Origin of the sequence: Blastococcus sp. URHD0036, assembly GCF_000701365.1 — a bacterium.
GTDB lineage: Bacteria > Actinomycetota > Actinomycetes > Mycobacteriales > Geodermatophilaceae > Trujillonella.
Map to the genome: position 1 here is coordinate 1 of NZ_JNIK01000007.1, position 56720 is coordinate 56720.

At 69.6% G+C, this 56720-nt stretch carries 52 protein-coding genes, 4 pseudogenes and 1 other annotated feature; of the genes and pseudogenes, 35 read left to right on the forward strand and 21 right to left on the reverse strand.

Features of this window, described 5'->3' with window-relative positions:
* The 4 genes and pseudogenes from N555_RS0106630 to N555_RS27815 form a co-directional block, all read left to right on the forward strand.
* Positions 1-1409, forward strand: a 1409-nt coding sequence (locus tag N555_RS0106630; protein WP_029430711.1) for an FAD-binding protein, incomplete at its 5' end; no start/stop codon positions are given.
* Positions 1410-1464: 55 nt separating this feature from the next.
* Entirely contained in the window at positions 1465-2406 is a 942-nt protein-coding gene (locus N555_RS0106635) for an alcohol dehydrogenase catalytic domain-containing protein (RefSeq protein WP_029430712.1), read from the forward strand.
* Positions 2407-2623: 217 nt separating this feature from the next.
* Entirely contained in the window at positions 2624-3871 is a 1248-nt protein-coding gene (locus tag N555_RS0106640) for a cytochrome P450 (protein ID WP_029430713.1), read from the forward strand.
* 21 nt (positions 3872-3892) lie between these two features.
* Positions 3893-4078: pseudogene (locus tag N555_RS27815) on the forward strand (acyl-CoA dehydrogenase family protein); the annotation flags it as partial.
* 122 nt (positions 4079-4200) lie between these two features.
* On the opposite strand, the gene N555_RS0106650 reads toward N555_RS27815, so the two are convergent.
* Both N555_RS0106650 and N555_RS0106655 read right to left on the reverse strand, forming a co-directional pair.
* Positions 4201-4962, reverse strand: a complete 762-nt coding sequence (locus N555_RS0106650) for an SDR family NAD(P)-dependent oxidoreductase (RefSeq protein WP_029430715.1) — start codon at positions 4960-4962, stop codon at positions 4201-4203.
* Positions 4963-5070: 108 nt separating this feature from the next.
* Positions 5071-5922 carry a 3-hydroxybutyryl-CoA dehydrogenase gene (locus tag N555_RS0106655; RefSeq protein ID WP_304412907.1) on the reverse strand — a complete coding sequence of 284 codons (852 nt, stop codon included), beginning with the start codon at positions 5920-5922 and terminating at the stop codon, positions 5071-5073.
* An 84-nt stretch (positions 5923-6006) separates the two neighbouring features.
* Here N555_RS0106655 and N555_RS0106660 point away from each other — a divergent pair, with 84 nt between their 5' ends.
* Positions 6007-6795 carry an SDR family oxidoreductase gene (locus N555_RS0106660; RefSeq protein ID WP_197028919.1) on the forward strand — a complete coding sequence of 263 codons (789 nt, stop codon included), beginning with the start codon at positions 6007-6009 and terminating at the stop codon, positions 6793-6795.
* A 25-nt stretch (positions 6796-6820) separates the two neighbouring features.
* Positions 6821-7972 carry a thiolase family protein gene (locus N555_RS0106665; protein ID WP_029430718.1) on the forward strand — a complete coding sequence of 384 codons (1152 nt, stop codon included), beginning with the start codon at positions 6821-6823 and terminating at the stop codon, positions 7970-7972.
* A 289-nt stretch (positions 7973-8261) separates the two neighbouring features.
* Here N555_RS0106665 and N555_RS26660 read toward each other — a convergent pair whose 3' ends face one another.
* Entirely contained in the window at positions 8262-9689 is a 1428-nt protein-coding gene (locus tag N555_RS26660; RefSeq protein ID WP_197028920.1) for an FAD-dependent oxidoreductase, read from the reverse strand.
* 186 nt (positions 9690-9875) lie between these two features.
* Between N555_RS26660 and N555_RS0106675 the strand changes: the two genes are divergently transcribed.
* Both N555_RS0106675 and N555_RS26665 read left to right on the forward strand, forming a co-directional pair.
* Complete coding sequence (locus N555_RS0106675; RefSeq protein WP_029430720.1) at positions 9876-11381, forward strand: aldehyde dehydrogenase family protein; 1506 nt, start codon at positions 9876-9878, stop codon at positions 11379-11381.
* 118 nt (positions 11382-11499) lie between these two features.
* Complete coding sequence (locus N555_RS26665; protein ID WP_029430721.1) at positions 11500-12297, forward strand: SDR family NAD(P)-dependent oxidoreductase; 798 nt, start codon at positions 11500-11502, stop codon at positions 12295-12297.
* 206 nt (positions 12298-12503) lie between these two features.
* Here the strand turns inward: N555_RS26665 and N555_RS0106685 are convergent, their stop codons facing one another.
* Complete coding sequence (locus tag N555_RS0106685; protein ID WP_029430722.1) at positions 12504-13700, reverse strand: cytochrome P450; 1197 nt, start codon at positions 13698-13700, stop codon at positions 12504-12506.
* Positions 13701-14013: 313 nt separating this feature from the next.
* On the opposite strand from N555_RS0106685, the gene N555_RS0106690 reads away from it, so the two are divergent.
* From N555_RS0106690 to N555_RS0106735, 10 genes are all read left to right on the forward strand, one after another.
* Entirely contained in the window at positions 14014-15057 is a 1044-nt protein-coding gene (locus N555_RS0106690; protein WP_051683809.1) for a TauD/TfdA family dioxygenase, read from the forward strand.
* A gap of 12 nt (positions 15058-15069) precedes the next feature.
* Positions 15070-15834, forward strand: a complete 765-nt coding sequence (locus N555_RS0106695; RefSeq protein ID WP_029430724.1) for a class II aldolase/adducin family protein — start codon at positions 15070-15072, stop codon at positions 15832-15834.
* A gap of 180 nt (positions 15835-16014) precedes the next feature.
* A complete protein-coding gene (locus N555_RS0106700; protein ID WP_029430725.1) occupies positions 16015-16401 on the forward strand; it encodes a hypothetical protein in 387 nt (128 codons plus the stop codon).
* 558 nt (positions 16402-16959) lie between these two features.
* A complete protein-coding gene (locus tag N555_RS0106705) occupies positions 16960-17652 on the forward strand; it encodes a dienelactone hydrolase family protein (protein WP_029430726.1) in 693 nt (230 codons plus the stop codon).
* Positions 17645-18202: an FAS1-like dehydratase domain-containing protein gene (locus N555_RS26670; RefSeq protein WP_029430727.1), complete on the forward strand. Its 558-nt coding sequence runs from the start codon at positions 17645-17647 to the stop codon at positions 18200-18202. The genes N555_RS0106705 and N555_RS26670 overlap by 8 nt, the downstream gene beginning before the upstream one ends.
* 11 nt (positions 18203-18213) lie before the next feature.
* Positions 18214-18705 (forward strand): MaoC family dehydratase, encoded by a 492-nt coding sequence (locus N555_RS0106715; RefSeq protein ID WP_029430728.1) that lies wholly within the window; start codon positions 18214-18216, stop codon positions 18703-18705.
* On the forward strand, positions 18702-19856 hold the full coding sequence (locus tag N555_RS26675; RefSeq protein ID WP_081866037.1) for a CaiB/BaiF CoA transferase family protein: 1155 nt from the start codon (positions 18702-18704) through the stop codon (positions 19854-19856). The genes N555_RS0106715 and N555_RS26675 overlap by 4 nt, the downstream gene beginning before the upstream one ends.
* A complete protein-coding gene (locus N555_RS0106725; protein WP_029430730.1) occupies positions 19853-21235 on the forward strand; it encodes a CaiB/BaiF CoA transferase family protein in 1383 nt (460 codons plus the stop codon). Before N555_RS26675 ends, N555_RS0106725 begins: the two co-directional genes overlap by 4 nt.
* Positions 21232-22323 (forward strand): beta/alpha barrel domain-containing protein, encoded by a 1092-nt coding sequence (locus N555_RS0106730; protein WP_081866038.1) that lies wholly within the window; start codon positions 21232-21234, stop codon positions 22321-22323. Before N555_RS0106725 ends, N555_RS0106730 begins: the two co-directional genes overlap by 4 nt.
* Positions 22324-22626: 303 nt before the next feature.
* Positions 22627-23241 (forward strand): GntR family transcriptional regulator, encoded by a 615-nt coding sequence (locus N555_RS0106735; RefSeq protein ID WP_029430732.1) that lies wholly within the window; start codon positions 22627-22629, stop codon positions 23239-23241.
* A 519-nt stretch (positions 23242-23760) separates the two neighbouring features.
* Here N555_RS0106735 and N555_RS0106740 read toward each other — a convergent pair.
* The 3 genes and pseudogenes from N555_RS0106740 to N555_RS29230 form a co-directional block, all read right to left on the reverse strand.
* Positions 23761-25338: an ABC transporter substrate-binding protein gene (locus tag N555_RS0106740; protein ID WP_081866039.1), complete on the reverse strand. Its 1578-nt coding sequence runs from the start codon at positions 25336-25338 to the stop codon at positions 23761-23763.
* A gap of 851 nt (positions 25339-26189) precedes the next feature.
* Positions 26190-26714 carry an ABC transporter substrate-binding protein gene (locus N555_RS29225; protein WP_369794010.1) on the reverse strand — a complete coding sequence of 175 codons (525 nt, stop codon included), beginning with the start codon at positions 26712-26714 and terminating at the stop codon, positions 26190-26192.
* Positions 26635-27135, reverse strand: a pseudogene (locus N555_RS29230) (ABC transporter substrate-binding protein); the annotation flags it as partial. The gene N555_RS29225 and the pseudogene N555_RS29230, both read right to left, overlap by 80 nt.
* 182 nt (positions 27136-27317) lie before the next feature.
* Here N555_RS29230 and N555_RS26680 point away from each other — a divergent pair.
* From N555_RS26680 to N555_RS0106790, 7 genes are all read left to right on the forward strand, one after another.
* On the forward strand, positions 27318-28004 hold the full coding sequence (locus tag N555_RS26680) for a TetR/AcrR family transcriptional regulator (protein ID WP_051683812.1): 687 nt from the start codon (positions 27318-27320) through the stop codon (positions 28002-28004).
* Positions 28001-28795 carry an enoyl-CoA hydratase/isomerase family protein gene (locus N555_RS0106765; RefSeq protein ID WP_029430737.1) on the forward strand — a complete coding sequence of 265 codons (795 nt, stop codon included), beginning with the start codon at positions 28001-28003 and terminating at the stop codon, positions 28793-28795. The genes N555_RS26680 and N555_RS0106765 overlap by 4 nt, the downstream gene beginning before the upstream one ends.
* Complete coding sequence (locus N555_RS0106770; RefSeq protein WP_029430738.1) at positions 28792-30864, forward strand: acetate--CoA ligase family protein; 2073 nt, start codon at positions 28792-28794, stop codon at positions 30862-30864. The genes N555_RS0106765 and N555_RS0106770 overlap by 4 nt, the downstream gene beginning before the upstream one ends.
* Positions 30865-31317: 453 nt before the next feature.
* On the forward strand, positions 31318-33399 hold the full coding sequence (locus tag N555_RS0106775; RefSeq protein WP_197028921.1) for an acetate--CoA ligase family protein: 2082 nt from the start codon (positions 31318-31320) through the stop codon (positions 33397-33399).
* A complete protein-coding gene (locus tag N555_RS0106780; RefSeq protein ID WP_029430740.1) occupies positions 33396-34163 on the forward strand; it encodes an aldolase/citrate lyase family protein in 768 nt (255 codons plus the stop codon). Before N555_RS0106775 ends, N555_RS0106780 begins: the two co-directional genes overlap by 4 nt.
* Positions 34160-35095 (forward strand): HpcH/HpaI aldolase/citrate lyase family protein, encoded by a 936-nt coding sequence (locus N555_RS26685; RefSeq protein WP_051683813.1) that lies wholly within the window; start codon positions 34160-34162, stop codon positions 35093-35095. Before N555_RS0106780 ends, N555_RS26685 begins: the two co-directional genes overlap by 4 nt.
* 38 nt (positions 35096-35133) lie before the next feature.
* On the forward strand, positions 35134-35895 hold the full coding sequence (locus N555_RS0106790) for a hypothetical protein (protein WP_156036226.1): 762 nt from the start codon (positions 35134-35136) through the stop codon (positions 35893-35895).
* A 130-nt stretch (positions 35896-36025) separates the two neighbouring features.
* Here the strand turns inward: N555_RS0106790 and N555_RS25685 are convergent.
* Positions 36026-37320 (reverse strand): annotated as a pseudogene (locus tag N555_RS25685) (ISL3 family transposase).
* Between the two features lie 456 nt (positions 37321-37776).
* Here N555_RS25685 and N555_RS0106800 point away from each other — a divergent pair.
* The 4 genes from N555_RS0106800 to N555_RS29235 are packed head-to-tail and all read left to right on the forward strand — an operon-like array spanning position 37777 to position 41177.
* Positions 37777-38835 carry an isocitrate/isopropylmalate family dehydrogenase gene (locus N555_RS0106800; protein ID WP_029430743.1) on the forward strand — a complete coding sequence of 353 codons (1059 nt, stop codon included), beginning with the start codon at positions 37777-37779 and terminating at the stop codon, positions 38833-38835.
* Between the two features lie 14 nt (positions 38836-38849).
* The gene (locus N555_RS0106805) at positions 38850-39689 is read left to right on the forward strand and encodes an isocitrate lyase/PEP mutase family protein (RefSeq protein ID WP_051683815.1); all 840 of its coding nucleotides are present in this window, start codon (positions 38850-38852) and stop codon (positions 39687-39689) included.
* Positions 39682-40782 carry an alpha-hydroxy acid oxidase gene (locus tag N555_RS0106810; protein ID WP_029430745.1) on the forward strand — a complete coding sequence of 367 codons (1101 nt, stop codon included), beginning with the start codon at positions 39682-39684 and terminating at the stop codon, positions 40780-40782. Before N555_RS0106805 ends, N555_RS0106810 begins: the two co-directional genes overlap by 8 nt.
* Before the next feature lie 14 nt (positions 40783-40796).
* The gene (locus N555_RS29235) at positions 40797-41177 is read left to right on the forward strand and encodes a DNA-3-methyladenine glycosylase I (RefSeq protein WP_369794011.1); all 381 of its coding nucleotides are present in this window, start codon (positions 40797-40799) and stop codon (positions 41175-41177) included.
* Positions 41178-41211: 34 nt separating this feature from the next.
* Here the strand turns inward: N555_RS29235 and N555_RS26690 are convergent, their stop codons facing one another.
* On the reverse strand, positions 41212-41919 hold the full coding sequence (locus tag N555_RS26690; RefSeq protein ID WP_051683816.1) for an amphi-Trp domain-containing protein: 708 nt from the start codon (positions 41917-41919) through the stop codon (positions 41212-41214).
* A gap of 572 nt (positions 41920-42491) precedes the next feature.
* Positions 42492-43763, reverse strand: a complete 1272-nt coding sequence (locus tag N555_RS0106820; RefSeq protein ID WP_029430747.1) for a hypothetical protein — start codon at positions 43761-43763, stop codon at positions 42492-42494.
* 776 nt (positions 43764-44539) lie between these two features.
* Between N555_RS0106820 and N555_RS0106825 the strand changes: the two genes are divergently transcribed.
* Together N555_RS0106825 and N555_RS0106830 are read left to right on the forward strand one after the other, a co-directional pair.
* Positions 44540-44962: an enoyl-CoA hydratase/isomerase family protein gene (locus N555_RS0106825; protein ID WP_051683817.1), complete on the forward strand. Its 423-nt coding sequence runs from the start codon at positions 44540-44542 to the stop codon at positions 44960-44962.
* Between the two features lie 330 nt (positions 44963-45292).
* On the forward strand, positions 45293-46024 hold the full coding sequence (locus tag N555_RS0106830) for a GntR family transcriptional regulator (RefSeq protein ID WP_029430749.1): 732 nt from the start codon (positions 45293-45295) through the stop codon (positions 46022-46024).
* A gap of 183 nt (positions 46025-46207) precedes the next feature.
* On the opposite strand, the pseudogene N555_RS29240 reads toward N555_RS0106830, so the two are convergent.
* From N555_RS29240 to N555_RS0106865, 9 genes and pseudogenes are all read right to left on the reverse strand, one after another.
* Positions 46208-46324 (reverse strand): annotated as a pseudogene (locus N555_RS29240) (IS3 family transposase); the annotation flags it as partial.
* A gap of 45 nt (positions 46325-46369) precedes the next feature.
* Positions 46370-46498, reverse strand: a sequence feature (AL1L pseudoknot).
* Positions 46456-46791 carry a transposase gene (locus tag N555_RS0106835; RefSeq protein WP_197028923.1) on the reverse strand — a complete coding sequence of 112 codons (336 nt, stop codon included), beginning with the start codon at positions 46789-46791 and terminating at the stop codon, positions 46456-46458. Its footprint overlaps the feature before it by 43 nt.
* Positions 46745-47038: a leucine zipper domain-containing protein gene (locus N555_RS29245; protein ID WP_369794009.1), complete on the reverse strand. Its 294-nt coding sequence runs from the start codon at positions 47036-47038 to the stop codon at positions 46745-46747. The genes N555_RS0106835 and N555_RS29245 overlap by 47 nt, the downstream gene beginning before the upstream one ends.
* Positions 47039-47153: 115 nt before the next feature.
* On the reverse strand, positions 47154-47888 hold the full coding sequence (locus N555_RS0106840; RefSeq protein ID WP_029430751.1) for a nitroreductase family protein: 735 nt from the start codon (positions 47886-47888) through the stop codon (positions 47154-47156).
* On the reverse strand, positions 47885-48946 hold the full coding sequence (locus N555_RS0106845; RefSeq protein ID WP_029430752.1) for a phosphotransferase family protein: 1062 nt from the start codon (positions 48944-48946) through the stop codon (positions 47885-47887). Before N555_RS0106845 ends, N555_RS0106840 begins: the two co-directional genes overlap by 4 nt.
* The gene (locus tag N555_RS0106850; RefSeq protein ID WP_029430753.1) at positions 48943-49728 is read right to left on the reverse strand and encodes an SDR family NAD(P)-dependent oxidoreductase; all 786 of its coding nucleotides are present in this window, start codon (positions 49726-49728) and stop codon (positions 48943-48945) included. Before N555_RS0106850 ends, N555_RS0106845 begins: the two co-directional genes overlap by 4 nt.
* Complete coding sequence (locus N555_RS0106855; protein ID WP_029430754.1) at positions 49725-51002, reverse strand: acyl-CoA dehydrogenase family protein; 1278 nt, start codon at positions 51000-51002, stop codon at positions 49725-49727. The genes N555_RS0106850 and N555_RS0106855 overlap by 4 nt, the downstream gene beginning before the upstream one ends.
* A 6-nt stretch (positions 51003-51008) precedes the next feature.
* Positions 51009-51674, reverse strand: a complete 666-nt coding sequence (locus N555_RS0106860; RefSeq protein WP_029430755.1) for a TetR/AcrR family transcriptional regulator — start codon at positions 51672-51674, stop codon at positions 51009-51011.
* Complete coding sequence (locus tag N555_RS0106865) at positions 51671-52456, reverse strand: SDR family oxidoreductase (protein ID WP_051683818.1); 786 nt, start codon at positions 52454-52456, stop codon at positions 51671-51673. Before N555_RS0106865 ends, N555_RS0106860 begins: the two co-directional genes overlap by 4 nt.
* A gap of 419 nt (positions 52457-52875) precedes the next feature.
* On the opposite strand from N555_RS0106865, the gene N555_RS0106870 reads away from it, so the two are divergent.
* Genes N555_RS0106870 through N555_RS29255 form a run of 3 tightly spaced genes read left to right on the forward strand, consistent with a single transcriptional unit; the run spans position 52876 to position 54133 of the window.
* Positions 52876-53607: a GntR family transcriptional regulator gene (locus tag N555_RS0106870; RefSeq protein WP_029430757.1), complete on the forward strand. Its 732-nt coding sequence runs from the start codon at positions 52876-52878 to the stop codon at positions 53605-53607.
* 9 nt (positions 53608-53616) lie between these two features.
* Positions 53617-53841 (forward strand): hypothetical protein, encoded by a 225-nt coding sequence (locus N555_RS29250; protein WP_369794012.1) that lies wholly within the window; start codon positions 53617-53619, stop codon positions 53839-53841.
* 10 nt (positions 53842-53851) lie between these two features.
* On the forward strand, positions 53852-54133 hold the full coding sequence (locus N555_RS29255; RefSeq protein ID WP_051683819.1) for an enoyl-CoA hydratase-related protein: 282 nt from the start codon (positions 53852-53854) through the stop codon (positions 54131-54133).
* A 254-nt stretch (positions 54134-54387) separates the two neighbouring features.
* Here the strand turns inward: N555_RS29255 and N555_RS28935 are convergent, their stop codons facing one another.
* Positions 54388-55026, reverse strand: a complete 639-nt coding sequence (locus N555_RS28935; RefSeq protein WP_051683820.1) for a TetR/AcrR family transcriptional regulator — start codon at positions 55024-55026, stop codon at positions 54388-54390.
* 149 nt (positions 55027-55175) lie between these two features.
* Positions 55176-55961, reverse strand: a complete 786-nt coding sequence (locus tag N555_RS0106885) for an enoyl-CoA hydratase/isomerase family protein (protein ID WP_029430759.1) — start codon at positions 55959-55961, stop codon at positions 55176-55178.
* A gap of 192 nt (positions 55962-56153) precedes the next feature.
* On the opposite strand from N555_RS0106885, the gene N555_RS0106890 reads away from it, so the two are divergent.
* Positions 56154-56720, forward strand: a 567-nt coding sequence (locus N555_RS0106890) for an acyl-CoA dehydrogenase family protein (RefSeq protein ID WP_034509200.1), incomplete at its 3' end; no start/stop codon positions are given.

Here is a 56720-nt window from a genome sequence, read left to right on the forward strand (position 1 = left end):
ACCGCTACGACCGGGACGCGCCGACGCACGGCGTGCCGACGGCCGAGTTGGCGCTCCTCGAGACCTTTTACGACCGCGGCGCCGAGGCCGTGCAGGTCTTGGTGGATGCCGGAGGGCTGTACCTGAACAGGGAGCGCGGCCACATCTTTCCCGACTACCACGCGGATCTGCCGCAGAACGCTGCACCGATCGGACGTTCCTTCGGCCCGGCCATGCCACCGGAGCAGGAGCTTGCCGCCGGCCAGGCGGTCAACGCGAACCTGCCCGGGGGCACCATCCTCATTGAGGTGCTGCGCCAGGCGGCCAAAGCGCGCGGGGTGAAGCTGCTGTTGGGACACCGCGTAGTCCACGTGCACCAGGACGACGACGGCGCGGTGGTGGGCGTTGAGGTCCATGCCGGTCGTGGCCGAGGAACGGTCCTCGTGGGAGCCCGCCGCGGCGTCGTCTTCGCCTCTGGCGGCTTCCTCCACGACGAGCAGCTCGCCCGCGACTTCCTTCGCGGCCCACTGCTGGGCGGGTGCGCTTCCTCCGGGAGCACCGGAGACTTCATCCGGATCGGTATCGAGGCGGGGGCGCAGCTCGGGAACATGCAGCAGGCCTGGTGGACGCAGACCGTCCTCGACGTGGTCCTGCGCGCGCGAGAGACCGCCGAGGACATCTGGTTCCCCTTCGGCGACAGCATGATCCAGGTCGACAAGTACGGCCGCCGGGTCATGGACGAGAAGCAGACCTACAACGACCGGGGTCCCGTCCACTTCGCCTGGGACGCGGGACGCCGCGAGTACCCCAACCTCGTGCTCTTCCAGATATACGACGACGCTGTCGCCCAGAAGGAGTCGCCCGAGGGGTTCCGCGGCTACATCCCATTCCCGGGACAGCCGGCCCCCTACGTGATCAGCGGCACGACATTCGCCGAGCTGGCCGCCAACATCGACTCCCGCCTGGTCGAGCTGCAGGCGGAGACCGGAGGCGTGAGACTGGCCGCCGACTTCACGGAGACCCTCACCCGCTCGGTCGAACGGTTCTCGGAGTTCGCCCGTCAGGGGGTGGACCGGGACTTCGGCCGCGGCGACAAGCCCATCCAGCAATCGTGGCAGCTCTGGCAGGGAACGCCACGCGGTGGCGTACCCAACCCGTGCCTCGCCCCGTTCGCCGATCACGGCCCCTATCACTGCATCCTGCTCGTCGCGGCCGCCCTGGACACGAAGGGTGGTCCGCGGATCGACCCGTCCAGCCGCGTGCTGGGGACCGATGGCCAACCGATCGCGGGTCTGTACGGCGCCGGTAACTGCATCGCCTCGCCAGCTGGGGCGGGCTACTGGGGCGCTGGCGGGACGATCGGGCCTGCCGTCGTCTTCGGTGTCATCGCCGGCCAGCACGCGGCTCGGCAGCAGGACCGGATCCAGTGAACAACCCCGGGGGCCAGCTCGGGCGCCGTCCCTCCCGACCGCGAGGAGCCACTCGATGAAGGCCTGGCGGATTACCTGCTACGGGCATCCGCTCGACCTCCGCGACGTCCCTCGCCCCTCCCCCGGGCAGGGGCAGGTGCTCGTCGACGTCCGCGCCGCCGGCCTGTGCCACACCGACATCTCGGAGATCGCCGGCCGCCTCACCGTGCTCAACCCCCCGCTCCCGTTCACGCCAGGACACGAGATCGCCGGCGTGGTCGCCGAACTCGGGCCCGGCGCCACCCGACTCCACCTGGGGCAGCGAGTTGCGCTGCCCGCGTCCGGTTCCAGCCCGGGTATCGCCAGTGACGGCGGCTTCGCCGAGTTCGTCGTGGCCACAGAGTCCGACCTGATCTCGATTCCGGAGTCCGTCGACTTCTCCGACGCAGCGCCCGCCACCGACGCCGGCATGACCTCGATGCACGCGCTCCGGGTCGGTGGTGTCGGCAAGGGCACCCGCGTGGGCGTCATAGGCCTCGGCGGGCTCGGGTCGATGGGCAGCCAGATCGCCGTCGCACTGGGCGCCGAGGTCTACGCCGCCGAGCTGAACGAGGACGTGTGGGAACGGGCCGCCGGGTGGGGCGTCCGCCGCTGCGCACGCGACATCACGGAGTTCGCGGCTGAGGAGCTCGAGGTGATCGTCGATTTCGCGGGAGCGGGCACCACAACCTCCGCGGCGATCGAGGCCCTGGGCCACGGCGGCCGAGTGGTCCAGGTCGGCAGCACGAGGCACGAGGCGCTCATCAGCACGCGCACCATGCTCTTCAAGGAGCTCTCCCTCCACGGCTCGCAGGGTGGCTCGCGTCAGGACGCCCTCGACGTCATCGACCTCATCGCGCGGGGCGCGGTCATACCGTTCGTGACCCCGATCCTCTTCGACGAGATCGGCGACGGCATCGACCGGCTGGAGGGCGGTGACGTCCGCGGTCGCCTGGTCGCGCTGCGGTCGCCGTCCTGACGATTCGGTCCCACCACCAGCGCGGCTGCCAGCTCAGAAGTGGCCTGAGGAGGCCGGCGCTGCGGCGTGGCGACGGCCAGAGCAGGCGCCCGCACTAGGGGAAACCCACGAGTGGATCCAGGACACGGCGGCGTGTAGCCTGGCACATAGAGGGTCGAACAGCCACAACTGTCGCGCACCGCACCTCTCGACAGCAGCCCTTGAGACCGGAGTGCCGATGTCAGCGCCCGCCCAGCAGATGCCGGAATTCGACCACTACTCGGACCATTACACGCAGAACACCGAGCAGGTGCTCGCCGACCTGCGCCGCAACAGCCCGGTTGCCTACTCCGGGGCGTACGAAGGCGGGTTCTTCATCGTCAGTCGGTACCAGCAGGTACGTGACCTCCTGGCCGACCACGAGGGCTTCAGCTCCGCCAAGTGGGTGGACGATGACGGCACCCGGAAGGGCGGCGACAGCATCCCGTCCAGCGGTCAGCCGCCGCTGCTGCCGATGGAGCTGGACCCTCCCCAGGCCACGGACTATCGCCGGCTGCTGTCCCCCTGGTTCAGCGTCAAGCGCGCAGAGCAACTGCGCCCGCGCATCACGGAGTTGACGAGCGCGCTGATCGACGAGCACATCGAGCAGGGTCGGCTCGACGTCGTCCTGGACATCGGGAACCCCGTACCCGCCATCGTCACCTTGGAGCTGATCGGGCTCCCCGTGGACGACTGGCACAGCTTCGCCGACCCGATGCACCAGATCGTGGCGGCACTGCCCGGTAGCGAGCCCTTCCTGCGGGCCGCCGAGGGAGTGGCTCGCGTCTCGGCGGCCTTGGCGGAGCTCGTGGCGCAGCGGCGCGCCAGCCCGGCGGACGACCTGGCCAGCCACCTCTGCCAGGCCCAGGTGAACGGCGCCCCGATTCCGGACGAGGACATCGTCAACATCCTCATGACCGTCGTCGGTGGCGGGGTGGACACCACCACCAGCGCCATCGCGGGCGCGATCGGCTGGCTCGACGAGCATCCCGAGGACCGGCGGCGGCTCATGGAGGAACCGGAGCTGCTGCCCGTCGCGACCGAGGACTTCATCCGCTACCTCACGCCCGCCCAGTTCCTCAGCCGGACCGTGCGCAGGCATGTCGAGGTGGCCGGTCAGCCGCTCGTCCCCGGAGACCGGGTGGCGCTGTCGCTGGCCTCGGCAAACCGGGACGAGACGGTCTTCGAGCGCGCCGACGAGGTCGTCGTCGACCGCCAGCCCGTCCGTCACATCGGTTTCGGCTTCGGCGTCCACCGCTGCATCGGCGCCCACCTCGGGCGGGTGGAGCTGCAGGTCATGCTGGGAGAGCTGCTCCGCCGAGTGCCGGACTTCCGGGTCCAGGCGGACGACGTCCAGCGCTATCCGAAGCGGGCGAAGGTCAACGGGTACGTGCAGATGCCCATCACTTTCCGCCCCCGGCCGCGCCAGGGCGGCGACTCCATCTGACCCGGCCGGTTGTGCGCGGCGGCGAAGGCGTTCGCCTCCGACGTCGCGATGAAGGTGACCACCGACGCCGTGCTGTTGTTCGTCGGTGCGGGCTACACCTCCGACTTCCCGGTCGAGCGGATGATGCGCGACGCCAAGATCACCCAGATCTACGAGGGCACCAACCAGGTCCAGCGCATGGTCATCGCCCGCAGCCTCCTGCGGTAGCACCCTCCCACCCGCGAGGGGCCGGCTGCACCGCAGCCGGCCCCAAGTCCCGTTCCGCTGAGCCCTGCGAGGCCTCTACCCGACGACCGACGGGGGCCTGAGCGGCTGTCGTCCCAGGAGCATCAGCGCGGCGCCATGCGGATGGCGCCGTCCAGGCGGATCACCTCGCCGTTGAGCATCGGGTTGGCGATGACCTGTGCGACCAGGAGGCCGAACTCGTTGGGCCGCCCGAGCCGCGAGGGGTGGGGAACCTGACGCCCGAGCGACTCCTTGGCGTCGTCCGGAAGGGAGGCCAGGAGCGGCGTGTCGAAGAGCCCCGGCGCGATGGTCATGACCCGGATCTTGTGGCCGGCCAGGTCCCGCGCCACCGGGAGTGTCAGACCGACGATCCCGGCCTTCGACGCGGCATAGGCTGCCTGGCCCACCTGACCGTCGAAGGCGGCCACGGAGGCGGTGTTGACGATGACGCCGCGCTCCCCCGCGATCTCGTCGACCGCCGCGATCCGCTCCGCGGCGAGGCGGAGCACGTTGTAGGTGCCCAGCAGGTTCACCGTCACGACTCGCGCGAAGCCGTCCATCGGTGCGGGTCCGGACCGGCCGAGGGTCCGCGCCGCGGGGCCGATACCAGCGCAGTTCACGGCGACGCGGAAGTCGCCCAATCCGGTCGCGACGTCCAGCGCCGCGCGGACGTCCTCCTCACTCGTGACGTCGCCGGGGCTGTAGCGAGCAGCAGCCCCCAGTCCCTCAGCGGCAGCGGCCCCGTCGGATCCGGGCAGGTCGAGGAGGACGACGCGCCCCCCCGCGGCGACGAGGCGCTGTGCGACCGCAAGCCCGAGGCCGGAAGCGCCCCCGGTAACCACTGCCACCGAGTCCTGGATGTCCATCTGTGCTCCTTCGGCTGTGTCTGTCGGGTGAGCACGGTGCCACTCGACCGCGGTGGTCCTGTGCCCGTCGTGCCGCCGCGACGGGGCCGGTCGCGTGGGCGGGGGTCGTCAGCTGTACGTGTGGAAGCCCCGACCGGACTTGCGACCGAGCAGCCCCGCGTCGACCATCCTGGAGAGGAGCGGCGGTGGCGAGTACAGCGCCTCCTTGAACTCCTCGTACAGCGACTCGGCGATGGACTTGGTGGTGTCCAGGCCGATCAGGTCGGCGAGCCGCAAGGGGCCCATCGGGTGCGCGCACCCCAGGACCATCCCGCGGTCGATGTCCTCGGGTGAGGCGAACCCGGACTCGACCATGCGGATGGCCGAGAGCAGGTACGGGATGAGCAGCGCGTTGACGACGAAGCCGGCACGGTCCTGGCTGCGGACGATCTCCTTGCCGAGGACCTCGGTCACGAGCTGCTCCGCCGCCGTCCGCACGGCGTCGGCAGTGAGCAGTGAGGGAACGATCTCCACGAGCGGCAGCACAGGCACCGGGTTGAAGAAGTGGACACCCAGCACGTACTCCGGGCGGGTGGTCGCCACGCCCAGCTTCATGATCGGGACGGAGGAGGTGTTGGACGCGAGGATCGCCTCACGGTTCTCCACCACCTTGTCCAGGCGGGCGAACACCTCGGTCTTGAGAGTCTCGTCCTCGGCGATGGCTTCGAAGACCACGTCCCTGTCGGCGAGCTCGTCGAAGCAAGGACTGACGCGGACGCGCTGTAGCACCGCCGCGCGCTCCCCACCGGTCAGCTTGCCGGAGCGCACCGCCCGGTCCAGCGACGCCCGGATGCGGTCCCGACCGGCCTCCGCCCTCACCTCGTCGACCTCGTTGACGACCACGTCCAGCCCCGCGCGCGCGCAGACCTCCGCGATCCCGGCCCCCATCAGACCGCATCCGACGACACCGATCCTGGTCACACGAACACCCCTCACGCCGAACATCTCGCAGCGGTTACTGAATCCAGGATACGTTACTGTGCCTCTGCGCCCGAACGACGGAAGGTGGACCAGCAGGTGGCCGACTACTTCAGGGACGACTGCCTGCAGGGCAAGGTCGTGTTCGTGAGCGGCGGGTCGAGCGGGATCAACCTCGGCATCGCGCAGCAGTTCGCTGCCAAGGGCGCCCGGCTGATGCTCTTCAGCCGCACGGAGGACAAGCTGCGTGCGGCTGCCCAGACCATCACCGAGACCGGAGGCACCGCCCTCTGGGCCGCCGGTGACGTCCGGGACTGGGAGGCGGTCCGTGCCGCCCTGGCCCGCTGTCACGTGGAGCTGGGGCCGCTCGACGTCGTCCTGTCCGGAGCGGCGGGCAACTTCCTGGCCCCCGTCACGGGACTCTCGTCCAACGGGTTCAAGACCGTGATCGACATCGACCTGTTGGGGACGTACAACGTGCTAAAGCACAGCTACGAGTACCTCCAGCGCCCCGGGGCATCGCTGATCTCGATCACCGCTCCCCAGGCGGTGATGCCCATGGCCGAGCAGGCACACGCCGGAGCCGCCAAGGCCGGGATCAACATGCTGACCAAGGTGCTGGCTCGGGAGTGGGGCCCTGAGGGTGTTCGCGTCAATGCCATCTCCCCCGGGTTCATCGCCGACACGGAGGGGACCGCACGGCTGGTCGACACGGCCGAGAAGTCGGTGGCCCTGCTGAAGTCCATCCCGTTGGGTCGACTCGGCGAGAAGAACGAGATCGCCGACATGGCGCTCTTCCTGTGCAGTGACAACGCGCGTTACGTCACCGGGTCGATCTTCGACTGCGACGGCGGCTACGTGCTGGGTACAGCCTGACTCCAACGTTCAGAGAGGACCCTCCGTGACTCGAGATGCAGTCATCGTGGCGGCCGTCCGCACCCCGACGGGCAAGCGGAACGGCGCTTTGTCCGGCGTTCACCCGGCCGACCTGTCGGCCCACATCCTCCGTGCCCTGGTTGAACGGACGGGCATCGACCCCGGACTCGTGGACGACGTGGTCTGGGGATGCGTCAGCCAGGTGGCCGAGCAGACGTTCGACCTGGCCCGGACCGCAGTGCTCTCCGCCGGGTGGCCGGAGACCGTACCCGGAGTCACGGTGGACCGGCAGTGCGGATCGTCCCAGCAGTCGATCAGCTTCGCTGCGGCCGGCATCATCGCCGGCCACTATGACGTCGCCGTCGCCGGTGGGGTCGAGTCGATGTCGCGCGTGCCCATGTTCTCGGCGGTCTCCGAGGGCACCTCCCCCCTCGGAGACTCCTACGCGGCGCGATACGGCGCCGACATGCCCAACCAGGGCATCGGGGCAGAGATCATCGCAGAGCAGTGGGGACTGCCGAGAATCCAACTCGACGAGTTCAGCGCCGCCTCGCACGAGAAGGCCGCCGCCGCTGCCGACAGTGGGGCTTTCGACGACGAGATCGTCCCCGTCACGCTCCCTGACGGCTCGGTCGTGCGCGCCGACGAGGGCATCCGCCGCGGCACGACGGTGGAGAAGCTCGCGGCCTTGAAGACGCCGTTCAAGCCGGACGGTGTCGTCACCGCGGGGAACGCCTCCCAGATCAGCGACGGCTCCGCCGGACTGCTCCTCATGACGAGCGAGCGGGCGCGCGAGCTGGGACTGACTCCGCTCGTGCGGGTGCACAGCTCGACCGTCCTCGGCGCCGCGCCCATGCCGATGCTGACCGCGCCCATCCCGGCGACCCAGCGCCTGCTGCAGCGGAGCGGGCTCACGGTCGACGAGATCGGGGCCTTCGAGGTGAACGAAGCTTTCGCCCCCGTGCCTCTGGCCTGGCTCGCGGAGATCGGCGCCGACGCGAAGGCACTCAACCCGCGTGGTGGCGCCATCGCCCTCGGCCACCCCCTGGGCGGCAGCGGCGCGCGCCTGGCAACGACACTGGTGCACCACATGCGCGCCAACGGCGTCCGCTACGGACTGCAGACGATGTGCGAGGCCGGGGGCCAGGCCAACGCCACCCTCTACGAACTGGTCTGACGGGCCACCTCCGGGCAGGTCACCCACCGGTGGTGAGCTGATCTGGCCGGAAGCGGCGGTCGAGGCGCCCGGGTCTGATCAGCGTCATGCCTGCGGCGGCTCCCGCGGCTGTACTCGTCGTCTCATCAGCCCTGGTGGACGCGCGGATCCGCGCCGGCGCAGAGCAACCGCCTCCCGACGGGGCGCGCCCGGGGCATGAGCCGGGCAGGAGCCGGAGCCTCAGGGGGCCCGCCGTCCGCCACGCCATGGGTAGGCGGCATGGCGGACGGCGAGCTTCCGGGACAACCCCTCAGGCCAGGGCGGCCGCCTTGAGTGCCTGGGCGGCCTCCTGGCCGGCGATCCGCCCGAACGTCAGCGAACGCAACACCGAGGATCCCGACGGGTAGACGTTCCCGTGGAAGATTCCGGTGATCTCGCCTGCCGCGTGCAGCCCGTCGATGGGCCGGTCCGCGGTGTCCAGGACGTGCGTGGTGCCGTCGACCTTCAGCCCCCAGAACGTGAAGCAGATCTGCGCCCCGACCGGCCAGGCCTCGAACGGCGCCTGGGTGAGCGGCTGGGCCCAGTGCGACTTGGGCGGCGCGATGCCGACGGTGTGCTTGTTGTCCAAGGCGGTGGCGTCGTACGGGGCGTCAACCGAAGCAGCGTTGTACTCGTCGACCGTCTGCCGCAGGGCGGCAGCATCGAGGCCGAGCTTCTCCGCCAGTTCCTCGATCGAATCCGCCGTGATCGGGCCGACATCCGTGGCGTTCAGGAACTCGAAGTAGGGGTTGCCCGACCTGACCGAGGCATCGTTGATGGCGTAAGCCCTCCCGCCCCGCGCGAGGATCTCCTTGGCCACGAAGTCGAACTGCATGTCGAAGCTGGTGGCCGCCTCGTCCATGAAGCGCTTACCCTCCGGGTCCACCAGGATGCCCCAGAACCACGAGCTGACCAGGGGTTCGGTGACCTCCGACCTGGGGTCGACGGGCTCGAGGTGAGACCCGGAGAAGTCACCCGCCGTGGCAGCCCCGATCGCGACGGCGGCGTCGATGCCGCGCCCCGTGTTCACTCGCGTACCCCGCGAGACGGTGTCCAGCGTCTCCCCGCCAGGGAAGCGCTGACCGAGCTTCTGGCGGTCACCCTCGAAGCCACCGCACGCGAGCACGACGGCGCGGGCGGCGAAGTGGCGTTCGGAGCCGTCCGCGGCCCGGGCATGGACACCCGTGACGGGACCGCCCGGCTCACGGTCGAGACCGACCAGGTCCATCTCGTAGAAGCACTGGGCACCCCGCGCCTGCACCAGCTCCGTGAAGACCTCGACGAAAGCCCGCCCGCCGCCCTGAAGGGCGTACCCGTGCCGGCTGAACATTCCCGGAAGGGCGGCGTTGCGGATCGTCAAAGTGCGCACGCCGTTCTGACGCAGCCAGTTCAGGGTGTCGACGCAGTTCTCGTAGAACGTGTCGACGTACCCGGCGTTCACCTCGTCGCCGGCCGTCTCCGTCACGATCTTGCCCCAAGCGGGGTCGAGCTGGCCGTCGTCGTCGAGCCGGAAGTTCGCCGACGTCCAGGCGGTCGAACCGCCGCGCTCCTCGAAGGGAGCCCGGTCCAGGACGGCGACGCGAGGCTGACCACCCTCAAAGCGCTCAAGGAACGATGCAGCGGCACTGAGGCCCGCAGCCCCATGACCCACCACCACGAGATCCCACGGGCCGGTCCACTCTTCGCCGCTTGCGGTCAAGTTGACACTCCTTGCTACGGCCGGCATCTGAGCGGCCGGCGACTGTTGGAACACTGTGACTGGGGTCATGGTAGAACACTCGTTAACCGGCTAGTCAACAGCGCTGCGCATTCATTCCGGCCGCATCTCAGAGCAGCCGAGCCAGCCGACCGACCCGCAGCCGCACCGGCCGAGAGGGGCATGAGGATGCAGGACGAGCAGCTCACCGACGGAGCCACGACGGCACGCTTTCCCGACTTCCCGGCGGACGCCGAGTACGGGCTGCTGATCAATGGTCAGTCGGTGCCGGCCATGGACGGCAGCACGTTCGCCTGCGTGGATCCCTTCGAGGACCGCGAGTGGGGCGTGGTCGCCTCCGGATCCGCCGCCGACGTCGACCTGGCCGTCTCCAGCGCCCGCGCGGCATTCGAACGCTGGCGGTCGGTCAGCCCGGGCAACAGGGCGCGCATCCTGCTTCGGTGGGCCGCGCTCATCGAGCAGCACGCAGAAGAACTCGCGCGACTGCAAGTGCACGAGAACGGCAAGACGATCACAGAGATGCAGGGCGCCAGTCTGGGCACCGCGGCTGCGGCGTCCTTCTACGCGAGCCTGGCCGCAAACATGCATGGGGAGACCTTCGAGTCCCCCCTCCCCCGGCACCGCGCCTGGACCGTGCGCGAGCCCATCGGCGTTGTCGGTGCCATCACCCCGTGGAACAACCCTCTGGTCCTGCTGTCGTGGAAGCTCTTTCCGGCCCTGGCGGCGGGCAACACCATCGTGATCAAGCCGAGCGAGGTGACACCGCTCTCGACCCTGCGTCTGGCCCAGCTCGGCCTGGAGGCGGGTCTCCCCGACGGAGTCGTCAACGTGGTCATGGGGGCGGGGGCTGCGGGTAAGGCACTGGCCGAGCACCCCGATGTGGACAAGCTGGCCTTCACCGGCTCCACGGCCACCGGTCGGGCGATCGCCCTGGCGGGCGCGGCACGTTTCGCCCACGTCACCCTGGAACTGGGCGGCAAGGGCCCGCACATCGTGTTCCCCGACGCAAACCTGGACCGGGCCGTCGAAGGTCTGGTGACCGGACTCACCGCCGGAACGGGACAGGCGTGCAATGCGGGCAGCCGGGTGCTCGTCCACGCCGACATCCATGACGAGGTGATCGAGCGGGTTGGACGCCGCCTGAGCGAGTTGCGTGTGGGGGATCCGCTGGATCCGGAGACGGAGATCGGTCCGCTGGCCTCGCGGCCGCAGCTGGCTAAGGTGACGAGCTACTTCGACATCTCCCGGGAGGAAGGCCACCGACTGGTGACCGGGGGGCAGCGAGCCTCCGGAGATGCAGCCCTCGAACGAGGTCTGTTCGTCGAACCGACCCTGTACGCCGGTGTCGACAACCGCTCTCGCCTGGCCCAGGAGGAGATCTTCGGTCCGGTCGGGGCGGCGATGAGCTTCACGACTGATGAGGAAGCGGTCCGCCTGGCGAACGACATCCCCTACGGCCTGACCGCAGGTTTCTGGACCAAGGACGTCGACCGGGTGCACCGCCTCTCCGGACAGCTCCGCGCAGGCACCGTCTGGGTGAACACCTGGCGCGTGGGGGGGCTGCAGCTGCCCTTCGGCGGCATGAAGGCCAGTGGCGTCGGCCGGGAGATGGGCCTGAATGCGCTGGACGCCTACACCGAGACGAAGTCGGTCTGGCTGGGTCTGGACTCATGACCACGTCCGCACGGGCCGGCCACCGGCGGGGCGCGACCGGACAGGCTCCCCGGCTGTCCGCGCCTCGTTGCTTAGTCGCCTCTGCCTACCGCGCGACACCATCCACGAGGAGCGATCGATGAGCACGCTGAACGGAACCCGCGTCGTCGTCACGGGCGGGGCGACCGGGGTAGGACGCGCTCTGGCGCGCCAGGCCGCCGCGCGGGGAGCTGAGGTGATCGTGGCCGACCGGGACGACCCGGGCGAGACCGTCGCGATGATCACCGACGAGGGCGGCCGGGCTCGCGGGATCCAGGCCGACGTGCGCGACGAGGCCTCGCTCCGCGCCGCCGCCGAGGAGGTGGCAGGTGGGGACGGGATCATCGACATCGTCTGCGCCAATGCGGGCACCGGTGCGGGCGGGACCATCGACGAGCTCACCGGCGACGGGCTGCGCGCCATCCTCGACACGAACGTCGTGGGAGCGCTCCTGACGGTCCAGGCCTTCCTGCCGGCGCTGCGCCGAGCGCGGGCCGCCGGCCGGCAGGTCCACGTGCTCATCACCGGCTCGGAGCACTCTCTGGGCGTTCCGCCCTACGTACCGCCGATGACGGCCTACACCACGTCGAAGCATGCGCTGCTCGGGCTGGCGGGAACCATCCGTCGTGATCTCCAGGGTGACGGGGTGGGCGTGTCGATCTTGTGCCCTGGATACGTGCGCACCGAGATGCTTCTCGCATACGCCGCGGCCCAGCCGGCGATCGCCGAGGTGCTCGACACATACGGCCAGGACGCGGAGCTCGTCGCCGCACGGGCGTTCGACGGTCTGGCCGCGGGAGCCTTCGTCATACCCACCAATCCCTCCAGCGTGGACTACGTCGTAGACCTCCACACGGAGATCGTCGACGCGATGAAGAAGATCCCGACCGAAGGCTGATCACCGACGACGGTGGGCTCCATGGTTCGACGGCGTGACCGTGCCGTTGCCGGAGCTCAGCCGGGTGTGCTGGAAGACGCGACGCGGTCAGCGGTCAGCGCCGCCGGCACGACGACGTCCGGGCCGAGGAGCGGTACCTGCACCGCTCCTTCGGCCCGGACGTCGTCGTGCCTTCGTTCAGTGGCCGGCGGACCTGCCCGACGGGCTCACTGGCAGACGACTGGGAGTGCGAACAGCTGGTTGATGAACGTCGACCAGCCGCGGGTCGGCTCCCCGTTCGACGTGATCCGGATGTCGCGGGCCACCAGGCGCTCGAGCAGGATCTGGACCTCCAGGCGCGCGAGGTGGGCACCGATGCAGAAGTGCGGGCCGCCGCCGCCGAAGGCCTGGTGCGGGTTCGGCCTACGGTCGATGTTGAACGTGTGCGGGTCCGTGAAGACCTCGGCGTCGCGGTTCGCCGACACGAACCACAACAGCACCATGTCGCCCTTCTTGATCGTCTTGCCGTGCATCTCGACGTCCCGGGTCGCGTGGCGCGCCATGTGCATGGCCGGGGTGACCTGGCGCAGGAACTCGTCCACCAGGGCGCGGCTACGCCCCTCGGTGATCGCAACCCGCGCCTGCTCCGCGATCTCAGGTTGCTCGAGCATCAGGCGAAAGCTCTGACTGATGAGGGTGTGCGTGGTCTCGAAGCCCGCGATCAGGAGTGCCATGAACATCTGCATGAACTGCGAGTCCGTGATCTTGACGCCGTCCCGCTCGAACGACGCCAGCTCACCGAGCATGTTGTCGCTCTGGACGTCACGGTTCTTGGCCCGCAGCTCCATCGCGTACTGCATCACGGCCATCGTTGCCGCAGTCGCCCTCTCCGGACCGATGTCTTCGCGCTCCCGGCCGAAGATCTCGTCGGCCCACTGCACGACCCTCGTCCGATCCTCATCCGGAACGCCCATGACCGAGCAGATGACCTGGATCGGCAACTCGACCGCGATGAGCGGCACCAGGTCACACTCTCCTCGCCCCTCGAGCCCGTCCAGGATGATGTCGACCCGCTCGGTGATCCAGTCCGCGAACCGGGCCACCATCCGAGGCGTGAAGGCGGCACCGGCCAGCTTCCGAACCTGCGCATGCTCGGGCGGGTCGTTGAACATGACGTTGTCGACCATCATCGCCGACTCTTCGTAGTTCGAGGGGTAGCAGATGCCCAGCGTGCTCGTGAACGTCTGCGTGTCACGGCTGGCAGCGGCGACGTCCGCAGCGCGGGTCAGCGACCAGAAGCCCCCCGTCGCGGTTCCGGAGGCCGTCGGCGTCCAGGACAGGGGCTCTTCGTTTCGGAGCCGCTCGAACTCCTCATGAGGAACCGCGTGGTGGAAGCTCTTCGGGTCAGACAGGTCGACAGCCATCGCGGTCCGTACTCCTCGGTCATCAGTTATCAAGCCGACGGAACTTCCCCGTCGCTCGCCTTCCGCGGACATGCATCCCTGGCACCCTGGCCATCGGACGCAAGGTCCGAACGCGGCGTCGCGGGTCGCCGAGATCACTCGCCCAATTGTCGGCTGAAAGGTATCCGAGAAGCAGGATCCTGCCTAGTCGCCGGGCGACCCGCTGTCCGTGTTTCCTGAATACGGCATCCAGTTGCGTCCTGGGTATGGCGCGGGTTACGTTCCGGTTGTCCTGAGCAACAACGGCATCCTTCGCGCGAGAGGGTGGGGCGACGTGGCTTCCAGAGCTGGGACGACCGTTGGCAGACCGGGTGTCGACCTCCCGGACGTCACCACATACCTGTACGGCGGCTCGTCGGGTCTCCCGCTGTTCATCGAGCCGGCCGGCGAGCGGGTCACCTCTCTGGAGGGCACCCTCGCGTGGTTCGGGGACCACCGCGAACAGCTGGACACCCTCGTGACGGAGATCGGTGCGGTCGTCCTCCGCGGGTTCCCGATCGACACCACCCCAGCCTTCGGCGCGCTCGTCGAGGGGTACGACTCCGATGAACACGGTTACGTCGTCGGTGCGGCACCCCGGGCACAGGTCGAAGGCCGTGTGTTCGAGGCGACGAAGGCGCCCGCGCCGCTGCGCATCGGGCTCCACCAGGAGATGGCCTACCTCCCGCACTTCCCTGCCAAGCTGGCCTTCTACTGCCTGCGGCCCTCCGAGACCGGCGGCGAGACGATCATCGGGGACATGCGCCGGTTCACCGACCTGGTGCCTCCCCGCTTCCGTGACGCCGTGAAGGAGCGGGGAGTCCAGTACCGGCGCAACTTCCGCTCCCCCGACTGGAGCAGCGGCGACGCCAACCTCGACCTGATGCACAAGCCGTGGCCGGATGCGTTCGGCACCGCGGATCCTCGCGCGGCCGAGGCCGCCTGCCTGAACATGGGCCTCCAGTACGAGTGGGTCGACGGCAGCCTGACGGTGCTCTACAACGCCCCCGGCTTCCTCGAGCACCCGGTCACGGGTCAGGAGGTCTGGTTCAACCAGATCGCCACGATGTCGAACTCCGTGGAGTACAACGGGGCGGAGCGCCTGGCGCTGACCCAGCGCCTCTACGGCGATCGCCCCTGGCCGCTCGACACCCGCTTCGGCGACGGCGCACCCATCCCGCCCAGCGATGTCTCCTCGCTCTACCCAGCCCTCGACGAGGTGACGGTGGCCTTCCCGTGGCAGCACGGCGACGTGATGCTCCTCGACAACCTCAACACCGCCCACGGACGCAACCCCTTCACCGGTGAGCGCGACGTCCAGGTGTCCCTTCTCTACTGAGAGGTCCTCCCGATGACCACCCTCATGGACCGCCCCGCCACCATCTCGGCGGAGGAGTGGGCAGTCCGCCGCGACCTGGCTGCCTGCTATCGCCTCGTCGCCCTATATGGGTGGGACGACCTGGTGGCCAACCACATCACGGCCACCGTTCCCGGCGAGCCGGGCACCTTCCTCATCAACCCTTACGGGTTGATGTTCGACGAGGTGACCGCGTCGAACCTCATCAAGATCGACAGCGACGGTAACGCCCTGAGCAAGAGCGATTGCCCGGTGAACCAGACGGGCTTCGTCATCCACGGAGCCATCCACGGAGCCCGGGAGGACGTCGCCTGCGTCATCCACCTGCACACCCGCAACGGTGTGGCGATGTCCATGCTCGAGGAGCGGGTCGAGCCGCTGAACCAGACGGCGATGCTGATCGCCGACCGGATCGGCTATCACGAGTACGAGGGCATCGCGCTGGACATGGCGGAGCGCGAGACCCTCCTCCGGGATCTCGGCGACAACGACATCATGTTCCTCCGCAACCACGGCACCCTGGTGGCGGGACGCAGCATCGCGGATGCCTTCCTCCGCTTCTACTACCTGGAGTGGGCGTGTGACGTCCAGCTGCGCGCGAAAGGCGGTGGACGGACGGTCCATCCAGCCGACCCGGACGCCGTGGCACGGGTGTCCGCGCACATGAGCCGGGAGAGGGCCGAGCAGCAGGCAAGCGGCGTTGTGTGGCCGGCGCTCCTGCGCAAGCTGGCGCGGGAGAACCCCGGCTACGACTGCTGACACGGCCCCTGCCTCCTTCCCCGTCGACCCCGAGCTGCTCCGAGCCGAGATTCGTGGCCCGCGGCGGCTGAGGGACAACCGGGGTTCTTGATCCGTTGTCAGGATACGAATTCATGCTGGGTGCTCGGCGGTTTCGAGCTTTGAGCGTTGCGGTCGTGACCGGTGTGGTGCTCTCGGCGTGTGGGGGTCACATCCAGTGATGACTTCGACGCCGGCGGAGGGACGCTGGACACCTCGGCGTCGATGTCGTTGGGCGTGCTCTCCACTCCCACATCCTTCGACCCGGCGCTGAGCCGCGTCCCGTACGTGAGCGATGCGCAGTTCCTGTCACCGGTCTACGACCAGCTGCGCGTGCTGGACGAGGACCTGCAGATTGCTCCCCTCCCGGCCTCCGCCTGGGAGATGAGCGAGGACGGCATGGCCCTGACGTTGACGCTGCGCACGGACGTAACGTTCCAGGACGGCAGTGCGTTCGACCAGGTGACCGCCGACTGCGCCACCGACTGGATCGACCGCCACCGGATCGAGCGACCGACGACCGGCCCCGACCTGACGCTCGGCTCCTGAGCGACCGTGTGATCTGGCGCACTTCAGGTGCGAAACCGACCCCCGGCGAGCTGGTCATCGTGCTCAAGGAGGAGATACCGGTGGACGGCCAGACACTGGGCCGCGGCCGCAGGCCTACACCGACGCGCACACCGTCTACGGAGCCGAGGTGGCAGGCCGGGGCGGCTGCGAGTTCCTCCTCGTCCGTAGGGCGTACGCCAGGACGACGCTCGTCGAGCACGGCGGGCCGGTCCGATGAGCGGCGCGACTGCCCTGCCGACACGTCCGGTCCCGATGCGTTCCCCCGCGATGGCCGGTGGGCACCGGATCGGCCGGGAACGCCAGCGAGTAGGCCGCCGGAGCCCGCCGACGGAAACGGTCGAGGCCGATGGACCGAGTGACCCCCGTCATGCTATGAACTGTGTTGACCAATTGGTCAACACAGTGCCGGAGCCTGCTCGCGCTCCCGTTTCGACCTGAACGCTCCCTCCGGGGCGGGCATCGACCCCGACCGCCCGTCCGGGGGCGCTAGGCCGGCCCCCGCGGAGCGCACGCCGCAGCGCGAGAAAGAGAGTCCTCGTGGAGAACCCCGTCCAGAACGTCTCCTTCCCCAGTGGCGGAGGCGAGGCCTTCGGCTACCTGGCCACCCCCGAGGCCGGTAGCGGCCCTGGCGTCATCGTCATCCAGGAGTGGTGGGGTCTCACCACCCACATCGCCGACATCGCCGACCGTCTGGCCAAGGCCGGGTTCGTCGCCCTGGCGCCGGACCTCTACGGGGGGCCGACCACCCACGACGCCGCAGAGGCCATGGAGATGGCGAAGAAGCTGCCGCCCGCCCGCGCCGCCCAGGCCCTCGCAGGCGCCGTCGACCACCTCCTGGCCCTGCCCCAGGTCAGTTCGTCGACCGCCGGCGTAGTGGGCTTCTGCATGGGCGGGGGGTTCGTGCTCTCCCTGGCCGGCCTTCAGGGGGGGAGGGTCTCGGCGGCGGTGCCCTTCTACGGATTGCCCCACGACCTGCAGGTCCCCGCCGGCCTGCAGTGCGCGGTGCAGGGTCACTTCGGCGAGCAGGACCAGATGGTGCCCCTACCCAACGTCCGAAAGTTCTTCGACCGCCTGTCGACGGGCACCACCGGCCCGGTGGAGCTCCACGTCTACCCGGCCGGCCACGCGTTCGTGAACGACGAGAACCTCATCGGCACCCACGATCCGGACTCCGCCGCACTGGCCTGGGACCGGGCCGTGTCCTTCCTCCGGGAGCACGTCCGTGGCTGAGCCCGATACCCGGGCCGAGAGCCTGGTGACCGAGGAGATGCGCGCCCTGATGGGCGCGCGGTCCGAGCCGCGGACGGCAGACCTGCCGCTGACCGCCGAGATGCTGCGCCGGTTCGTGCACGGGGTCATGGAGGAGGACCGGGTGCACTGGGACCCCGAGGCTGCCGCGGCGTCGCGGTACGGCGACGTCGTCGCAACTCCTCTCTTTCCGTTGCACGCCTTCCGGCGCGGCCCGGGGGACGCCGATCCGTTCCGGGCTCTCGACGACGACCCGGACGACGACGGCACGTTCGTCGGCAAGGCGGCCCCGTTCGGCCTCCCGCCCATCGACCTCCCGCTCACGCGACGGCTGAACGGCGGGACCGAGGCCGAGTTCTTCCAGCTGGCGAAGCTGGGCGACGTGATCACGGCTCAGTCCGAGTACGTGGACATTTCCGAACGCCGGAGCCGCAACGGTGCACCGATGATCGTCCTGCGCGTCAGGACGGACTACACCAATCAGGACGGCGCCCCGCTGGCGGCCATCACCACGACCATGATCGCGCGATAGGCGAGCCTGCGATGACTTCCAGCGACACGACCGAGCACGGCACCGTGGTCTTCACCGACCTTCAGGTGGGAGATCGGATCCCTGACCTCGTCCGGGGCCCCCTGCGCGAGCCGCACCTGATGCGCTGGTCCGCAGCCATCGAGAACTGGCACCGGATCCACTACGACCAGCGCTTCGCCGTCGAGCACGACCGCCTCCCCGGTCTGCTGATCAACGGCAGCTGGAAGCAGCACTTCCTCGTTCAGCTGGTCCGCCAGTGGGCGGAGCCCGAGGGGTGGCTGCGGCAGATCGCGTTCCAGTTCCGGGGCATGGACGTCGTCGGCGCGACCCTGACGGCGTGGGGCCAGGTGGCCCGACTGGACGAGGAGGACGGCTACGGCGTCGTCGGGCTGGAGATCGGCATCCGCGACCAGGACGGCAACCAGAACACCCCCGGCACCGCCACCGTCGTGCTGCCGCTGCCGGGCGGCCCCGCAGTCCCCTACCCCTACCCGCCCCGATGACCGGCCCCCTGCACGACGTACGGGTGCTGGAGGTCGGGCGTGGCCGAGCCATCCCCCTGGCGGCGCGGGTGCTCGCCGACCTCGGCGCCCAGGTCGTCAAGGTCGAGTCGCCGGAGGGCGACCCGACCCGCGCCCAGGCTCCCTTCTACGTGTCCGACTCCGGGGACGAGCGCAGCGCCCTGTTCGAGTACCTCAACTGGAACAAGTCCGGCGTGGTGCTCGACCCGGGAACGCAACGGAGCGACCTGCGTCGGCTGGTCGCCGACAGCGACGTCCTGCTCGTCGGGGACGACCTGGACCAGCTCGACCGCTGGGGGATCGACCCGGAGGCACTGCTGGACGAGTTCGGGGACCTGGTCGTGGTGACACTGACGCCGTTCGGGACCACCGGGCCGCACGCGCGGTGGTCGGCCACGGATCTGACACTGCAGGCCGGCAGTGGCCTCATGTCCTTCAGCGGGACTGCCGACCGTGAACCGCTCAAGCGGGGACTCCTGCAGAGCACCTACGAGACCGGTCTGACGGCGGCGTACGTCGCCCAGGCCGGCGTGCTGGCGGCGCGCAGCGGCGCCGGAGGCACGTTCGCGGACATCTCGATGTCGGAGTGCATGACCTCCGAGATGGTCCTGACCGTTCCCGAGTACACCTTCCTCGGCGCCCTCTCGGCACGGCGGCCGCCGGTCCTGGACCCGCTGACCTCGGGAGCCCCGCTGCCCGCCGGCGACGGCTACGTGACCGTGCAGATCAACCCGCAGATCCCGCCCAGCGCCTTCATCGAGATGACCGGCGACGAGCGGCTGGCCGACCCGCGCTTCGTCACCCCCGAGGGGCGAGCGCTCAACGCCGGCGAGCTGCGGGAGATCTTCCACACCGCGCTCGCCGAGAGTTCGCCCCGCGAGTTCTTCGTCGAGGCGTCCCATCGCGGCCTGCTGACCGGTTTCGTACAGACCGCCGAGCAGCTGCTGACCTGCGAGCACCTGGCTTCGCGTCAGGTCTACGTCGAGATGCCGGGCCTCCTCGACGGCCGGCCGTGGCGGATGCCCGCTCTGCTCCCGGGCCTCTGGCGCGAGCCCGGCAGCGCGGTCCGACCGGCTCCGGCCCTCGGGGAACGTGGCACGTCCCCGCGCGACGTCGCGGCGGTGTCGGCATGACGCCCGAGCGCACGACCTCCGACGGGCCGCTGGTGGGCGTGCGGGTCCTGGACCTGTCCGCCGTCTTCGCGGCGCCGTACATGGGCGCCCTGCTGTCCGACCTCGGCGCCGAGGTGATCAAGATCGAGCCGCCCGCCCGCCTCGACCAGACGCGGGGAGGCGGCTTCGGGCCCTACCTCGACAACGACCCGGGAACCGACGGGTGGAACTGGTCCGGGACCTTCCACAGTCTCAACCGGGGCAAGAAGTCGCTGGTCCTCGACCTCAAGCAGGAGGACGGGCGGGCCATCCTGCGGGACCTGGTCGCCAACGCCGACATCCTGCTGGAGAACTTCACGCCCCGGGTCATGCGGGGTTGGAGCATGAGCTATCCCGACCTCGCCCAGCTGAACCCGCGGCTGATCATGCTGTCGAACACCGGGTACGGGTCCACCGGACCCTGGTCGGCGTTCAAGGCCCAGGGCACGACGCTCGAGGCGACGATGGGCCTCACCTTCTACACGGGGTACGACGGTGCCGAACCGCGGAAGACCGGGCAGTCCTACCCCGACTTCATCGCCGCATGGACGGGTCTGACCGCCATCATGTCGGCCGTCCTGGCCCAGTGGCGCACCGGTCGTGGCCGGTGGATCGACCTCGGGATGTACGAGCTGGGCGGCACACTCCTGCCGGAGGCACTCATCGCAGCGCAGGCGGGCGCCCCGATCACGGCCAGGACGGGCAACCGGGAACTCGGCACGCGCCTGTCCGGCGTCTACCCCTGCCGCGAGCGGGAGGACTGGTTGGCCATCGGGATCGCGGACGACGCGATGCTCGCTGCCGCCGGCAACCTGATCGACGGGCTTCCTCCCCGCATCGCCGGCACGGAGGACGCCGAACGCGCGGATGCGGCCGTGGCCGCCTGGGCCCGGTCGACGTCCGCGGACGAGGCCGCGGAGCAGCTGCAGGCTGCCGGCGTCGCTGCTGCTGCGGTGGCCGACGTGCCGCGACTCCTGCGCGATCCCCAGTACATCGAGCGCGGATTCTTCGAGTGGACCCAGTTCCGGGGCCAGTCGCGGCCGGTGATCGGCCGCCCCTACAACTGGCACGGCCGGCACACCGTACGCATCCGGGGCCGGGGACCGCTCTTCGGCGAGCACAGCGACGCCCTCCTCACCGAGCTCGGCGTGTCCCCGCAGCGGATCGCGGAACTCCGCGAGAAGGCGGTCGTCGTCGATGTCCCCCTGGGGGTGTCGATGCGGCCCGCCAACCTCGATGCTCTGATCGCGGGCGGCGTCTTCCGCGGGTTGGACACCGAATACCGCGAGACCATCGAAGAGGCAGCGCGGCAAAGCCTCGTTGCTGAGCGGGCGACCGAGGCGCAAGGAGGACCCCGATGAGCTACCCCCGAGTCCATCTGAACGAAGAGGTCATGCGCGAGGGCATGCAGATCGAGTCCGTCGACATCAGCGTCGAGGACAAGGTCGAACTCCTCACCCTCCTGTCGGGCTGCGGCCTCGAGGCGATCAACGTCGGGTCCTTCGTCAGCCCGCGGTACACCCCGCAGATGGCGAACCTGGAGGACGTGCTGCGCAAGTTCACGCCGGCCGAGGGGACCGACTACTACTGCCTGGTGATGAACCAGAAGGGCATCGAGCGCGCCGCGGAGTTCCCCTGGCTCCGGCCGGCGACCCAGCCGACCACCGTGGCGCATCTGTGCGACACCTTCGTCCGGCGGAACATGAACCGGTCCCAGGCCGACGAGATCGCGGGATGGTCGGCGACGGTCGACCGGGCCCGCGAGGCAGGCGCCTCGGCCGGCACCATCGGGGTGGGTGCCGCCTGGGGCTCGAACTTCGAGGGCGCCTTCACCACCGCCCAACGGCTGGACATCCTGCGCCGGCAGCACGAGCTGTGGACGCAAGCCGGCATCCGCGTAACGGGCATGATCTTCGCCGACCCGATGGGCTGGTGCATGCCGCACTGGGTCGAGGAGACGCTCGAGGCCGTGCGTGCGGAGTGGCCCGACATCACCCGCTTCACCCAGCACCTGCACGACTCCCGCGGGATGGCGTTGCCCAGCGTCTACGCCACCATCCGCAGCCTCGACGAGACGTGCGAGGTGTGGTTCGACGTCACCGCCGGGGGGATCGGCGGCTGCCCCTACTGCGGCAACGGTCGAGCCACCGGTATGGCGGCCACCGAAGACGTGGCGATGATGTTGCAGGCCATGGGGATCGACTCCCCCGTCGACCTGCCGAGGCTGATCGAGTTCGTGGTCCGGCTCGACCAGGTCCTCGGCCGTTCGACCCCGGGCCGGACCTCGAAGGCCGGTCCTCTGCCGCTGCGCCCGGGCGACTTCTACGACCCAAACCTGCCGCTGGTGGAGACGTACGAGGAGGCACAGCACTTCCGGCTGGGGCCGGCGGTCGCCGAGCACCAGATTCGGCCATGGCGGGAACCCATCCCTCAGCCGCAGACCACCTGACTGTCAGGAGCGGGTCGAGCCGCGCGGGGCTCGGCCCGCTCCCGTCTTCTCGCGATCGAGGCGCCCAGGGGGCGTATCCCCGATGCGCACCTCGTCCCTACAAGGCGGGGGTCTGGGTTCAGGATCCAGCATGTCTGGTCGTAGCCTTTCCGTCACCAGCCAGATCGTCGGACGGGGAGGTGGGGGCAGGGCCGCGGACTCCATCGCCGTCAATCCGTTGCAGCGCGTTCGCCTCGTCGACCAGGTGACGGATCGCTTGCGCGACATGATCATCAGCGGCGAGGTGTCTCCGGGCTTCCCCTGTTGCAGATCCAGCTGTCCGAGCAGTTCGGCGTCCGCCGCACCCCTCTCCGCGACGCGTTCCGGATCCTCGAGCGCGACGGGTTGGTCCGGGTGACCAACGGCAACCAGACCGTCGAAGTCATCGAGATGACCCCGGCGGAGATCATCGACCTGTACCAGATCCGCGAGTCACTCGACGGACTCGCCACCAGACTCCTCGCGACCTGCGGGATGAGCAGCCAGGCCGAACAGCGCCTGGTGCGGTCCCTCGCCACCTTGGACGAAGTCATGTCGGCCGAGCGACTCGACATCGCCGCATACAACCCGGCCTACATCGACTTCCACCTCGGCATCATGCTGGCCAATCCGAACCGGCGCCTGCAGGAGCTGCAGCACATCGTGCGTCTCAGCTCGCAGATGTTCCTGCCCCGCTACCTGAGCAGGACGAGCGGCGACGAGTCCGAGTCCTTCAACGAGGAATACCTGCGGTCGCTGCTCATCGCGGGCAATGACGACCACCAGCAGATCTCTGAATCCATCAAGGCCGAGGACGCAACGAAGGCCGAGTCGTTGGCGAAGCGGCACATCCGCAAGACGATCAGCGAGATCTCCCGCGCCACCAAGCGGCCCGAATAGCCGTCGGGAAGCGTCCGCCCCACAAGGCCGCCCGAGAAGGCCGCCCGAGAAGGCCGCCGGAAGCGTTCACCGGGGCCGAACACCATGCCAAGCGCACGGGCGCGAATCGCTCACCGTCGCGCGTGATGAACCGCGCGATGCGTCCCAAGCACGTCACGAGGCCCGGGGTGTGGTGAGGAAGCGGGCTCTACGGTAGCGCACGCCGTCGTCTGCACCCGCGCCGTCCTATGCCCGCCCGGCTCGGTGAGCGCCACCGACTCCACTCCATGCAGAGCGGAGCGCGGTCGGTCCGCCCCGGATGCACGGGGCATCACCCCCCAGTATCCGGCACCCCCCGCTTCGGGAGCGGCCGGCCGGCCCCAGCGCGAAGAATGCTGGCCGCGTCGACAGAGGGTCCGACCGTCGGCGCGGTCCCCGCACGTCGGGCGCCGGTGTGCCCGGCACGGGACCACGAGGGTCCCGTGCCGGGCACACCGGTCGCGCTCGGAGGCCTGACGTCGGCCGACGTCGGCCGCCCGCCTACCGCTCGATGCCGATGTGCCGGAGGTCTGGAGACGCACCGACCCGGGTAAACGTCATGTCTTCCACGCCCACGACCTCGGGGCTGGCGAGCCAGACGTTCTGGATCCGGAAGAACGGGATCTGCACCGACTGTTCAGTGATGATCCGGTTGATCTCCTGGAGGGACTCCTCCCGCGAGGGGTCATCGAGAGGAATCGCCTGGAGCTCTGCGAACGCCGCCTGGAGCTCGGGCGACGCGCCGCCCGGGTTCTGTGGGCCGAGCGCCCAGTAGGTGAGGTACGTCATCGGGTCACCACCGTTGACGGCCGCGACCGCGTACGCCCCACCCTCGCCGGCACGGAAGGCCGATCCGGCCCCGGTCGGCGGATACTTCTTGGTCTCCACGTTGATGCCGACCTCGGTCAGCTGTGCCTGCACGATGGTGGCGATCGTGTCCGAAGGCTCGGTGCTGTTCATCACGATGGTGACCGTCGGGTTCGCGATCCCAGCCACGAGTTGCCGCGCCTCATCGGGGTCGTACGCGTCCTCGTCCAGCTCCGGCAGATACCCCGGCGTCCCCTCGGGGAACCACTGGTACGCCACCTCGCCCGCGCCCCCGGAAGCCGCCTCGGCCAGCGACTCCCGGTCCACGGCGAGCGAGACCGCCCTGCGCAGATCCTCGTTGTCGATTCCCGGCACGTTGGTGTTGAAGAGAATCCCGAAGGTCTGACCACCGTTCGGGTAGGTGGTGGCCTCGAACTGGCCGGAGTCGACAATGGGCTGCCACGCCGCGCTTGCGAAGGCCGTCGCATGGGACAGCTGGATCTGCCCGCTCTGCAGTGCACTCAGCCGGGCGTTCTCATCTGGGATGCCGATGATCGTGGCGCGCCGTACCAGGGCCGGATGCTCCTCATCCCAGTACTCGTCCCAGCGCTCGTACGTGGCACGGTCTTGGCCCAGCTCGGCCAGCGTGAACGGCCCGCTGCCCGCAGGCGTGCGGCTGAGGTCGGCGCCGTCAGCGATCGCCTTGCCACTGATCATCGACGAGAGGCCGTAGTACTCGGCCAGGGTGTAGGGGAAGGAGTGGCTCGGCGTCTTGAAGGTGATCGTGACCTTCGTCGGCCCGTCCGTCTCCACCGAGGCGATGTTGGCCACAAGGTTCTTGATGGTCGACGTCTCCAGGGTCGCGGCCCGGTTGAAGTTGGCCTTGACCACCTCGGAGTCGAAGCCGCTCCCGTCCTGGAACGTCACGCCCTCGCGCAGCGTCATCGACATCGACAGGCCGTCGTCGCTCACCTCCCACTCCGTGGCCAGCCCCGGCGTGATCTGCAGATCCGCGTCCAACGTGAGCAGCTGGTCGTACACCGGCGACAGGTAGCCTGGGTCACTGAACAACGGGATGCGGGACTGGTGCGGGTCGAAGGACGTGGGCACGGACGTATAGCCGGCGGCGATCTCGGCATCGGGGTTCAGCTCCCCCGCTTCCTCGGATCCCGACGACGACGAGTTGTCATCGTCAGCCCCGCCGCACGCAGTGACGAACAGCGTTAGCGGCAGCACGATGGCGGCAAGCCGCATTGACCTCGAACGCTTCATCCTAATCTCCTGGCTGTTGGATCTCCTGCTCCGCGCGGAGCGGGCGCGACGGTGGAGCCGTCGGATGTGGGGCACATTACATAGACCTGGGTGCTGGATCCAGGACAGCAGGCACGAACCAGGTCGTTGCAACCCAACGGTTACCCGGCCGGGCAGGAGCACTCTGGCCAACGGGATCGGTATCCACAGAGCCTCGTCACGCCGACTCAGGGCCGGCGGCCCTCGGCACGAGGCGCAGTGGTCCCATGCACCGGGCCACTAACTTCCCGGCACGCCTCGCGCCGGGGATCGCGTCGTCGAGAAGCGCCGGTGTGCCCGGGACGGGACCACGAGGGTCCTTCCCGGGCACACCGGTCGCGCTTGGAGGCCCGACGTCGGCCGGCGTCGGGCGACCTCCGACTTCTCGACGCCCACGATTCGGAGGTCGGGGGCCGAGTTGGCCTGCGTGAACGTGGAGTCGCCCAGACCCACGAGCCCGGGGGCAGAGAGGTACTGGACCGAGACCTGGACCCACGGGATCTGCACCACCTGGTCGGCGAGCCTCCGGTTGATGTCCTGCAGGATCTCGTCCCGCGCAGGGTCGTCGAAGGGCTTCTGCTGGAGTTCGGCGTACAACTGCTGGACCTCGGGCCAGAGGCCGCCCGGGTTCTGGATGCCGAACACGTTGAAGGCCAGAAACGTCATCGGGTCACCGCCGATCTGGGCGGAACTCAAGTACGCGCCACCCTCACCGGTCCGGAAGGCGGGGGCGGCCCCGGCCGGCGGGAACGGCCTGACCTCCACCGTGATGCCGACCTCGGCCAGCTGCGCCTGCACGATGGTGGAGATCGTGTCGAAGAGCTCGACGCCGTTCAGGATGATGGTGACGGTCGGGTTGGCAATGCCCGACTCGGCCACCAGCCGCCGGGCATCCTCCGGGTCGCCGCGTCCTCGTCGAGGTCGGGCACGTACCCCGGTGTCCCCTCGGGGAAGAACTGGTACGCCACCTCGCCCTCGCCTCCGGTCACCGCCTCGGCCAGCGCCTCCCGGTCCACGGCGAGCGAAACCGCCTTGCGCAGGTCCTCGTTGCCGGCTCCCGGAACGTTGGTGTTGAACACCGTTGCGTAGATCTGCCCACCGGGCTCGAAGGTGGTGAGCTCGAACTGACCGGAGTCGACCAGCGGCCGCCAGCCCGCGCTCGAGTACTGCAACACCTGCGCCGCCTGGATCTGCCCGCTCTGCCGCGCACCCTGCCGGGCGTTGTTGTCCGGGTTGGCGACGATCGTGGCGCGCCGGACCAGCCGCCGGATGCTCCTCGTCCCAGTACCCGTCCCAGCGCTCGTACGTGGCGCGGTCCTGGCCCAGCTCGACCAGGCGGAACGGTCCGCCGCCGGCAGGCTCGCGGCTGACGTCGGTGCCGTCGGCGATCGCCTGGCCGCTGATCATCGCCGAGAGGCCGTTCTCGGCCAGGGTGTACGGGAAGGACTGGTTCGGCGTCTTGAACGTGACCGTCATCGGCCCGTCGGTCTCCACCGAGGCGATGGTGGCCACCAGGCTCTTGGCGGTCGTTTCCTCAAGGGTCGCGGCCCGGTCAAAGTTGGCCTTAACCAGCTCGGAGTCGAAGCCGCTGACGTCCTGGAACGTCACCGCCTCACGCAGCGTCATTGCCATCGACAAACCGTCGTCGCTCATCTGCCAGTCCGTGGCCGGCAGCCCCTCCGGCTCCAGGTCCGCGTTCAGCCGGATCAGCTGTTCGTACACCGGCGAGAGGTAGCCCGGATAGCTGAACGCCACCGAACGGATCTGGTGCGGGTCCATCGACGTCGGCGGGGCCGTCTGGGCGACCGTGATCTCGGCGTCGGAGTTCAGCTTCCCCGACCCCTCGGAGGACGATGACGAGCCGCCGCCTCCGCAGGCAGTGACGAAACCGTCGGAAGTCGGAGACCCTACATAAAAGTAGGTGGTTGACAACAATCTTTTTGCTGGTCACGATCGCGCAGGTGGACGACGGACTCAAGAACGACGCGTCCGTTCCAGCCACGCTGGGCGGCGTCGAGGTCAAGCAGCAGCGCTCAGTGCTCTCCACGCTGGCCATGCTCGACGCCGCCGCCGAGCTGGTGGTCGAGGTCGGCTACGAACGCGCGACGCTTGCCGCGATCGCGCAGCGGGCGGGCTACAGCCACGGTCTGGTGACGCAAAGGTTCGGCAGCAAGGAAAGCCTGCTGATCGCGTTGATCGAGCGGATGACGACGGCCGCGGACGGAGCGGCCGGCCCGGAGGCGCCGCACGGGATGGCTGCTGCGCTGGGCGCCTACGACACGGTGCTGAACGGATGGCGCCGTTCCCCGTTGTCGATGCGTGCGCTCTACGTCCTCATGCTCACGTCGATCGTCGCGCAGCCGGCGCTGCGGGACCGGATGGTGCAGTTGCACCGCGACTTCCGGGCCCGGATGGCCTCCGAGATCCGGCACGCCGTCGACAGCGGCGAGCTCGCACCGGCCATCGATGCCGACGAGATCGCGGCGTCGGTCCTGACCAGCCTGCGCGGCTGCGCGTACCAGTGGGTCCTCGACCCCGAGGGGTTCTCCTTCGAGTCGGCGCTCACCGCGGAGCGCCGTGCGATGCAGCAGCGGCTGGACCCGTTCCTGCTCCGCTCCAGCCCTACGACGGGAGACAGGGACATATGACCCCCGAACCGGTGCTGGTCGAGACCACCGAGGGCCACGTCCGCACCCTGCGGCTTAACCGCCCCGCCCTCGCCAACGCGCTCAATCAGGAGCTCATCAGCGCACTCGCGGCCGCCCTCGTCGCTGCCGAGCAAGACCTCGACGTGTGGGTCGTCATCGTGACCGGCACCGGGACGACGTTCTGCTCGGGCGGCGACCTGAAGGAAATGGCGGCTGAGGACGCAGCGACGAACCCCGGGCGCCCGCGGCAGGTGCGCCCGAAGGTGAGCACCGCCCCGAACGTGCTCCAGCTGCTGCTCCAGATGGAGACCCCCGTCATCGCCGCACTCAACGGGCACGCCGTCGCAGGCGGGTTCGAGCTCGCCCTCGCCTGCGACCTCAGGGTCGGGTCCGAGGACGCGCGATTCGGGCTGCCGGAGGCGAAGCGGGGCATGGGGGCCGCGTTCGGCACGGTCGTGCTGCCGCGGCTCATCCCGGAGACGGTCGCCCTGGAACTCCTCTTCACGGGGCGCCTGATTGACGCCGCCGAGGCACAGCGTCTCGGGCTGCTCAACCGCGTGGCCCCCGCCGACGCGGTGCTGGACGTAGCGCGAGCCCTGGCGGAGGAGATCGGCGGCAACGCGCCCCTCACCGTGCGGCGCATGAAGGCGAACGTGCGTGCCGCGTCGGGTCAGCCGCTGTCAGCAGCACTGCAGATGGACGCGGGCCCGGACCCGTACGCCAGCGAGGACCGGGTCGAGGGCGTGCGCGCCTTCGTCGAGAAGCGGGAACCACGATGGAGGAACAGATGAGCGCGAAGAACCTGATCGGGCTGTTCGCACCGGCCTCCGTGGCGATCATCGGGGCCAGCACGACCCCTGGCAAGATCGGCACCCGCGTCGTCGACAACCTCCTGTCCAACGGCTATCCGGGCCGCGTGTACCCGGTTAACGCGCGCGGCGGCGAGATCGCCGGCCTCCCCGTGTACCGCGACATCGCCTCGTTGCCCGAGGCCCCCGAGGTCGCCTACGTCCTGATCCCCGCGGACGCCGCGGTCGCGGCCGCCCAGGAGCTGGCCGAGCGCGGCACCGCCTACATCATCGTCGCCGCGGCCGGGTTCGCCGAGTCGGGAACCGAGGACGGACGCCGTCGGGAACTGGCCCTCCGGGAGATCGCCGAGGCGACCGGCACGCGCATCGTCGGCCCGAACTGCAACGGCACGTACAGTGCCACGCACCAGGCCTCGATCGGCTTCAACACCGCGCACGGCATGCGCCACCGCGCGGGCGGCGTGGCCATCCTGTCGCACAGCGGCGCCCTGTTCTCCACCCTCATGCTGCGGGCCGCGACGCAGGGCATGGGGCTCTCGGCCTTCGTGTCCGTCGGCAACGAGTGCGACCTCACCGTCGTCGACTACATGGCCCACTTCGTCGACGATGCTGCGACCTCATGCATCGCGTTGATCATCGACTCGATCCCTGACGGTGACCGGTTCCGGGAGCTGGTGGGGTCCGCGCACGCCGCCGGGAAGTCGGTCCTCGCCCTCAAGCTCGGCACCTCGGACGTCGGTGCGAGCGCGGCGGTGGCCCACTCCAGCCGGCTGGCGGGGCGAGCGGAGGCCTACGAGTCCTTCCTCGGGCACCTCGGGGTCGGCCTCCTCGACACCGTGGAGGAACTCGTCGCCGCGGCCGCGCTGGTGGACACACCTCGCCGTATCCGTGCGCGCGCGTCGGTCGGCGTCGCCGCCATGTCGGGCGGCGCCGCCACGATCCTGGCCGACGCCGCCACGCGCGCCGGCGTGCGCGTCCCTCCGTTGAGCGGCACCACGCGCGACCGCATCAGCAGCATCGCGCCGCAGGCACTCATCGAGAACCCGATCGACCTCGGCGGCAGCTACGGCCAGATCGACACGCCCACAATGTTCGAGCTGCTCGCCGACGACCCCTCCATCGACGTGGTGCTGCACTACTACCACCCGATGAGCGAGGACGCCGACCGCGCCAGGCTCGCCGACCAGTTCATCGGCAGTGCCGAGCGTTCGGGCAAGCCGCACCTCCTGCTGGCGCCCGGTGGGATCACCGACGCGGAACGGGAGCGCTACGACGCGGCGCGGCTGCCGGTCATGATCGACACCGGGACGGCGATGACCGCCATCGCCGCGGCGTCCGCCCAGGCACCCGAGCCGGTCGCCCCGCAGCCCGCCGCCCGGCCGATTACAGCGCTCTCCGGGAGCGGCGTCCTCGACGACGCCGTGAGCATCGCACTGCTCGCCGAGGCCGGCGTGCCGATGACGCCAGTCCGCACCGCCACGACCCCGGCCGAGGTCCTGGCGGCGGCGCACGCCACCGGTCCGATCGTCGTGCTCAAGGGGCTGCTCGAGGGGGTCGCGCACAAGTCCGACCTCGGGCTGGTGGCCGTCGGCGTCCGAGGCGACGAGGAGGTCGCGGCCCAGGCCGAGCGCCTGTTCGGCCTCGGCGTCCGCACGGTGATGGTCCAGCCCATGGCCACGGGCGAGGTGGAGGCGCTGCTGGGAGTCGTGACCGAACCCCGCCTGGGCAGATTTGTCGTCTTCGGGCTGGGCGGCGTGTTCACCGAAGACCTCCGTGATGTCGCCATGGTGCCGGTGTGGGCCAGCCCGGAGCAGATGCGCACAGCCCTGTCCGCCACCCGACTGGGCGCCGTCCTCCACAGCCCACGCCGGCAGGCCGGGGCCTCGACCGAACGGTTCCTGGACGCAATCGTCACCCTCGCCCGCTGGGCGCGGACCGTCCCCCAACTCGAGGCTGTCGACATCAACCCCGTGCTCATCGGCACCGATGACGTGGTAGGAGTCGACGGCCTCATCGTCCTGGCCGACTCGACAGCTCCCGGCAGCGTCTGAACCCCCTGGCCGTGCCACTTGATCCCGGTGCATGCAGCCTGCGCGGGCCCAGGACCCCCTACTCGACAGCAGATCGGGCACGGGTCATGTGCGAATCTGGGCATCTCGAGCCGCCAGGCACTCGTCAGTGGGAGGTGCCCGCGCCTCTCGGTTGTCCCTTCTGCGCTCGACCGGGGCGCGAGGGCCGACTCACCGACCGGCGCGAATCCGTCGTCCCCACCGATGCGCTGCGCCGCCGGCGCACGGCCGGGGGGGGCCGGTCGTCGCCGATGAACCGGCTCGCAGGTCGACGTGCAGGAGGGGGACTCCGATCTGGGCTGTCCCTCGATCGCCTGGCCCTTGTTGCAGCGAAGATGAGCTCGACCGAGTGTCACTTGGACCGCGCGAATTGCAGACGGAGAGGAAGTAGCGGCCATGGAGGGTGCGGACGGGGTTCAGACGTCCATCTGTCGCATGCTGAACCCCCGCTCGGTCGCGGTAGTGGGAGCAACCAAGTCTCCTGGCTACGCGAGTCGCATGCTGTCGTCGCTGCGCGGGGGCCGAGCCGAGCTGACGATCTACCCGGTGAATCCGAAGTACGACGAACTCGACGGTCTGCGGTGCTACCCGACGCTGCGGGACCTGCCCGAGGCTCCGGACGTGGTGGCTGTCGTCGTCCCTCAACCCCTGGTCGCCGATGCGATCGCCCAAGCGGGAGAACTCGGCACCACGGCGGCCGTCGTGATCAGCGCCGGGTATGCCGAGCGGGGTGATGACGACGGGCCTCATCGGGAGGCGGCGCTGGCCGAACTCGCCCGGCGTTCGGGGGTCCGGATCTGCGGGCCCAACTGTCTAGGGGTCAGCAACGTCAAGGACGGCATCTGGGTCGCCGGCGCACCCGTCCCGCAGACGCGGAAGGGTCGCGTCGGCCTGATCTCGCAGAGCGGTGCCCTAGGTTTCGGGACGCTGATCCCGCGCGCATTCGCCGCCGGTGTCGGCTTCAGCTACGTGGTGACGACCGGGAACCAGGCGGACATCGAGTTCTCCGACTACGCGCGGTACCTGGTCGAGGACGACTCCACGTCGGTGATCGCGGGCTACGTCGAAGGCTTCAGGAACCCCGAGGCGTTCGCAGAGGTCGCCCGGCTCGCGGCGGATCGCGGCAAGCCGATCGTGCTCCTGAAGATCGGTCGCGCCGAGGCCGGTGCGCGAGCGGCGCGCTCCCACACGGCGGCACTGTCGGGCTCGGACTCGGCCTATGACGCCCTGTTCAGGCAGTACGGCGTGATCCGCGTGTCCGACTACGAGGAACTGCTCGAGCAGGCGCTCCTGCTGTCGACCGTCCGGCGACCTGTCGCGAGGGGAGTCGGCGTGCTGTCGCATTCGGGCGGACTGGGGACGGTGGTCGCCGACACGCTGGGAGCTGAAGGTCTCGCGCTGCCGCAACTGTCCGACCAGGCACGGGACGGCATCCAGGGCGTCATCGGGAACCTCGGCTGGGCCGCGAATCCCGCCGACGTGACCCGCTTCGCGACGCAGCCGACGAGCTTCGCCACGATCGCCGGCCACCTGCTCGCCGAGCCGTCCATCGGTACCTTGATCGTCGCCGGCCAAGCAACCGAGGAACTGGCGCGCGGCTGCATCGAGCAGGAGAAGGCCACCGGCAAGCAGATCGTCTACCTCTGGTCGGACGCAGTGCGCGGCCAGGAGCCCGGGATCGACGTCCTGAGGGACGGCGGGATCCCGGTGGTGGTCTCCCCGGCCCGCCTCGCCCGCGGCCTCCGTACCACCTGGGACCACCACGACTGGCTCGACACCTGGCGCCGACGCGCCGCCGACGCCGCCCCTCCCCCGCCGCCGGCCGAGGCGCTTGCAGCCCTTCACGGTCTCCAGCCCGGGGCGGCCATGTCCGAGCGCGAGAGCCGGTCCCTCCTCGAACGATGGGGCATCCCCGGCGTCACAGAGGTGGCGGTCTCCGATGCCGAAGGAGCCGTTGCCGCTGCTTGGCAGATCGGCTTCCCGGTCGTCGCCAAGATCGACTCCCCCGACATCGCCCACAAGAGCGAGAGCGGTCTGGTCCGTCTCGGGTTGCAGGACGACGACGACGTCCGTGCCGCGGTCGAGGAGTTGGAGGCCGCGGCCGCCGACGCCCACCCGGACTCCAGGATCAACGGCATCCTGATCCAAGAGATGGTGCGCGGCGCCGTGGAGGTCATCGCCGGGCTGTCCCATGACGAGCAGCTGGGGCCGGTGCTGCTCTTCGGCACGGGCGGGGTCACGGTGGAGGTGTTCTCCGACGTCGCGCGTCGGATCTGCCCGATCACCACGGACGATGCGTTGGAGATGATCGCGGAGACGCGGGGCGCGAGGTTGCTGAACGGATTCCGCGGTCGCCCTCCGGCGGATGTCGAGGCCCTCGCGCAGGCGCTCGTCTCGCTCTCGCTGTTCGGGCACCACGCGCGCGACGTGATCGCGGAGGTGGACGTGAACCCGCTCATGATCCTTCCCCGGGGACAAGGAGTCAGGGCTGCGGACGCCCTGGTGATCGGTCGGTGACCGCATCCCCCGACGCCGTCGCGGATCGACCCGCCCGCCGTTCCTGGTTGGTGGTTCCGGTCCCGGGACCCGACGAGTGGGCGAGCCTCGACACGACGGCCGCCGACGTCGTCGTCCTCGACCTGGTCGAGTTCGTGCAGCCGCGCTATCGAGGTGACAGCCGGCTCGAACTGCCCACCGCGATCGCCAGGCTGGCCGGGAACGGCCACCAGGTCTTCGTCCAGACGACGGCCGCCGACCCGTTCGACGATCTCGATGCCGCAGTGCGTGCCGGTCTGACGGGGATCGTCGTGGCCGACGCCGAGACGAGGGGACAGATCGAAGCAATCGATGGCCTCCTGGATCGCCAGGAACGCGAACGCGGGCTCTCGCCGGGTGCGATCGAGATCGTGGTCGCGCTCGAGTCGGGACGGGGCAACTGGGATGCCTTCGAGATCGCGACCGCCAGCAGCCGCGTGACCGGCGTGACGCTCGGCCGCGTCGACCTGAAGATGGACCTTCGTGCCGAGCCGAGCGGTGAACTGCACCTGCTCCCCTATCTCATGGAGCGGCTGATCGTGGTCGCCGGCGCGTGCGGCAGGTCGCCCATCGGGGCATGGTGGCGCCATCCTGCGCGCGGAATGCTCGCCGACGAGCAGCGCACGTATGAGGCTGCCGTGCGCGGCGCCGCGATCGGTTTCCGGGGCGGCATGTGCCTCACCGAGGAGCAGGTTCGATCGTTCAACCGCGCCTATGCACCCGCAAGTGATCGGGCGAGCCGGTGACCGAACCCCTGGTCGATCGATCGGCGCTGATGATGCCCATGGTCACCGAGCGCTTCGTGGCGGCTGCGTGGACGCGAGGCGCCGACGCGATCATCCTCGACCTCGAGGACTCGGTCCCCATGCACCTCAAGCACCACGCCCGGCGGTTGGTGAAGGACGCCATCGCGCTGGTGTCCCGGGGTGGCGCCCGCGTGCACGTGCGGCTGAACCACGCCACCGCGGTAGAGGAACTCGATGACGTTGTCTGGCCGGGTGTCAGTCTGTTGATGTACGCGAAGACCGAGACAGCGCAGGAGGTCCGCCTCCTCGACGAGCGGATCTCCGTTCTCGAGGAGGCGCGAGGAATTCCCCCCGGCAGCATCGAGCTGACGGCGATCATCGAGACACCGCGCGGGGTCGCGAACGCCATGGACATCGTGCAGGCGTCGACGCGCATCGTGCGGTTCGGCGGCGGCGCCGGCTACGACATGGGGAACGAGTACAAGGTCGACATCTTCACGGACACGGACCCCTGGCTCTACACCAAGGGTGAGTGCGAACTCGCCGGGCGCGCCGCGGGAGCGGCACCGAGCATGTCGGTCTTCCTGCCCAATCCGGAGGGCAGCGTTTCCGACGCTGCGTGGACCCGGAGTCAGGCGCTCGCCTCCATGCGCTGCGGCGCGCGTGGCGGAGTGGCGTTGCACCCAGGCGTCGTCGAGGCGCTCACCACGAGCTTCACGCCCGCGCAGGACGACCTGGTGACCGCTCGGACCGTACTGCTGGCGTATCACCGGCTGTGCCGGACCCGCGAGACGTGGACCCGGGCGGGCGATCTCGTCGTCGACCGCTACGAGGCGGAACGCGCGCGGGAACTGCTCTGGTGGGGAGTCCTCTGTCGGCAACGGGACGACGAGAAGCGTGAAGCGCTCGCCAGGGCAGAAGGGGTGACGTAATGCGTCTCGTTCGCCGGTCCCTTCTGGTAACGGACGACATGGGGTCGCTGACGGGCGGGCCGGATGCCGTCGTCCTGGCAGACACGGTTTCCCAGACCGACGTCGACCTGGCTGTGGAGGCGGGAGCCGACGTTCTCCTTCATCACACGGTGGGAAACGCAGATCGACTTCCCTCGGGTGCGGCCGGCCTGGTCGTCGATGCCGACACGTCACGGGATATGCACGATGCGATCGGGCGTCTCGCGGCGACCGAGGCCTATCTGGGGGCTGGCCACCCGTTCTTCGAGTTGCTGCCGGTGATCTCTTCGCCGCTGGGGGTCTGGCGCGCTCGCGAGATCGCACGGTTCTCACGTGTCCGTCAGGTTGGATTCTGCGAGGACGCATTCATCCGTGCCATCGGCGGTGCTGTCGACGGCGGCGTGGATCCGTGCTTCTACGCTCGCGGACGAGTCGTCACCGAGGCGCTCGTCGCCGGAGCTCAACCAGTGTGTCGGGCGGAACGGCTGAGCTCGTCGATGTTGTTCAATGCGGGGTACCGCGGATTCCTGATCGACGATCCCGTCCTCATCGATCTGACCAATGACGTGCTGACGCCATCGGCTGAGGACGTTGCCTACGCAGAACAAGTCAGGGACGCCTTCATGGAGGGGGTCGCGGGTGGTACCGCTGCCGTTAGGCTCGGACAGCGGATGATCGACGTCCCCGTTTACAAGGCGGCGCTCGGCGTCCTCGAATGGGCGGATGCATGCGCGGCGCGCGAGAGCACGAAACGCGTCCCCAGGCAGAATCACTCCATGTAACCCGAGGAGATCGCGCAGGATGGCCGGACCACAAGCTCGGTCCGAGAGCGCCCAATGTGCTGTTGAGGTCGTACCTCATGGACCGGCGGGGCCTGACCCCATCCCGGTTTGACCCCTGTTTCCCGGCTCCTCACGATCGAGGGTGTAGTCGGGTCCTGAATCCGCCGGTCGCGAGCAGGCTCCTGGTGATGTAGTTGGTGAGGTTGCGGAAGCCGAGCGCGGAGCCGCGGAGGTGCTCGAGTCGTCCGTTGAGGGCCTCGGTCGGCCCGTTGCTGGTACCGGGGCGGTTGACGTGCGCCAGGACGTCGGCGGCCCGCATCTTCAGCGTCCGCCCCAGCGTGATCAGCGCGGCCGAGACGCCGCGCGCGAGCGCGTCGATGAGGTCGCTTATCAGCCGCCCGTGGCCCGGTCAGGCTCGCGGTAGGCGCCGATCATCCGCTGGTAGATGCGCCAGGTGGCCTCGACCCGGACGTGCTCGTCGACGGCGAACAACGCGGTCAGCCGCTGCTGTTGCCGGTCGGTGAGCAGGTCGGCGCCGGTGTGCAGCGTCCGCCGCGCGGGGTAGAGCGGGTCGTCATTGCGGCCGCGGTGTCCGTGCAGGGCCTGCTGAACCCCGGCGCCGGAAGCGGCCAGGACGTCGCCGGCCAGGCGCACGACGTGGATACGGATCCATCACCGCGGTCGCGTCCGGCAGCTCCTCGGTGGTGGCGATCTTGAAGCCGGTGAACCCGTCCATCGTCACCACGTCCACCGCGTCGCGCCAGGCCGGGTCGCGCTCGGCGAGCCAAGTCTTGAACGCCTGCTTGGAGCGGCCCTCGACCATGTCCAGCAGCCAGGCCGGGCCGGTGCCGTCGCGGACGCGGGGCAGGTCGATGATCACGGTGACGTACTTGTCGCCGCGGCGGGTGTGCCGCCACACGCGCTCATCGACACCGAGCACCTGCACGCCGGCGAACCGGCCCGGGTCGTCGATGAGAACCCGCTGGCCCTCGGCCAGGACGGCGTCGTTGGCGGTATTCCAGGCGACCCCAAGCCCGTCGGCGACCCGGGCGACGGTCAGGTGCCCGACCACGATGCCCTCCAGCGCCCACCGCAGCCCCCGCCGGGACAGCTTCGCCCGCGGCTCGGCCGCCCGCTGAGTGTCCTGCCGCACACGTGTCCGTGGCCGCTGCACCAGTAGCGGCGGATCGTGACCAGCAGTGTCGTCGGACGCCACCCCAGCGGCTCGTGCAGCCAGGCGCCGCAGAACGGTGTCGCGCGGCGCGCCCTCGCAGCCGCAGCGCCGACACCACTGGTCGGGGTCGACGACGCGGCAGGCGAGCACGGCCCGATCCGGCTCCACCGCTGCCCGAGCACCCCCGGCCGTGCCCGTCCAGCCGGCAGAAACGTGGTCAGGTCAGGGCGAGCGAAGGTAGCGTCAGACAAGTCGAGGTCTTCCGGATGGGCGGCGTGAGAACCTCCATCTTCGGAAGACCTCGAACCCTATCCGGCCACCGACGCGCGGCTCACCAATAAACCCTCATCTGCGAAGAGCCCTATTAGTACGAACATCTCGGCATGCTGGGGCCTCCACGGTGCCGACGAGGTCGCGCACCTACAGCGGGCCGACGTTGCGACCACCCTTGACCGAGATGAGCACTCGGCCAGCGCCGCCGCGGCCCCGGTGGTGGAGGCGCCCGTTCCCTGACCTGTGCCGCCAGCCGGCACGCGCCTGCGGTCGCCCACCGGGTGGTCGGGCGGATGGGGCGCTCGGCTCCGCTGGGTCGACCGGCCGCATGCCGGTGTCGGACCCGACCCCGTGCCGGTGAGGCCGTGACGATCGCGGAAAGGCCTGGACTACGGTCGTCCAGGCCGTGATCCGTCAGGAGGGGGGCGCGGCACATGACCGCTGACAGGCACGTGGCCGTGGTTCCCGGGGACGATGCGGCACCGGAGGCGGTGGACGCCACCATGTCCGTCCTCGAGCAGCTGGCGCTACCGGTCACATGGACGGTGCTGAAGCCGGGCGAGTCGCTCACCGCCGAACTGGCCGACGCCAGTGACACCGTGCTGTTCGGCTCGAGCAACGGGCACACCGGCGGACTGATGCAGCTGCGCTTCGGCTGGGGCACCTACGCGAATGTCCGTCCGGTGCGGTACATCCCCGGGGTGCCGAGCTCGCTCCGTCGACCCGACGACGTGGACTACGTGATCGTCCACGAGGCACTGGAGGACGTGTACGCCGGCATCGAGGGCCCGCTGTCCCGGCTCGCTGCCGCCGGGGTCGACCTCACCACGCAGTACGAGACGGCCGGCACGCGACTGCGGTACCCGTTCACCGCCGCGGGTGAGGGGGTGTACGGCATCAAAATCTACACCCGGGAGGGGGTCGAGCGCGTGGCCCGATTCGCGGCGGCCCTCGCCCTCCGGCGCAAGGCGCAGGGGCACGCGGGCCGGGTCACCATCGGCGGCAAGTGGAACGTGAATCCCGGCACCGACGGCTTCTTCCACGACGTCGCCCGAGCGGTGATCGAGGAGACGCCGGGCGTCGCGTGCGACTCCTGCCTCGCGGACGACCTCGGTCGCCGATTCGTCATGAGCCCCGAACAGTTCGACGTCGTCCTGCTGCCCAACCTGCTCGGCGACGTCCTGTCCGATGTGGGCGCCGGCACGGTCGGCGGCCTGGGGATGGCGCCGAGCGGAGGCTACGGCGACAGCCGCGCGTACTTCGAGCCCGTCCACGGGTCGGCACCGGACATCGCCGGTCGCAACGTCATCAACCCGACGGCCACTCTCCTGTCGGCCGCCATGATGCTGGACCACCTCGGGCTGACCGACGCGGCACAGCGGCTCGACTCGGCGGTGCGGACCGTCATCAGCGCCGGGGACTGCGCCACACCGGATCTAGGCGGCACGGCGTCCACAGGCGAGTTCGCCCGCGCGGTCGCCGGCTCCTGCTGATGGGGCCGGATGGGATGCGGCCGCTACTGCACGGCTCGACCTGCGTGCGGCTGGCCTCGGTCTTCGATCCGCTGTCCGCGCGCATGGCCGCGGAACTCGGTTTCGAGGGCTGCATCTTGGCCGGTTCGGTCGCCTCGCTCGCCGTGCTGGGGGCGCCCGATCTGATTTTGGTGACGCTCACGGAACTGGCCGAGCAGGTCCGGCGGATCACCCGTGCCGACCCGCCACCCCTGGTGGTGGACGCCGACCACGGCTTCGGGAACGCGTTGAGCGCCGCCCGCACGGTGCAGGAGCTCGCCGCGGCGGGCGCCGCGGCCGTCACCATCGAGGACTCCGCCCTGCCCGAGGCATTCGGATCCGGCGCGGCGGACGTGGTCGGTGTCGACGAAGCGGTCGGGAAGCTGCGCGCAGCCGCCGAAGCGAAGGCCGGCACCGACACGGTGGTGATCGCCCGGACCTCCGCCTACGGGGTCGAGGGCCTGACCGCCACTCTCGAACGGGTCCGCCGCTACGCCGAGGCCGGCGCGGACGCGATCTTCGTGGTCGGGCTGCAACGGCTCGAGGAGGTCGCGGCCGTGCAGGACGCGGCAGGGGGACTGCCGCAGATGCTGTACGCCACGGGACCCGACATCGCGACGGGCGACCTCGCTCCGTTGGGCGTGCGCCTGCTCGTGGAAGGACACCTGCCGATGGTCGCGGCCGTCGAAGGCGCCTGGGAGGCGCTGTCGGCACAGCGGGACCGAGGCGCGTACCAGCCGCGGCATCCAGGACTGATCTCCCGGCTCACGCGGGCCGACGACTTCGAGCGACGGACGACGCGTTTCCTGCGACCCGACGGCACCGACCATGACTGACGACCAGGAACCCGAGTTCGCGACGCTGCACGAAGTCGTGGCCGCGGCACGGGGGCGGCTCGAACCCCCGATCTGGGACTACCTGACCGGCGGCGGCGGCACCGAGACGACCCTGGCCCGCAACCGGCTGGCGCTGGACCGGCTGGCGCTGCGGCCGCGCGTGCTGCGGAACGTGCGGGGCGTCGACGCAGGCACGAGCGTGTTCGGACGACCGATCGCCCTGCCGGTGGCACTGGCCCCGGTGGGCTCTGTCGACAGCTTCGACTCCGGCGGCCTCGCCACCGTGGCGGCCGCGGCCGATCGATGCGGCGTGCCGATCTTCTGCGGTGGCCTCGCCCCGGAGGGTGCGGAGACGGTCGCCGCCGGAACGTCCGGGCCGAAGATCTATCAGGCGTACCTGCGTGGCGACGACCCGAGACTCGACGAGCTCGTCGAGCGGGTCGCCGCCCTGGGCTACGACGCCTTCTGCATCACCGTGGATGCTGCCCATCCCGGCCGGCGCGAGCGCGACATCGCCCGCCGCTTCGTCAAGCCGTGGGTCGGTGCGGGTGCCCACCTGCTTGATCAGCCGACGCTGAGCTGGTCCGACGTCGAGCACTACCGAGCACGACACCAGCTGCCCTTGATCCTCAAGGGAATCGCGACGGCCGAGGACGCCGTCCTCGCGGTCGAGCACGGCGTCGACGTGGTTTACGTGTCCAACCACGGCGGTCGCCAGCTCGATCACGGCCGGGGTGCCCTCGACGTGCTGCCGGAGGTGGTCGCCGCTGTCTCGGGGCGGTCCCAGGTCTGGGTCGACGGCGGGGTGAACCGCGGGACCGACGTGGTAAAGGCGCTCGCGCTCGGCGCCGATCTGGTCGGCATCGGCCGGATCTACCTCTACGGCCTCGCCGCAGCCGGCCAGGTGGGCGTGGAGACCGTGCTCCAGCTACTCGCCGCAGAGGTGCGCGAGGCCTTGGCGCTGTGCGGAGTGACGTCTCCCCGCGACCTGGGCCCTGCCTTCGTGACGACGGCCGAGGCGGTGCGGCCCGTCCACGTGCTGAGCGCCTTTCCCTTGCTCGCGCCAGCGCTCGATTCTGACCCGACGGTGTGATCCAGCTGTTGCCCGTGTCGACCATCCGATGCGCATGGGGGAACAGCGCGCCCGAGTACGTGGACTACCACGACGAGGAGTGGGGAGTGCCGCTGCACGGGGACGACGCCCTGTTCGAGCGGCTCTGCCTCGAGGCGTTCCAGTCGGGGCTGTCCTGGCTGACCGCTGTGACGTGCGCCGCGGTCCGCATGGAGACGTCCCCGTTCAAACCGCGTTCCTGTACCGGTTGGCGCACGGCTTCCACGCGCTCGGGCGTGTGGCCGCGGGATTGCGAACCGCGGCGCCGCAGTGGCTCAGGAGGCGGTACGCGTCACTTTCGCGCGCCGCGGACAAGGGCGCTGCACACACCCCCCGGTCCCGCTCCAGGTCTCCAGGGCTGCATGAAGCACGACTAGGAGGCGCCTCCTCCGTCGGCCCCATCACGGGCTGTCAGTTGCCGGCCTCGCGATACGCCTGGATCACTTCGTCCTTGATCCGGCCCCGCGGCGAGACGGTCATGCCGTTGGCCGCGGCCCACGCCCGAACAGCGGCGGTGTCGACGCCGTTGAACTCCGGCTTCGCGGCCCTGGCGGGGGCGCGGCGACGACTGCGGGCAGGCTTCGCCGGCTCTTCGGCTGCGACCGGCTGCGGCGCAACGTCGGCAGCCGATCCGGCGGCGGTCTCGGCCGGCTCCTCCTCGCCGCCGGGTTCGACCTCCGGCGATGCGTCGAGGGTCGTGTCGTCCTCGCCAGTCGCACTCTCGTCGGGCACGCCAGGCTGCGGCTCACCGTCCGCCGGAGCGTCCGTCTGCGCGGCGTCCGTCTCGAGTCCGTGATCGGCGGCCTCGTCCACCGGTGCGACATCGACGGCGTCTGCAACGACCTCGTGATCGTCGCCAGCCGCCTCGTCCGCCGCCGACTCCGCAGCACGGCCCGAGGTCGACCACTTTAGCTCCAACTCCAGCTCAATCTCGTCGCCGTCGACCACCACCTCGAGCTCGCACCGTAGCTGCTCGGCCACCTTCAGCTCCAGCGTGCTGTTCCCCAGCTGGACGGTCACCTTGCCGTCGCCGCTCAATCCCTCGGCCAGTTCAACGAGGAGGCGCGCGACCTCCTGCCGGCTCAGCGACTGCTTCTGCTTGACCTTAACGTCAGACACGTCTTCTCCATCCAGGGCACCGAGGCGCTTCAATCGGCGGCATCCGCCACCCACTGCGCCCCATTCAAGCCCTACCTCCCCTTCACTGGCGCCGGAGCCGCTCCACTCCGCTCGATCGAGCGAGGATCCGGCAGCAGCTACGGATCCCGCCCCCACGGCGGGGCGCATCGCCGACTCGACCGCGAGGCCTGCATCGGCTGCTGCATTCCAAGACGAACGAGCTTGCCTGCGATTACGCGACCAGGGGCTGGACAGCGTCGGCAGCTACTGAAGGAGCAGGTCAGCCAACGTGTCATGCGTTGCGGAGTGTTGGCTGACGCGTGCGCTGCTGGGTTGATTGTTCGTCGTAGGTTCGTCGCCTCCAGCCCGTGTCGCAGCAAGCTCGGTTGAGCGACTGACTCCAAGCGGCGGTCACGAAGGAGTACTCGCCACCATGTCGGTCGGCTGTAGGCACAGGGGTTCGCGGTGCGACGTGCGGAGCTCTTGAGCTCAGCTCGATGCGAAGCGCGTTGATGTGTCCGTTGCTGTAGCGAGGGGCCGACACCCACCTGCCGGTCGGGGCCAGGAGCGGCCTACTGGTGAAGGGCTCGCGGTGCCAGCAGTAGGACGTCGGTGTCGTCGGTGGTCACGCCGAAGACGCCCTGGTGGTCGCGTGTGATGGCCAGGGGGCTCGCCGCTCCGGGGACCGCGACGGTGGTGGTCGACCGGGTGGCGGCGTCGTAGGTCACGCGCAGCGTCATGGTGCCTTCCTGCCGGCCCCAGCCACGGCCGTCGTCATCGAGGGCGGTCCACCACAGCGAGTCCTCGGTGCAGACGGTGGTGTTGGTTCGCAAATCGACGAGGTTGCTGCCTACGACGACGTACCGGCCGTTGGGTGATTCGGGGACCAGGCTGAAGCCCATGCGGCAGGGCAGGTCGACCCGCAAGCCTTCGGGGCGGTCGGCCAACAGCCGCTGGCCGGCCTCGGTGCCCAACAGGACCCGGGGCAACAGCAGGAGGTCGCTTTCGGAGTCGTACTGCTGGCCGTCGTAGACCAGCCCTAGCTGCGGGCATGCGTCGGCCGCCGGCGTCGCGTCGCGGATGTAGGTGCAGCCGCGGGTGTAGATGGGCTCGCCTTCGAGGAAGCCGGTGACCGAGTCCAGGTAGGCGATGTCGCCGGTGTCGACCTCGGGGTTGTCGAACCGCTGCTGCTCCCCGGTCTGCAGGTCGACCAGCAGGGTGTGGAAGGTCAGGTACTCCTCGTCCAAGACCGCGAGGCTGAGGGAGTCCACGCCCGGGACGACCGACACCCGGGTGGTCGGCAGGGTGAAGTCCAGGACCAGTTCGCCGGTGTCGGCGTTGAGGGTGAGCACGCGGGTGGCGAGCGGGCCCGTCGGTGTCTGGCTGCCGATGTTGGTCACCACCAGCCAGTCCGGGCCCTCGGTGGTGGGGATGCGGTTCAGAATCGGTTGCAGCGGCTGGTCCCCGGCGGGGTCGAGGAGCTCGGGCAGCTGGGTGTGCCAGATCGGTGCGCCGTCGAGGTCGACCAGGGTGACGTACTCGGCGCCGGCGTCATCGCGCCACAGCGTCGCCAACCGATCCCCCACCAGTTGCCAGCTGGCCCGCCGGAAGCCGTCGGTCTCGGCACCGGCGTCTGCGGTGCGGAAGCCACGGGCGCCGGCCAGGTCGAACTCCGGCGGCAACGTGACCCCGGACAACGACCACTGGTCGGTGAGAGCCGTCGGCACATCCGGCGCCGGCGGCGCCGTCCGAGCCGCCTCCGGAGAGGGGGACGGTCCGTCGCCGCTGCACGCACTGGTGAGCACGATGACGGATCCGAGCAGCCCGATGACCCGCTTCAACACCCGATTCCTGCCTTTCGTCTACCCCGCGAACGCCCCGCAGTCGCCAGCCGACGCCCTGGGGAGGTGATCACGGAGTTCGCTGGTGGATCCGCCCACTCAAGGAGCCTCGGCCTCCCTTCGGGCCTTGCCCTCATCCATGCCGTTTCCGGCGGAGGCGCGATGGTCCGTGACCGCTCTCCAGTAGTTCTCCGGTCCTCCTGCCGTCCGGTCCGCTGGGCGCTCACCATGTCGAAAGCCGTGTACGGGTAGGGATGTGGTGAGCGGCAGCTGGTTGTGGGCGACTCCCGGCCGGGCCGCCGCAGTCCGGCCGACCGGACAGGAGAACAGGAGGCGCCGTTCGGAAAGCTGACCGCACATAGCGGCGGCCCGCTCCGATCCGCACAGCTACTCCCCCGCGTGGTCGTCGGTCCCGGGGCCCCGCAGATGCTCACGGATGCGTTCGGCTGGTTCACGGTGCTTCTTGGCGCGCGACAGCAGCTCCTCCGCCTCATGCGACCAACCTCGGTGCGGCTTGCCCGGACGAGAAGGCGGAGAGATGCCCATGCCACCCAGCATCGAGATACGGAACTCATTGGACTAGGACAACGTCGCGCACTGTCACCGGAGCGGGGGCCTCGTTCACTCGGCCGGGCCTATGCACGCCGTACGCGCACCCGGGCCGCCAGGAGCCGACCAAGCGCGGGTGTGTGCATCGGACCGCTATCCACGGACGCTGCCGTACTGATTACTGCTAATGTGCCGACCGTCGGCGAATCGGACTGCCGGCGCGAAGCGGCATGCCCGCCGGCTACCCGCACGGGCTGGGGTGGAAGTCGCCGCGCGAGTACCGCAAGCCCACGATTACGGCGGTCAACGGCTACGCACTCGGCTCCGGCTGTGAGCTGGCCCACATGACGGACTTCATCGTCGCGGGCGACTCCGCGGAGTTCACGGCCGCCGAGATCGAGGTGGGCCTGCACCCCTTCGCGTCGACGACGAACTACCTGCCGAAGATGGTGGGCAAGCACCTCGCGATGGAGCTTGTCCTCAGCGGTCGGAAGCTGAGTGCCCAGGAGGCCCCGGAGCTCCGCCCGCTCAACAAGGTGGTCCCCGACGGTGACCTGCTGACCGAGGCCAAGGCCCTGGCGAAGCAGATTGCCGCCCGATCACCGTCGCCTTCGCCTTCGCCTTCGCCTTCGCCTTCGCCAAGAAGTTGGTGAACCGCGCGATGAATGTCATGGAGGACTACGAGCTCGAGCGGGGCTTTGGTCTACTACCTGCACACCATGGACGACACGCGTGCGGCGTGGACCGCCGCTGCCGCCCGTGCGCCCCTCCCGGAGTTCCACGGCCGTTGACGTCGTCCGGAGGTCCGTCCGCCGCACCCTTGCGGCACGGCGGGTGGCCGCAGTACCGCCCGCGACCCGCCCGCGGACGGTGAACCCTGACCCGTAGTGGGGACCTGATCCCTGGATTCCGGACTCACGCACCCGCGCTCGTCTACAGTATCCCTCACGACTTCCGACGGCACCGGAGAGATGTGAGGTCCCATGGCGGACGAGTTGGGTCAGGCGAGTCCGCTTCAGCGGGTGCGACTCGTCGATCAAGTGACCGATCGGTTGCGCAGTATGATTGTCAGTGGGGAGCTTTTGCCGGGCCACCCGCTGCTTCAGATCCAGTTGTCCGAGCGTCTCGGCGTCAGTCGCACCCCGCTGCGCGAGGCGTTCCGGATCCTCGAGCGGGACGGGCTCGTCCGGGTCAGCAACGGCAACCAGACCGTCGAGGTCACCGAGATGACGCCGACGGAGATCACCGAGATCTACCAGATCCGGGAAGCCCTCGACGGACTCGCCGCCCGGCTGCTCGCGTCCGCGGGCATGACGGCCGAGGTTGAGAAGAGCTTGTCCCAGTCGATGACCAAGATGGACAAGATCCTTGCCCGCAAGCGCCTCGACGTGGCCGCCTTTCAACCCGCGCACATCGACTTCCACGTCGGCATCATGCTTGCGAACCCGAACCGTCGCCTGCAGGAGATGGCCCACATCGTGCGGCTCAGCTCCCAGATGTTCCTCCCCCGCTACTTGAACCGGACGCACGGCGGCGCAGCGAGAGCCGACGACGAGAAGTACCTTCGCTCTCTTTTCGACGTCGCGGCGGACGACCACAAGGTGATCTTCGAGACGATCATGAGCGGCGACGCCGACAAGGCCGAAAAGATCGCCAAGCGACACATCCGCAGGTCGATCGAGACGATTGCGCGCACCACCCATCTCGACGCCTGACCGCCGCCCGGCACGCTTCGTCCACCCCGCACGGGTCGAGCCGGCATGACACGAAACAGTCACCCGGATGTCGCGTCCTCGTTGCGACAATCGGCACGGAGCACCTGCGACACCTCGGAAGGGCATCCCTCGGCGTTGACGGGGCAAAGCCCCTGCCTCGTCGCTCCCTGAGTCGACACGGCAGCGGGCGACCGGGATGCCCTCCCGGTTCAGAGCCCGCCAGACCTTGCGGGCGCCATAGACGCCGAAGTCGGCCTCGTGCACCCGGACGACCTCGGCCTTGAGCTGCTCGTCGGCCACGGCCCGGGCCGAGGACGGCCGGGATCGCGCGGCGTAGTAGGTGCTCGGAGCGATCTTCGCGCCCGCCTCGGTGAGGGCCCGGCAGATCGGCTCGACTCCGAACTGCTGTCGATACTGAACGATGAAGTCGATCAGCGCTGGGACGGCCGGTCGAGCTCGGCCGCGAAGAAGGCCGGGGCGCTCTTGAGGATCGTGTTCGCCCGGCGCAGCTCCCGATTCTCCCGCTCCAGCTCGGCCAGCCGCGCCCGTTCATCAGTCGTCAGACCTGCCGCGCTGCCGTCGTCAATGCGCGTCTGCTGCACCCAGTTCCGCAGCGAGTCCGGCACGATCCCCAACTGCTCACCGACCCGCTTGCACGCGGCGTTGACGCTCAGCTTCTCCGGCCCCTCCACCAGATCGACCGCGAAGCGAATCGCCCGCTCACGCAGCTCGACGGGGCAATTCCTCGGTGCCGCCATGACTTCCATGCTTCGGTGGTTGGAAGCCTCCATCAATCCCGGGGCGGTTCACGCTGCGGGCCGGCACGCAAAGTTCGGCGCCGATCCAGGCCGGTCCCCGCTGCTCCCGACGGCCGAGTTCGACGACCCAGTCTTCTATCTCTGCAGCAGCGCGCCGGGGGCTAGTGTGCGGCCGGCTGGACCGGTCGACCAACCCCGCCTCGCCTTCAGCCTGCAAACGGCTGACCCAGGTGTTGGCCTTCGACAAGCCACACACCCCACTCGGAGGTTCTCCTTCGTTCAAGCCCAGATCGCTGTCACCAACGTCCTGGCTCGGTACATCTAGGGCGCTGGGCTCGACCGGACCGGCATGGGAGGAGCGGATTGCGGGATCAGCCGGCTGTTGCTGAAGGCCGGGCGGGTGGGCCCGCGGCCGTGTATGCGGTCCCGGGCGGATCCAGCGCCCACTCCGGTGCGGAACCCCACGTGTCCTCGAAGACCAGTTCGGCGAGAGGGCGGCGGCGAACGGGGCCGTGACCCCCTTGGGGGCGCCCCAGGGTGATCGTTGCAGCGATGAACGCCTCCGCCGGCACACTGAGCAGCTCGCTCAACTGAGGTTCGATCCCGCGATGGAAGCCGGTCATGACGCCGCCGTAGCCCAGTGCGCGGGCGGCGAGCAGGAGGTTCTGGCAGGCCGGGTAGACGGAAGCGCCTTCCATCGGAGCCGGTTCGCGGTACCGAACCAGGCACGTCAGGACGACGACCGGAACGGACTCGAAGCCCCCGACGTACTCGGCCATCGTCCGGGCCATCCGTGCCTTGGCGGACCGGGGCTCCGCATCTGAGCGGTAGCCCTCCCGCTGCCCCTTGCCCGCCCAAATCTCGCGGGCCCTCTCGCCGAGCAGACGCCGAGCGGCGACCGCCCTGGGGCCGTCGATGAGCACGATGAACCGGAACGGCTGTCGATTTGATCCACTGGCTGCCCGGGTAGCTGCGAAGAGGATGTCGCGCAAGACCTCGGGCGGCATGAGGTCACCCGTGTAGCGCCGGATGGCACGGGTGGTCGTCAGCCCCTCGAGGAGGCCCACCGAGTCCGCGGGAAGCGGCCGGACCTCCGGGGCGGTCACACCAGCCCCGCGATCCGCGCAGCCCGGTTTAGAAGGGTCGGCACGCGGTGCTCGAAGCTTGCGTGTCCTGGGTCGTCACTCTGCCCGCGCGCGTACCGCGCCCAGCTGCCCTCGACGAGGCAGGACACCTTGAACAGGGCGAGGACCTGGTAGTAGTCGACGTCCTCCAGCGGTCGGTCCGTGCCCTTCGCGTATCGCTCGATCAGCTCGCGGCGGGTGAACTGGCCAGGCAGGCTGCAGAACAACGTGCTGGGGTCGCGCCCTTCGGCCGGCTCTCCGGGCTCCTGCCACAGCCCGATCAGCCACCCGAGGTCGAGCAGCGGGTCACCGATCGTGGCGAGCTCCCAGTCGACGATGGCCGCCAAACGACCCGGCCGACCGTGCGCGCACATGACGTTGGACCAGGTGTAGTCCCCGTGCATGAGCCCGGGCCTGGAACCCGTCGGCACGTGCGTGCGCAACCACTCGGCGATTTCGCCCACGTGTGGAAGCTCTCGCGTCCTATACCGATCCAATTGGGCAAGCCACCGGTCGGCCTGACGCTCGAGGAACCCGTCGGGCCGCCCCAGGTCCCCGAGGCCGGCGGCGCGCCAATCGAAGCGACCGAGCGCCGCGAGGCCGTCGACCAGTGCGCCGGTCAGCTCCCGCTGGGCCGCCGCGTCATCGGTGAAGGGCTCCGGGAGGGGCAGCCGGGGCGCGAAGCCGTGCACCCACTCCTGGAGGAGGAACGGCGCGCCGATGACGGCCTCATCCGTGCAGTAGGCGACCACCCGGGCGTGGGGGACGTCGCTGTCGCGCAGGGCGCTGATGACCCGGTACTCGCGCTCGAACCCGACCGGTGGCCTGCCCGACGTCACGCGCGGGGGGCGCCGGAGCATCCACGACGACGAGCCGCTCGACACCCGGAACATCTCGTTGGAGTGCCCGATGGTGATCCGCTTGACGGTGGGCGGCTCGTCGATGGCCACGACGTCGGCGAGGTAGGCCTGGAGTCGCTCGACCGGTACCAGCGCCGCGGTCAGTTCGTCGTCGGTGAGCGCCCGGGACGGCCCGGTCACCGCGCGCCTCCGGCGGGGGTCCCCATAACGTCGGCGGCGGGCGCGATGACCGGTAGGTCGTTCTGGACGGCCTCGAGGATGGATCGCGCCACGGCGTTCGCGTCGATGCTGGGCGATCCCCTCGATGGGCGCCAGCCGTCGCTCGCAGGTGGCGCCGCCACCCGGAGTCCCTTGGGCCGGTTTCGGTCGGATTCGCTGATGTTGGTGGCCACCAGTCCGGGCAGGACCAGAGTCACGCCGACCGCGGACCCGATCCGGCCCAGCTCCTCGCGCAAGCTCTCGGTGAGGCCGACCACGGCATGCTTGCTGGCGGCGTAGACCGCGTTCCCCGGGAGCGGCGTCACGCCGCCGCGGGAGGCGACGTTCACGACTTGCCCGGCACCGCGGGCAACCATGCGCGGCAAGAACGCCCGCAGCCCGTGGACGACCCCGTCGAGGTTGACGCCGAGGACCCACCGCCAATTGGCGAGATCCTGTTCCCACGTCGGCGCCCACGGGCCGACCACGCCGGCGTTGTTGCAGAGCAGGTCGACCGGTCCCACCTCCATGGTGACGACCTCCGCCAGGTGCTGGACCGACGGCCACGACGACACATCGGTGACTACGGGGCGCGTCCGGATCCCTTCCCCGTCGAGCGTCTTCGCCGCCGCGATCAGCGTGCCCGCTTCGACGTCCGCCATCACGACGATGACTCCGAGCCGGCCCAGCGCTCGCGAGAGGGCCAGGCCGATTCCGCTGGCGGCTCCGGTGACCACGGCCACCTGCCCCTCTTCGATGTTCATCTGAGCGAAGCGCTCTCGGCCGCGGCGACGTCCTGGCTCCCGAGCGCGGCGAGAGCCGCGGCCCGACGGGTGGGGACGTGCTCGCTCGGCCACATACCGGTCACCGGCGTGTACCCCCGTAGCACCCGGCGGGCCACGGTGACGCGGTGCACCTCGTCAGGGCCGTCGTAGATCCTGGACGCGCGAGCCCGGCGGTACAGGTACTCGAGCGGCATGTCCGAGGAGACGCCCAGCGCGCCGTGGACCTGGATCGCCCGGTCGAGCACATCCATCAGGACCTTCGCCCCGTGGTACTTGATCGCCGCGATCTCCGTCCGAGCCTCGGGCACGCCCTTCTGGTCGATCACCCAGGCGGCGTGCAGGGTCATCAGCCGCAGGCCCTGGATCTCGGCGTAGGAATCGGCGATCCAGTTCTGCACGGTCTGCTTGTCGGCCAGCAGGCCGCCGGAGACCTCGCGGCTGACGGCCCGCTCGCACATCATGTCGAAGGCACGCCGGCACACACCCAGCCAGCGCATGACGTGGTGGATGCGGCCAGGCCCCAGCCGGCGCTGGGACATCTCGAAGGCGCGGCCCTGCTCACCCAGCAGGGCCGCGGCAGGGACCCGGCAGTCCTCGAACGCGATCTGCGCGTGCGTGCCCTCGGCCCCCATGAGGTCGCTCTCCCCCACGATCCGCAGCCCCGGCGTGCCGCCCGCCACGAGCAACGTGGAGAACTGCTGATGGCGGGGTGCGTCGGGATCGGTCTTGCAGACCACGAGCAGGACGTCGGCGAAGGCGGCATTGGACGCGAACCACTTGCCCCCGTTGATCACCCACTCATCGCCGTCACGGACCGCGGTGGTCGTGATCCGCGTGGGGTCCGACCCGGCGCCCGGCTCGGTGAGGCAGAACGCGGAGAAGATGTCGCCGTCCAGCAGGGGCCGCAGGTACGACGCCTTCTGCTCCTCGGTGCCGAAGAGCGCGAGGATCTCGGCGTTCCCGGAGTCGGGGGCCTGGTTGCCGAAGACCGGAGGAGCAAAGCGGGTGATCCCGATGACCTCATGCAGCAGTCCCAGCTTCACCTGGCCGTATCCCGCTCCACCAAGTTCCGGGCCGAGGTGGCACGCCCAGAGCCCGGCGTCCTTGACCTGCTGCTTGAGCGGAGCCGTGCGGGCCAGCAGTTCGGGCCGGTCGAGATCCAGCGTCTCCAGGGGGAGGATCTCGCGGCGGACGAACTCATCGGCCCAGCGCAACTTCTCCGCGTACGCCTCGTCGGTGCTGAATTCCCACATGGTGATTCACTCCTCCGGTCGGGCCGCGGGGATGCTCCGCGTGCCCAGTAGTTGCTGGTGCAGGCTCAGTCCGAGCCAGTGTTCGTAGCGGTCGGGAGACCAGCCGCGTGCGAGGAACTCCCGGTAGACGGCTGTTCGTGAGAGCGCCCAGACCACGTCGACCGCGGAGTCGACGTCGAGTCCCGTGGCCAAGGCGTCACCAATCCCGGCGATCACGGCATGGATCCGGTCGTCGGCCTCCGATCGGAGGGACGTCCAGGTGTCTGCGACCCGCTGGTCGGCCCGGACCGCCTCCTCGATGACCATCGAGAGGGTCGAACCGACCTCGTGCTGGTGACGGATCCACTTTGCGGTGAGCTGCAGGCGCCGCCTGGGGTTGGGCTCCTGCAGCGCTTCGTCCACCAGCCGGGTGACGTCGGCCTCGCTGAACCACAGCTTGCGCAGGTCGACGAGGATCTCGCGCTTGGAACCGAAGATCGCGTAGACAGTCTGGACGGAGACGCCTGCGGCGCGGGCGATGTCCTCGACGGTCGTACGCGCATAGCCCTGTTCCGCGAAGCGGTCCAGCGCCGCCCGCGCCACGGTCTCCCGCGTGGCGGCCGCCTGCCGCTGGCGGTGATTCACCCGCTTGGTGCCGCCTGCGAGCGGGTCGACGGTGTCGGCGGCCGTCACAGCGGCGCCGAACCGAAGGCCGCCGGCTTTGCCCGGCGGCGGTACCGCTCGAGGTCGGTGACGGTGGCACCGCCGTCCACGTTGAGCACCTGTCCGGTGACCCAGCCGGCGTCTTCGCTCAACAGGTAGCGCGCTGCGGCGGCGATGTCCTCCGGACTGCCGAGCCGGGCCATCGGGGGGATGCGGACGGTCGGCGAATTCCACAACGCCTCGGCCTTCTCGGTCGCGACCAGCCCAGGGGCGATCGAGTTGACCCGCACCCGGGGCGCCAGCTCGACGGCGAGGAACCGCGTCAGGAAGTCCAGACCGGCCTTCGTCATCGCGTAGGGCCCGTTGTCCCCCGTCCAGGCCTGCCCGCCGATGGAGGAGATGTTGAGGATGGACCCACCGTGCTCCCCCATGTGTGCGCGCCACACGGCCTGGCTCCACAGCAGCGGCCCGCGCAGGTTCACATCGATGATCTTGTCCAACAGTGGGAGCTCGACCTCGATCATCGGCCCGGTGCGCGGAGTGGTGGCGGCGTTGTTGACCAGCACGTCGACCGCGCCGAACCTGCTCATGGCGAGATCAACCGCCGCCCCGATGGCCTCCGGGTCGCCCGCGTTGCCGGCGAGGACCTCGACCTTGCCGCCGCCGAGCGCGCGCAGCTGCTCGGCCTGCTCCTCGAGCGGGCCCTCCTTGCGGGCCGTGATCAGGACCGAGGCCCCGCCCCGTACGAGGTCAGCAGCGATCGCCGCACCGATCCCCTTGGAACCTCCGGTGACGATTGCTGCCCGCGCCATGACCCGCTCCTGGACGTCGACTTCACTGACTGGAGGCGAACTCTAATGAGAGTTCCGGCTGATGTCCAGGATCCGATATCCTGGACACAGAGACTCGGCCCATCCGAGCCTCTATCTTCAAATGAGGAGAGACCTCATGCAGTACCGCCCCCTGGGACCCACCGGTCGGCACGATGATGTTCGGCGCGCGGGGCCCTGGCCACGGCGAGTCCATCCGGATAGTCCACGGCGCGCTCGACGCCGTGGTCACCATCGTGTCCACGTGGTCGACCCGGAGCGCCGTGCCGACGGACGCCGGAGCCGGCCGACGTCCGGGCCGACTCGGCCGTGCCCCAACGACTGGTCCTGGGTTCAGGATCCAACCTACTGCGATACTCTCTGTGAAAAGCAATCTAGGTCGGCGAAGGGAAGGTGAGGGCATGGCCGCGGACCCCGCAGCCCTGTACCCGCTACAGCGCGTACGCCTCGTCGACCAGGTGACAAATCGCCTACGGGACATGATCATAAGCGGTGAGCTGTCGCCCGGTCTCCCTTTGCTGCAGATCCAGTTGTCCGAACAGTTCGGCGTCAGCCGCACACCCCTACGCGAGGCGTTCCGCATCCTCGAGCGCGACGGGCTGGTGCGGGTCACCAACGGGAACCAGACCGTTGAAGTCATCGAGATGACACCGGCGGAGATCATCGACCTCTACCAGATTCGAGAGTCGCTCGACGGGCTCGCCGCCCGACTGCTCGCGACCTCCGGGTTAAGCAGCGAGGTCGAGGCGCACCTGATCCGCTCCCTCGCCACCATGAGCGAGGTCATGTCCGCCGAGCGACTCCAGATCGCCGCGTACGATCAGGCGCACATCGAGTTCCACCTCGGGATCATGCGGGCCAACCCGAACCGACGCCTGCAGGAACTGCAGCACATCGTGCGCCTCAGCTCACAGATGTTCCTGCCGCGGTACATGAACCGGACGAGCGGCGACGAGTCCGAGTCCTTCAACGAAGACTGCCTACGGTCTCTCCTCATCGCGGGCAACGACGACCACCGGCAGATCTTCGAGTCCATCAAGGGCGGGGACGCCGCGAAGGCCGAGACTGTCGCGAAGCGGCACATCCGCAAGTGGATCAGCGAGATCTCCCGGGTCACCAACCGGCCCGTGTAACTGGCTGAGATCCGCCACGCCATCGACAGCCGCGAGCTCGCGCCGACCATCGACGCCGACGAGGTCGCAGCGTCCGTTCTGACCAGCCTGCGCGGCTGCGCCTACCAGTGGCTCCTCGACCCCGAGGAATTCCCCTTCGAGTCGGCGCTCACCGCGGAGCGCCGTGCGATGCAGCAGCGGCTGCACCCGTTCCTGCTCCACTCCAGCCCTACGACGGGAAGCAGGGAAGCATGACCGCGGTCCGGTGCTGGTCGAGACCTCCGAGGGCCGCGTACGCATCCTGCGGCTCAACCGTCCTGAGCGCGCCAACTCCCTCAACGCGGAGCCCGTCACGAACCTGGCCGGCGCGCTCGCCGCGGCCAAGGCGGACCCCGATGTCTGGGTCGTCATCGTGACCGGCACAGGGACGACGTTCTGCGCCGGCGGCGACCTCAAGGAGATGGCCCCGCGGACGCCGGGCAGACCCGGCAGGTGCGCCCGAAGGGCGGCACAGTGCCCAACCTCCTCGAGCTCCCCCTCCGGATAGGGGACGCCGGTCATCGCCGCCCTCAACGGGCACGCCGTCGCCAGCGGCCTCGCGCCCGCTCCGGCCTGCGACCTGCGGATCGGGTGGGAGTCGACGGCCTCGTGTTCCTGGCCACGTCGACAACTCCCGACGGGGCAGTGTCAATCCGTCAGGTGCGTCCGCTACGCCCGCTCGACGAAGTGGTTGATGCTGAGCCAGGCCAGGGTGCTGACGCTAGGGATCGTCGCTCGCCCGCCGATCACGATGCGTCCCGATCAGTTGCTGTCGGGAGGCGTGAGGAAGGCAACGAACTGGAGGAAGAAGTCGTCCTGCATCTCCTGGAAGCGCGGATCGTCCGGCCGGTTCCCGGTGATGAGCTCGACCACCTGCGGGAACATCTGAGGGAAGTTGGCCATGGCGAGGAGTGAGACCGCGATCATCGCCGGGGCGAGGTCCGCTCGAACGCGACCACTCGCCTGCGCCTCCTCGATCCGCTCCTGGTACAGCCGGAACGACGCCGTCCGCTCGTCGCGGAGCGTGATGCTGCCGGGCGTGCCGTCGAGCGCTTCCCAGAGCCAGAGCCGTCGCCAGTCGGCCTCAATGTCACTGCCGATACCCGCCTGGCGGCGCAGCCAGTCCAGGAGGTCTCTCGACCCCTCCTCCAGCGCGTCCATCCGGGCGTGGGACTGCTCGATCATCCGCTTGAGCGATTCGGCATACAGGCCCGACTTGTCGTTGAAGTAGTAGTAGATAAGGTTCTTGTTGCAGCCGGCGATGCGGGCGATCTCGTCGACACGCGCCCCTGCCAAACCCTTCTGGCGGAACTCCGATGCCGCCGCGACCAGGATCCGCTCGCGACTGTCGGGCGCGTCCGATGGGGGCGTCGACGACCTACGCCGGTTGCTCGAAGTCACCTAGCGCCACCCTTCCGTTCGTCCGAACGCCCGCCCAGCTGCACTCCGTCGAGGAGCTGATCGGGCGCGCAACACACTAGCCGTCGGGCGCCAGCCCGTCGGGCACCAGGTCCGCCCGGCCGCGCCTCCCGACCTCCTGGCGGCGACGCTCAGCGGCCACTGAAGACCGCCCGGCCCGGCCCGTGCTCAAGGAACGAGCGCATGCCCGTCCGCTGATCCTCGGTGTCGAAGAGACCGGCGAACAGCTGGGTCTCGAGCGCCAGGCCCTTCGCGAGCGGCAGATCCAGGCCCTCGTCGATGGCGCGCTTCGCCGCCGCCAGAGCCAGCGGCGCGCCCGCTGCCAGCCCCCGGGCCATCGCCACGGACGCTGCGTAGACCTCGCCATCCGGGACGACTCCACCCGCCAGGCCGATGCCCATGGCCTCGTCGGCACCGATGTGCCGGCCCGTGAAGACGAGCTCTTTGGCCTTCGCCGGGCCCACCAACCGGGCGAGCCGCTGAGTGCCTCCGGCACCTGGGATCACGCCCAGTGTGGTCTCCGGCAGGCCGACCTTCGCGCTCTCAGCAAAGAGGCGGAAGTCCGCACACAGAGCCAGTTCCAGTCCGCCTCCCAGGGCGTAGCCGGCCACCGCGGCGACCACCGGCTTCGGGATCGTCTGGACGGCGTTGAACGACTTGGTCAGCTCACGACCCCACTCCGCCATTCCTGCCGCGTCCAGCTTAGACATGGCCTTGATGTCGGCACCGGCGGCGAACGCCCGCTCACCGCCGTACAGGACCACGGCGCGGACGTCGGGTCGAGCGGCTGCGTCCTCCGCAGCCGCACGCACCTCGAGATGCAGCTGCTCGTCGATCGCATTCATCTTCGGCCGGTCGAGACGGATGGTGCCGACCATGTCCTCGACCTGCAGTGTCACGTACTCCGAGTTCCCCATGCCGCCTCCTCGCCTCGGGTGGCGGAGCCCTCACCGGCCCGCCCTCGGCACCGCTTTCGCGTCACCGCGAGCCCGACACCGCTTTCACTCCCGGGCCAGATGTTCGACACGGTGTGCGCAGTAGTATCCAGGATACAAAGCTGATGCTGTCGGCGCCTCGGGTGCCGGCCCTGCCCTGACGGGAGACCCACCATGGCCGGCACGACCGCTGCCCCCTATAGCCTCACGGGTGAGCACGACGCGATCCGGGCCGCGGTCCGCGACATCGCCGAGCGGGAGATCAAGCCGTTCGCGGCCGAGGTGGACGCGGAGTCCCGCTATCCGATCGAGGCGCAGAAGGCGCTGACCTCGGCGGGCTTCCACGCCACGCACATCCCCGAGGCCTACGGCGGTGAGGGTGCCGACGCGATCGCGACCTGCATCGTGATCGAGGAGGTCGCGCGGGTCGACGTCAGCGCCTCGCTCATCCCGGCGGTGAACAAGCTCGGCTCGATGCCGATCCTGCTGTCGGCGTCGGAGGACCTGAAGCAGCGGGTGCTGCCGTCGATCGCCGAGGGCCGGGCGATGATCAGCTACGGGCTCTCCGAGCGGGAGGCCGGCTCCGACGCCGCCGCGATGAGGACCCGCGCCCGGCGCGAGGGCGACAGCTGGGTGCTCAACGGCACCAAGGCCTGGATCACCAACTCGGGGATCTCCGAGTGGTACACGGTCATGGCCGTCACCGACCCGGAGAAGCGGGCCAACGGCATCTCCGCGTTC

Excerpts from the sequence above, each read along its gene's own strand:
- N555_RS0106775 (WP_197028921.1), top strand. The coding sequence starts at position 31,318 with ATGCTGAACCCCCGCTCGGTCGCGGTAGTGGGAGCAACCAAGTCTCCT.
- N555_RS0106715 (WP_029430728.1), top strand. The coding sequence starts at position 18,214 with ATGACTTCCAGCGACACGACCGAGCACGGCACCGTGGTCTTCACCGAC.
- N555_RS0106730 (WP_081866038.1), top strand. The coding sequence starts at position 21,232 with ATGAGCTACCCCCGAGTCCATCTGAACGAAGAGGTCATGCGCGAGGGC.
- N555_RS0106790 (WP_156036226.1), top strand. The coding sequence starts at position 35,134 with ATGGGGTCGCTGACGGGCGGGCCGGATGCCGTCGTCCTGGCAGACACG.
- N555_RS0106855 (WP_029430754.1), bottom strand. The coding sequence starts at position 51,002 with ATGTGGGAATTCAGCACCGACGAGGCGTACGCGGAGAAGTTGCGCTGG.
- N555_RS0106830 (WP_029430749.1), top strand. The coding sequence starts at position 45,293 with ATGGCGGACGAGTTGGGTCAGGCGAGTCCGCTTCAGCGGGTGCGACTC.
- N555_RS0106800 (WP_029430743.1), top strand. The coding sequence starts at position 37,777 with ATGACCGCTGACAGGCACGTGGCCGTGGTTCCCGGGGACGATGCGGCA.
- N555_RS0106695 (WP_029430724.1), top strand. The coding sequence starts at position 15,070 with ATGACCACCCTCATGGACCGCCCCGCCACCATCTCGGCGGAGGAGTGG.
- N555_RS0106640 (WP_029430713.1), top strand. The coding sequence starts at position 2,624 with ATGTCAGCGCCCGCCCAGCAGATGCCGGAATTCGACCACTACTCGGAC.
- N555_RS0106740 (WP_081866039.1), bottom strand. The coding sequence starts at position 25,338 with ATGAAGCGTTCGAGGTCAATGCGGCTTGCCGCCATCGTGCTGCCGCTA.
- N555_RS0106850 (WP_029430753.1), bottom strand. The coding sequence starts at position 49,728 with ATGAACATCGAAGAGGGGCAGGTGGCCGTGGTCACCGGAGCCGCCAGC.
- N555_RS0106885 (WP_029430759.1), bottom strand. The coding sequence starts at position 55,961 with ATGGGGAACTCGGAGTACGTGACACTGCAGGTCGAGGACATGGTCGGC.
- N555_RS26665 (WP_029430721.1), top strand. The coding sequence starts at position 11,500 with ATGAGCACGCTGAACGGAACCCGCGTCGTCGTCACGGGCGGGGCGACC.
- N555_RS0106650 (WP_029430715.1), bottom strand. The coding sequence starts at position 4,962 with ATGGACATCCAGGACTCGGTGGCAGTGGTTACCGGGGGCGCTTCCGGC.
- N555_RS0106770 (WP_029430738.1), top strand. The coding sequence starts at position 28,792 with ATGAGCGCGAAGAACCTGATCGGGCTGTTCGCACCGGCCTCCGTGGCG.
- N555_RS0106825 (WP_051683817.1), top strand. The coding sequence starts at position 44,540 with ATGCCCGCCGGCTACCCGCACGGGCTGGGGTGGAAGTCGCCGCGCGAG.
- N555_RS0106765 (WP_029430737.1), top strand. The coding sequence starts at position 28,001 with ATGACCCCCGAACCGGTGCTGGTCGAGACCACCGAGGGCCACGTCCGC.
- N555_RS0106685 (WP_029430722.1), bottom strand. The coding sequence starts at position 13,700 with ATGGCTGTCGACCTGTCTGACCCGAAGAGCTTCCACCACGCGGTTCCT.
- N555_RS0106805 (WP_051683815.1), top strand. The coding sequence starts at position 38,850 with ATGCGGCCGCTACTGCACGGCTCGACCTGCGTGCGGCTGGCCTCGGTC.
- N555_RS0106870 (WP_029430757.1), top strand. The coding sequence starts at position 52,876 with ATGGCCGCGGACCCCGCAGCCCTGTACCCGCTACAGCGCGTACGCCTC.
- N555_RS0106810 (WP_029430745.1), top strand. The coding sequence starts at position 39,682 with ATGACTGACGACCAGGAACCCGAGTTCGCGACGCTGCACGAAGTCGTG.
- N555_RS0106865 (WP_051683818.1), bottom strand. The coding sequence starts at position 52,456 with ATGGCGCGGGCAGCAATCGTCACCGGAGGTTCCAAGGGGATCGGTGCG.
- N555_RS26675 (WP_081866037.1), top strand. The coding sequence starts at position 18,702 with ATGACCGGCCCCCTGCACGACGTACGGGTGCTGGAGGTCGGGCGTGGC.
- N555_RS0106835 (WP_197028923.1), bottom strand. The coding sequence starts at position 46,791 with ATGGAAGTCATGGCGGCACCGAGGAATTGCCCCGTCGAGCTGCGTGAG.
- N555_RS0106635 (WP_029430712.1), top strand. The coding sequence starts at position 1,465 with ATGAAGGCCTGGCGGATTACCTGCTACGGGCATCCGCTCGACCTCCGC.
- N555_RS0106675 (WP_029430720.1), top strand. The coding sequence starts at position 9,876 with ATGCAGGACGAGCAGCTCACCGACGGAGCCACGACGGCACGCTTTCCC.
- N555_RS0106725 (WP_029430730.1), top strand. The coding sequence starts at position 19,853 with ATGACGCCCGAGCGCACGACCTCCGACGGGCCGCTGGTGGGCGTGCGG.